The sequence below is a fragment of the Shewanella aestuarii genome, assembly GCF_014647215.1.
Classification (GTDB): domain Bacteria; phylum Pseudomonadota; class Gammaproteobacteria; order Enterobacterales; family Shewanellaceae; genus Shewanella; species Shewanella aestuarii.
The window spans coordinates 115,343-173,013 of the sequence record NZ_BMOT01000005.1; the positions used below are offsets into that span (position 1 = coordinate 115,343).

Sequence of the window (57,671 nt, forward strand, 5' to 3'; positions counted from 1 at the left end):
GTATCAAATAGAGGCTACCGGTAATCAAGAGTCGCAGTTAGCTATGTTAACGCGCCTTGAATTAAGTTACGACGCTCACCATCAATTACTTGAATATTGCGCTTCAAAAAATATTGAATTTTTATCAACTGCATTTGATTCAGAAAGCTTAGCATTTTTAGTTAACGATATTAAGGTTAAAAGGCTAAAGATCCCGTCAGGCGAACTGACAAATAGTCCATTTGTATTAGACCATGCCCGGAGTGGTCTAGATATTATTTTGTCTACAGGAATGGCAACCCTAGAAGAAGTAAAAAATGCGCTCAGTGTTATTGCCTTTGGTTATGTTTCGCCATTAGATATGCCACCTTCGCTGGCAAATTTTGAGCTTGCGTTTAGCTCAGATGAAGGTCAAAAAGCCTTATCGAGTAAAGTGACCATTTTACACTGCACCACAGAATATCCAGCACCATTTGAAGAAGTTAACTTAAATGTTATGGATACATTAAAACGCAGTTTCGGTTTGCCGGTAGGTTATTCAGATCATACCCAAGGGATTGCGATTCCGATTGCGGCAGTGGCTAAAGAGGCTGTTGTTATTGAGAAACACTTTACCTTAGATTGTTCATTGCCTGGGCCCGATCATCTAGCTTCAATTGAGCCTTTGCAGTTAAAAGTGATGGTGGAGTCAATTAGGCATGTTGAGCAAGCATTAGGTCATGGCATTAAAAAGCCGAGTCTTTCAGAAGTTAAAAACATTCCGATAGCGCGAAAAAGTATTGTGGCTCAAACCGATATTAAACAAGGCGAACCTTTTAATGTCAGAAATTTGACAATAAAAAGACCCGGAACGGGAATGTCACCTGATTTATTTTGGCAGCTTACATCAGGGCAAGTCGCATCAAAGAGTTATCTTGTTGGGGATCTTATTGATGAATAAGCCATTAATCATGATTGGTTCAGGAGGCCATGCAAGTGTATTAATGGATTCGCTGAAATTAAGTGGTGAACGGGTTATTGCTTATATCTCTCCGAACAAAAACACTCGTAATCAAATGTTTGAAAAGATTCAACATTTGAGTAATGATGAAGATATCAATCAATTTAATCCCGATGAGGTGTTATTGGTTAATGGTATTGGTAGTATGCCGAAACATCATAATCGGGAAAATGTGGCAACATTCTTTACTAAATTGGGTTTTAGCTTCACATCAGTTATATCACCATTGGCTATAGTGTCTCCATCTTCCAGATTGGCACGGGGTGTGCAGGTTATGCATGGTGCGATTATTCAAGCGGGTGCCTGTATTGGTGAGGGTAGTATCATAAATACCGGCGCAATAATTGAGCATGATTGCGTTGTAGGTTCCAATAACCATATTGCTCCAAGGGCGACACTTTGTGGCGGAGTGCAAACCCACAATAATGTTCATGTTGGTGTACATGCTTGTGTGATCCAGGGAGTGAATATTGGTGACAATGTCATTGTTGGCGCTGGCGCTACAGTTACAAAAAATATTGAAGATAAAACCATTGTTTATGGGCACAGAGCGTTAATCATAAAAAAGGAATGAAATGTTATGAAAAAGCATTGGAAAGATGTTGCTTTAGCACCTAAGCAGTCCATTCGTGATGCTTTAGAAATCATTAACCTTCATGCATTACAAGTGGCTTTGGTTGTCGATGAAAATGAACAATTAAAAGGTGTTGTTACCGATGGCGATATAAGACGTGCGTTATTAAACAACCTTACCTTAGATCAACCCGTGGATTTGGTGATGAACCATAATCCTATTACTGCTCAATTCGACACGCCGAAGCAAAAACTCATTCGTTTAATGGAACAGAAAAGCATTTTAGCCATACCATTGATTAAAGATGGCAGAGTGGCTGGTTTGCAAACGCTTAAACAGGCGTTGAACCAACCCTTTTATGATAATCCTGTGCTCATTATGGCCGGTGGCTTTGGTACTAGGTTGCGTCCTCTGACTGATAATTGTCCTAAACCTATGTTAAAAGTCGGTAATAAACCACTTTTGGAAATGACAATACTTAATTTTGCCAAAGCCGGTTTTGTGAATTTTTATATTTCTACTCACTTTATGCCTGATCAAATCAAAGATTATTTTGGTGATGGCAATCGCTTGAATGTCAACATTACCTATCTTCATGAAGATTCCCCTTTAGGCACAGGTGGCGCTTTGGGTTTATTGCCAAATGACATCCCTGATTTACCGCTTATTATGATGAATGGTGATGTGCTAACAAAAGTCGACGTTCAGCGTTTACTTGAGTTTCACAATGAGAACCAAGCCCACGCTACTATGTGCGTGAGGGAGTATGAGTACCAAATTCCCTATGGCGTGATTAATGGTAATGGTAATACCGTCGTGAGTATGGAAGAAAAACCGACACAACGATTTTTTGTCAATGCTGGTATTTATGTCGTTTCGCCAGAAATCATTAAGCAAGTAAGCGAAAACCAAGTGATTGATATGCCTACGCTACTAGATAACAAGATCCAAGTGGGTGGAAAAGTGCTTATGTTTCCATTGCATGAGTATTGGTTAGATATAGGGCGGTTAGATGATTTTAATCGAGCACAAGCTGATATTTGCGCTTTAGGTATGAGTGAATGAAAACCGTTGTTGTCATTGGTTTGGGTGCTATTGCGGCGCGCCATCGAAAAAACGTTAAACAATTATTTCCCGAGGCAAAAATTTTTGCGCTTTCTGCTAGTGGGCGAGCTCTGGCTCAACCGATAGACGATGTAGAAGCGATTTTATTGAATTTAGATGAGATTATTCCGTTACAGCCGGATTTTGTGATTATCGCCTCTCCATCTTCGTTACATGCAAAGCACGCTATCACTTTAATTAATGCCAATATTCCGGTACTGGTTGAAAAGCCGATTGCTGCCACAACGGATCAAGCTGATGTTTTATTGGCAGTTTCAATGCAAAATCACACGCCTGTTGCTATCGGATATTGTTTACGTTTTATGCCAGCGGCATTAACGCTTAAACGCATTGTAGAAAGCAACTTGATTGGTGATATTTATCATTGCACTTGTAACGTAGGGCAGTACTTACCTGATTGGCGCCCTAATAAAGATTACCAAACCACTGTGTCTGCGAATGCTGAATTAGGCGGTGGCGTATTATTAGAACTGAGTCATGAGCTGGACTACTTGCAATGGTTGCTTGGAGATTTGCAATTTGAACATGCGATATTAAGAGGTTCAAAGGATCTTCATTTGGATGTTGAAGAGATTGCAGATATTACCTTATCAACAGTTTCAGGCACGATATGCCAACTGCATATGGATTTTCTGCAACATGTACCGCAGCGTAAATGCCAGTTGATAGGGCATAAAGGTCGAGTTGAGTGGGATTTGGTACAAAACACTGTCACTGTTTTTAATCATTGCGGTATTGAAGTGATTTATTCTGATCCAACATGGGATAGAAATCTAATGTATGTCGATATGCTCAAGTCATTTATGACCCAAATTAACAATCAATCACATGATAACCTAAGCGTTTTGCAAGCAGCAAAAACCATTGCTTTAATCGATACCATAAAAGATCGCGCGTGTTATAGAGGGCGAATATGAAAACATTTGCGTTTATTTTTGCTCGTGGTGGGTCAAAAGGGTTACCAAGAAAAAATATTAAGTTATTACAGGGGAAGCCACTTATCAATTATTCAATTGAAAGCGCAATATTGTCTCCTTTAATTGATAGAGTTTTTGTTTCTACAGAAGATGAAGAGATTGCAAAGATAGCAACTCAAGCTGGCGCAGAAGTGATTATTCGACCTGCTGAGTTAGCCAGTGATACCAGTGCAGAATGGCTGTCTTGGCAGCATGCGTGCCTTTGGGTAAAAGAAAAATATGGTGACTTCGATTACTTTGTTAGTTTACCGGCGACAAGTCCGCTACGAAGTCATGAAGATATTAATGCGGCGATAGTTGCAATATCTGTAGAGTCTTCTAATTGTGCTAAGCATTTTGATGCCTGCATTTCAGTAACACCAGCCAATCGTAGTCCGTTTTTTAACATGGTTGTTGTGGATGATGCAGGGCAAGTTTCAGTAGTTAACTCGATACAAGGTCACGTTACTCGAAGACAAGATGTGCCTGTGGTTTTTGATATCACAACCGTTGTTTACAGCACTACACCAGAATATATTTTATCGAGTGAAAGCTTATTTAGTGGCAGGGTAACTAGTATTGAAGTGCCAAAGGAAAGGGCGATTGATATTGATGATATTTATGATTTTATGATGGCAGAAACCATTTTGATCGAAAGGGCAAAAAATGCATTCTAATAATCGATTTCTAGTTCTAGGTGCCGGCGGTTTGTTGGGTAAAACAGTGGTCGAAGCACTTTTAGCAAATAAGGCAGAAGTCATTGCGACAGATATTAATACTGACACCTTACTCGCTCATTTCGGTCTTGATAATGACCAACTTTCAATCGAGCATCTTGATGTAAATAACGAAGTTGAAGTTGTCTCATTTTTCCAAAATCTAGAGCCTATCGATGGTGTGGTTAACTGCAGCTATCCGCGTAATAAAGATTATGGCAAGAAGTTATTTGACGTTAGTTTAGCCAGTTTTAACGATAATATTTCTCTGCATTTAGGCGCGGCATTTTTAATCATGCAACAAAGTGCCGCGTTGTTCTTAAGGCAAAACGCCCCGTTATCCATAGTAAATGTGTCTTCAATTTATGGCGTAGTTGCACCTAAATTTGAGATTTATGACGATACAAACATGACTATGCCAGTCGAATATGCGGCAATAAAATCTGCAATTGTGCACTTGAATAAATACTTTGCCAGTTACATACACGATAGCCGTTTTAGAGTGAATAGTATTAGTCCTGGCGGCTTGTTTGACGCTCAACCTGATGCATTTTTAGATAAATATAAGCAATTAACCATGGGCGCAGGGATGTTAAACGCCACGGATATGACCGGATCTATTCTGTTTCTTCTTTCCGAACAATCAAAATACATTACTGGTCAGAATTTGATTATTGATGATGGATTTTCACTTTAATTATGCTGAATAAAGTAAAGTTTTGGTTAACCAGTTATCGTATCGGCCCAGATATACCACTGACGCATTTTTTGCTGCATTCAAGGCGACTGGGTTATTGGCTTTGTAAAAAAAAGTTCGCTAACTTCGATGAAGGCAGTGAAATGCGATATGGCAGTTATGCTATTTGCACTCAGCATATCACGATAGGTAAAAAGGTTATTATTCGCCCCTCCACTATGTTGTTCGCTTCAGGTCATGGTGCTCATACGCCTAATATTATTATTGAAGATTATGTTTTGATGGGATCTGGTGTCCATATTTATACTGCAAATCATGCTTATTCAGATCCATCTGTGGCGATATATTTTCAAGGCCATGAAAAAATAAAGCCTGTAAAAATATCCTATGGAGCTTGGCTGGGGGCTAATTGCATCATTTTACCTGGGGTGACGGTTGGGCGAAATAGTGTGGTTGGCGCAGGAAGCATTGTGACCAAAGATGTGCCTGACAATACTGTTGTAGCAGGACAGCCTGCTAAATTTATTAAGAAAATTGAATGACTTTAATTTTTTTAATAGCAGTGTTTTTTGTCAAAATTACATAATGGCAGACATACCAGTAAACTATTTTACAGGGAATAAAGATAATTATGCAGCTAGATACTGAAATCTTAAACATATTTGCGATCAGTGCATTTGATGAATATTACTTACCGAGTATTAACCGATCAATGTTTGAGAAGTTGGATTCTAAGAGTTTGTTTGACAAACACTTTAAACAAAATTTCCAACAAGAAGACACACTGCATTTTATCATCGGATTAGATTCAGGCTTACTTGCTAATTATGTTTTATCAATGCCATTAGCAAAAGGTTCACAATATGTTTTTGTTGAAATAGATGAAGCGTTAGCTTTGTTAAATATCGATATTCCTCCAGAGAAAAACCAAGTTTCCGTTTGCAGTGCAGCTGAATTTGAAGAGATTATAAATGATAATCGAACCAGTGTTTTTCTTTCAAAGCGCCAATATGCCATTCATCGCTCTTTAGCTGCATCAGGCGATTATTTACCTCAATATGCCATATTGGCTACCTATATTGAAAAGTTGATTAATGATGCTGTTTATCAAGAAAGTATCGGCTTCTCACAAAAAGTCTTTTTTAGAGAACAGTTAAGAAATATTTGTGAAAATCATACTCAAGCATCTGAGTTAATTGGTGCTTTTGAAAATATGACTGCAATTGTTGTTGCTGGTGGGCCATCATTGGATGAAACCATTGGTTGGATAAAAGAAAATCAATCTAAATTGATTGTGTTTGCGGCATCTAGAGTGGCAGGGAAACTTTATACCGCAGGGATTACACCGCATATAATTGTGTCAGTTGACCCTGAGGATTTTAGTTTTGAAGTTAACCGAGGCATGTTGGAGTTAGCGAATAAGAGCTTGTTTGTTAATTCCTACCATGTAAGTTCAAGGCTTCTCTCTCAATGGCAAGGACACTCTTTATATATGGGGTCAAGGTTACCTTGGTCACAAAAAGTCGATCGCAATAATATTCAAACAATGGGGCCAACTGTAACCAACTCATCGGTTCATTTAGCAATAAAACTGGGTTTTAAACAGATATTACTAACAGGATCTGATTTTTGTTTTTCACCTACTGGTTATACTCATGCGAAAGGCTCGCTTGAAACAAGTTTAGGTCCAAATTTGGGCTTTATTGGAGAATGGGTCAAAACCTATGCAGGTCAGTCTGCTGAGACTGTCGTACAGTTAAAGATGGCTTCTGAGTCACTGGCTGTCGATGTTGAAAATCACCCACATGTTTCAATTGTTAACCTTTCAAAAAATGCCACCGCAATAAATAATATCCCTTATCGCAACCATGATGAAATTGTCTTAACTGAGTGTAATTTAACCCCCGAAATGCTGTTAAATAAAGCCATTAAGCTTGGTTCTCAAGACAAGTTAACCGCTGATATTGAGGATGTATTAAGCCAAACCATAGCTGCTAATAAAGTCTTCAAAGAAATCGCTGATAAAACCTCTGAAGCGATACTATTACTTAAGTCTGTTTCTTCTGTCGATGCAGAGTTGCCAGAAATTACTCGGGTAACAAACTCAGTAGAGTCTATAGAATCTCATATCAATACTCAGTTTGCTGACTTTGCCAAGCTGATAAAGTTTTATGGTTATTTAGAATTTTCAAAATTTTTAACCACCAAGAAAACTGAAGATTGGGATCAAAAGCACTTATTCGATATGTCATCAAATTATTATTTTGCTTTTAACACCATCGCGGTTGATTTATATCAACAAACACTCAACACCATTACTAGGATTAATTCGAGACTAGAAGAGATCGCGGTTAATAGTTCTATTGATTTACTTGCGAAGCAATGGCGAGAGGATGCTCAACCTGGAAGGGTCTTTATTTGGTTAAAGTTTAATGCCCTATCTCATTTTGATGAGCGTGAACTATCAATTATTTCAGAGTTAAAAGCTGAGTATAAAGATCAATTTGAACGAAAACCTCAGGTATATATCGATGTTGTTAAAAATCAGTCAGCACCAAGAAAAATTCTTGAAAAAATAATCCATCTAGTGCAAATCAAGCATTTAGAGGGGCTGCAATATATGGTGCGTAATTTAAAGTCGCTTGCTGAGTCAGACAGCGATGCTGATTACTTGTATCATTTAGCATATTCGAATTTACTTCTACTACAGAATCAACATCGTGAAGCGTTGACGTTTCTGCAAGCTTATAAAGGCGCTTATGACGAATTGATGTTAAAGCTGGTTTTGAAGTTAGCATTGGTATTATTAGAACTTGATTTAGCCAGTCAAACCTTAGAAAAAGTCATTAGATACAGTGACCAATATATGCCGCAATATGCTCATGTGTTGAGATTGCAAGGTCAGTTTAACTTAGCGCTAAATGTCTACCTTGATTACTTAGATAAATATCCGGCAGATGTAGCAACTTGGTTGAAGTTAGGCATTTTTATGGTTGATGTTAATCAGCTTGATGCTGCAGAAACGGCATTTATGAGTGCGTTAAATGCTGATCCTGAAAACCAAGTTGCACAAGATTTTTTAAATAAAATCAAACAAGCACACAATCCAAAATAAAATTTTTGATTAATTACTGATGCCTTATATCGATGTATAAGGCTATTTAGCTGTATAATCTTTTGTTTACTGCCTATTCGCCGGAGCGCTATTTTTGTCTCATTCCTATATCCCTTTTGAATCCTATAAACGTAAATGGATTTTTAACCATAAAGATTTACCCGTTAGCGAAGATGACAAAGCATTGATCATGCCTTTGTCTGATAAAAGTGCCATGGAAGTTTGGAACAAATGGATTAGCAACAAAAGTAGTCGAGCTGAACAATTTGCTAAAGGTGATTGGCCGGCAAAGCAAGATGCTTGGCGCGCAACAGAGCATTGGCAATCAGCTTGGGATTCAAATGAAAACATGTTACCAGAAGCCATTATTGAACATATTCAATGGCCTGATGATGCTAAAGTGTATTTTTGCTATGAAAAATACCAAGTGATTGAAACCCGTTGGGATGTCTTTGTACGTAATTGGAAATGTTTTCTGTTTTTTGATGATGGCCCATTATTGATTTCACCTAATCATAAACAAGCTTTGATTTTCGAGCAAAATGGCCAGTACAAATTAGGCATTCGTGGTTAATGTAAATTATTTGATGGTTATAGATTTTCTTCCGTTTGTCATGCTTTATTAAAAGAATAATTAACATGAAAGTATTATCTGCTTCAACGTTAGCCGCGGCATTGCTTGCTTGTCCCTTCGTACATGCAAAAACAGTTTCGAGTGTTGATGTGCAAGAGTCACTAACAATCCAGTCACAAGTACTTGAATTAAATGGTGCAGGTATTCGAAGTAAGTTTTTCATTGATTTATATGTTGGTAGTTTATATTTACCGACAACTCAGCATAGTTTAGTCGAGGTTCTTGAACAATCGGTTGCGGTTATTCGTTTGAATATTACCTCGGGCATGATCTCTTCAGATAAAATGGTCGATGCCATTACCGACGGATTTGAGTCTGCAACAGATGGTGATGTTTCGACTATAGAAGCTGAAATCAGCCAGTTTATGGGGCTATTCAATGCTGAAATTAACCAAGGAGATCAGTTTACGTTTATCTTAACTAAGAATGAAGGTACTGCCAGTTTCAAGAACGGGCAGCCGCAGGGGGAGATAAAAGGAGAGCGCTTTCGCCAAGCTTTACTAAAAATTTGGTTAGGTGATAAACCCGCACAGGACAGTTTGAAAAAAAGTCTTTTAGGGCTTTAATGCTTAATCAGTTACTTGAGCGCATCTGCCCAGATCATTTCTGTTTCAATCGTTGCCTTAATAATGGCAATGTTACCATTAGGCAGTAAGTATTTATCGCTACACTCATAAGTTATTGTTATGAGATTTTTTACTAATAATAATGGTTTAGAATAAATACTTATGCTTTGAAATCATTGCCAAGTGTCGAGATAGTCGAGGTTTTACCTTTGTCATTATAGGTTAAGCTGGATGAGTTACGACTAGCCTGCAGTGCCTGAGAGAATCTATTCAAGGTTGCGAGATTTAATTCAATTAAGCTGGCATTTTGCTGATTGATATCTTTGCAATCGGCTAAAATTGCTTTTGCAGCGATGACCTTTTCAATTAGCTCTGCATCAGATGTGAGTAAAGAGTGTTCAGGATGATTTGCTAGAGATTCATCATTGGTTTTTAATGCAATCAGGCATTGTTGTTTTTCTTGGGCAAGTTTAAGCAGTTTATCTGCATCTTGATCTTGCAATGCTTTTTTTTCGGCACAAATAAGTGACCTCAGCGAGGTAAGAATCCCATGCTGATGTGAAAGTAATGTTGAAAGTGCTGTCATACTGATACTCAGATTATTTTGCTTTGGAAACACCTGTCTATGACACCAAAAGGTGCCGCATTCTTATACTGTAACGTTCAGAAGAATAGACTAAAGCAAAACTGTCTTTGTAGGCAGTTTTAGTAAAGCCTAGGCTATTCTTCTTGGAACTTAAGTCCGCTAAGTTCTGCTTCAAAGCTTGCAATGTTGGCAGCAAGTTTTTCAGGATCAACTTTATAGCGACCTTCAGAAATGGCTTGTTTGATTTCAGCCACTTTCTTTTGATCTATTTCAGGTAAGCTTGCCATTTTTGCCTGTGCACTTTGTAATTCTTGTGCTTGTGGCGTTATGCTTACAGAATCGGTTTTTACCTGTGCAGTTGTTGCCTGTGGTGCGGCTTTAGCTGCATTGTTTGTGGTTTTTGCATCACGCGCAGTAACTGGCGTAGGCGTAGCTGTTTTAAGCTTGTTAATGTCAATTGCCATGGTAGGCTCCAGCGTTAATTTCGGTTTTCCAAACAGGCTATCGGCACTGTGGGAAAAAACTTTAGCTTATTTTACATTCTAACTTCGACTTCGCCAACGCCAATAACTCTAGCTTCTAGTTCTCTGTTTGAATTAGCATTCTTAACTCTTATAGACTCGCCTACATTTCCATCTTGCATCGCTTCACCTAATGTTTTTATCTGAAGATTTTGGCTGTTAGCATAGATAGATACAGCATCACCTTTACAGACAAAACATAAGTGACTATTTAAAATTGGAGTCCCTTTATTAATTCGACGTTTAGTTTTACTGCCTAAAACGTCGTTAAGATCAGCATAGAACTGACCGCGTAAACTGTATTGATCAATGTATTCTATTTGCAGTTGTAATTCTGTGAGTAACGTATCAGGGGAGAGTATTTCACTGCTGACGACTACAGGAAACATTATCTCGACCCGAACGGATAAGTAAATCTGCCAAGGATAGTCATAGTCTGGACTATTACAGCTGATTTTTACGGTGTTGTTTCGGCCTATTTCACGCTCACTGGCTAATTCAACGGTAATAGGGGGAAAACAACGAGGTGGTGTCAGTCGTCCCTCTAAATTTTGTGGCGTAATGAGTAACTTAGCATTCGGGGACGACTTAATTTTTTTTCTTACAACCTCTTCAGCCAATTGGCTTATGGTCGATAAGGTAGGTACGCTAGCATCTTCATTCGCAAAAACTGCTAATGAATTGAACAATAAATAGAAAAAACACAATAAATATACTTTCATAGTCGAGATACTAGCTTGTTTTGCCAGATTGCACCTATACTTAATTTTGAGTTAGAGCGTGAATATAAAGCTAGGCTTTGTTCATCTGTGGTGAACAGCGACAATTGATTGACTACCTTAGCGGATTATTCGTGCTATATGGTCTACAGATAAGAGTTAGCAAATATTATGCCGATATAAAAATTGCAGCATAATAAAGTACATTGATGGCTTGGGTTACTTTTCGGTTTGAGCAATTTAAATCTTCATATCCGTTAAGATAATCACTTTAAATTTATGTTTTGAAGCAAAACAGGCTAGTATCTATTTATTTGGATATTTTAATAAAAAAAGGCAGTGTTATGTCGAGTATCATGGAATCCGTCAACAAACGAACTCAATTAGTTGGTCAAAACCGATTAGAGTTACTGTTGTTTAAACTTAATGGGCGTCAACGTTTTGGTATTAACGTTTTTAAAGTAAAAGAAGTACTTCAGTGTCCACCGTTAACGACTTTACCCAAATTGAATCCGTTTGTTAAAGGGGTGGCACATATTCGTGGTGCTACTATTTCTGTTATCGATTTAAGTGCTGCGACTGGCGGTAGGCCTTTAACGTCAACTGAAAATTGTTTCATTATTATTTCTGAATATAACCGAAGTGTTCAGGGGTTCTTAGTGAGTTCGGTTGAGCGGATTATCAATATGAACTGGGCGGCAATTATGCCGCCACCTCAGGGTGCTGGACGATACTCATACTTAACCGCAGTAACCGAAATTGAAGGTGAATTAGTCGAGATTTTAGACGTTGAAAAAATTCTTGATGAGATATCACCTGTTAAAACGGCTATTAGTGAAGAAGTGAATCAGCAATTAACCATTGATAGAGAACAACATTTTCACATTATGGTGATTGATGATTCAGCGGTTGCTCGTAAGCAGATTATTCGCTCTTTGGAATCACTAAAACTGCAGATTGATACTGCTAAAGACGGCCGTGAAGCTTTAGAAAAGCTAAAAAGTATTGCCAAGGAGATGGATGATGTCTCTGTTGAAATTCCTTTGATTATTTCAGATATTGAAATGCCAGAAATGGATGGCTATACCCTCACAGCTGAAATTAGAGATGATCCTAAGTTAAAAAATATTAAAGTGGTGCTGCATACATCGTTAAGTGGTGTGTTTAATCAGGCCATGGTACAAAAAGTTGGCGCAAATGACTTTATTGCAAAATTTAATCCGGATGAGTTAGCCGCTGCAGTTAACAAGCATTTAAGTTTATAATAATTGTGTATTGTTCGCAGTAGACAACATGGCAAGTTCATGAGTATTGGTAATGCGTAAAAGCCCAGTCTAATAGGGCAACAATCACTCATAATACTAGGATGTGAATGTGACAGATAAATCACTCGCAGAAGCAGAATATAATCAATTTAGGTTGTTTTTAGAACAACATAGCGGCATCGTGTTAGGTGAAAATAAACAATACCTTGTACGTAGTCGTCTTGCGCCACTAATGGGTAAACACAATTTACCTTCACTTTCTGAAGTGGTTAAACATTCGATGAAACCGACAGAGCGCCAGTTGCGAGCTGAGGTTATTGATGCCATGACCACAAATGAAACCCTATGGTTTCGTGACCGTTACCCTTTTGATTTACTTCATAACACGTTATTACCTGAATATTCTAAATTAGGTCGTTCATTGCGTATATGGTCTGCAGCTTGCTCTTCTGGTCAAGAGCCTTATTCATTAGCTATGACAGCCTTAGAATACCAGCAACGTAAGCCGGGAACACTTCCAGGTGGGGTCACTATTCAAGCGACGGATTTATCTCCATCTATGTTAGAACGCTGTAAAAATGCAGAATATGATGGATTAGCCTTAGCTAGGGGACTATCTGAGGAGCGTAAACGTCAGTTTTTTGATGCTTTGCCAAATGGCAACATGAAAATCAAAGATAATGTGAAGCGTTTGGTTAACTTCAGAGCACATAACTTACTTGAAAGTTATACCCTTCTTGGTAAGTACGACATTATATTTTGCCGTAATGTACTGATCTATTTTGCTCCAGAGGCAAAGGCGAAAATATTGCGGCAATTTGCTGCCGCATTAAATCCCAAAGGGATTCTTTTCCTTGGTGCGTCAGAATCTATTGCCGGATTAACAGATGAATTTGACATGGTTCGTTGTAATCCTGGTATTTATTATCAAAAGAAAACTTAGTTAATTTGTTGAAAAGCATGCGTTATTGTTAGCGCATGCTTTCCTCTCTACATTTCCCCTCTATTAGCAAATAATTGGCATAACCTTTGCTTCATATCTATCAGTTAGCTGATGGAGGCAATTTTATGGCGATTAATTTTGATAATGCACTTGGGGTACATCAATACTCTCTGGGTGTTAGGGCGCAACGCGCTGAAGTATTATCAAGCAACATAGCAAATGCGAATACCCCTGGGTATAAAGCTCGCGATGTCGATTTTGCCTCTGCGATGCAAGCAGCAAGTTCTCGTCAAAAAGGTTTGACGATGAGTACATCCAACGAAAAACATTTCGATTTAACAGCACTCAGCCAACAGCATGTAAAGTTTCGTGTTCCAAATCAGCCTGATACTGGCGATGGTAATACTGTAGATATGCAGCAAGAACAATCAGCCTTTATGCAAAACTCTCTTGAATACCAAATGTCATTGGGGTTTTTAGAAAGTAAGTTTTCTGGAATGCGTAAAGCATTGCGAGGTGATTAACTATGAGCTTATTTAATATTTTTGATGTAGCGGGTTCCGGTATGACGGCTCAGTCGGTGAGACTGAACACGACAGCAAGTAACATCGCCAACGCTGACTCTGTATCAAGTAGCATTGATAAAACATATCGAGCACGTCATCCCGTTTTTGAAGCTGAAATGGCAAAAGCGAATCACCAGCAATCTGGTGCCCACCGCGTTAATGTCAGTGGCATTGTTGAAAGTGATAAGCCTCTGATGAAAGAATTTGCGCCAGATCATCCTATGGCAGATGGTGATGGTTTTATTTATAAGCCAAACGTGAATGTCATGGAAGAGATGGCCGATATGATTTCAGCATCACGTTCGTATCAAATGAATGTTCAAGTGGCTGATGCAACTAAATCTATGTTGCAACAAACACTTAGAATGGGTAAGTAGCATGAATATTGTTGGAGGTAAGTTGTGAGCCTCGTTAATCCTTATAGCAGTCAGTCTTTGCCGCAACAGGCATCGACATCAACGAATACCGGTACGGTAAGCAAAAATACTGTGCAGTCGAATTCGACTACCACAAGTACAGGTAATCCTTTTTTAGACGGTATTCGCTTACCTGATGCGCCGGAAACGCCTGAAGCGAATGATCAAATGCTTAAGCAGGAAGATTTTTTTGCTTTGCTCAGTCAACAGCTTTCGATGCAAGATCCATTTAAGCCCGTTGATAATGATCAGATGATTGCACAAATGGCATCGTTTTCAACGGTTGATGGTATTGCCAATTTAAATAAAGAAATTCTGAATTTAAATGGGGTAATGAGTTCAAGCCAAGCACTGCAGGCATCTAGTTTAGTGGGACGTAAAGTATTAATCCCATCAGACACAGGAGCCATTAGTGCAGGTAATACTGAAATTAAAGGTGTGGTAAGTACACCTGCAGCGATTGATACCATAACAATCCGAATTGAAGATGAAGCTGGACAATTAATTAAAACCTATGAAATTGATGGCAGTGCTGGTGGCAATGTGGATGTTGCTTGGGATGGATTAGATAAAAATGGTCAACCTGTAGCTGAAGGCAGTTATGCCATAAAAGCGAGCGGTAAAGTTGATGGTCAATCACAAGATTTACCCGTATCAACTTATGCTCATGTGACGAGTGTTTCACTCGGTACCGCAGCAACAGGAGCCATTTTAAACTTACGTGGTATTGGCGGTATTAAGTTGACCGACGTACTCGCGGTATCTGAATCTTAATAAATTTAACTTGTGACAGAAATTTGTCATTAAAGAAAAGCTGATTATTCGAGGTGAAATATGTCTTTTAACATCGCATTAAGTGGTATCGCAGCCGCTCAAAAAGATTTGAATACCACGGCCAACAATATTGCCAACGTCAATACTATTGGTTTTAAAGAATCACGAGCTGAATTTGCGGATGTATACGCCAATTCAATTTTCTCAAACAGTAAAACGGCGGTGGGTGGTGGTACAACCACGACTCAAGTGGCGCAACAATTTCACCAAGGTAGCTTGCAATTCACGAGCAACTCACTGGATATGGCGATCAGTGGCGGCGGTTTTTTTGTTACTTCATCAGAAATCGGTACCCGTGATCAGTCTTTTTCTCGTGCTGGTGCATTTAAGGTTGATTCGGCAAATTATATGGTTGATTCGGCAGGTAATTTTTTACAAGGTTTCCCTGTTGATAAAGAGGGGAACTCAACCTCAGTTAGCTTAACGACCACTCAACCTATTAAAATCCCAGATACAGCTGGTAGCCCAGTAATGTCAGGTAAAGTTGGTTTACAAATGAACCTAAATGTAGGGGAGTCAGCCTTAGACCCTGCCGCTTTTGACCCGACAAATCCCGATACATTCAACAATTCAACCTCTGTGACAATCTATGACTCATTGGGTGAATCACATATTATGACGACTTACTTCATTAAACCTGAAGAAGGGTCATATACCGGAGAAAGCAACTGGGTTGCTTACTACGCTGTTGATGGTAAACCGGTAAATTTAGATGGCGCAGCTGGGCAATACAGTGTTGACACCACAGGTGATGGTATTATTGATGGTACACGAAACGCACAAACTGCTGGCGGATGGACTGGTGCAGTAATTAAATTCAATGATGCAGGTGCGTATACAGGTAGCTCACCTGCGGTAATCAACACTGAAGTCTTGGGGGTTGGTGGTGCTAACGTATTAGGTCCTGGTGCCGATGGTTCTCAAGCGGTTACCGTGAACTTTAATAATCCAACTCAATATGCATCACCTTTTGAAGTGACTGAGTTAACTCAAAATGGTACTACAGTCGGTCGTTTAACGAATGTGGGGATTGGCGCTGATGGTCTAGTAACCGCAAGTTACAGTAATGGCTCAACCGTGCCACTTTCAAGAGTTGCGCTAGTGCGATTTGCCAATGAACAAGGCTTAACTCAAGTGGGTAATACTTCTTGGAAAGCGAGCTTGGATTCTGGTCCAGCTTTAGCTGGTGAAGCTAATAGTGGTACTTTTGGTAGTATTCGTTCTTCAGCGCTTGAGCAGTCAAATGTTGATTTAACCACCGAGTTAGTGGATTTGATTTCTGCGCAACGTAACTTCCAGGCTAACTCTAGAACGCTTGAAGTGAACAACACCTTAAATCAAACCGTGTTACAGATTAGATAATTTAAGACTATTTAAACATCCAATATAGATAGAGGTGTTGCCATAAGCGGCAACACCTTGCCTATTTAAGTGGCCGAGGTTCAAAGATTAATCCGAAAGATGTTTTTTTGACACACTCAATTATCACTCCCGCAGTGCAACTCCTATCTTAAACATAAAATCAATACCTTACACATTATAAAATTGTTGGCATGTTGCTTGCTTTAACTAGTTAATATCTTTATTTGAAGCATTATTGACGGAGCGGCAGATGGACAAATTTTTGTATGTTGCAATGAGCGGCGCAAAACAAGGCATGAATGCTTTGGCTGTTCGTGCGAACAACCTAGCCAATGCCAACACTGATGGTTTTAAGTCAGACATGACGCAAGCTAGAGCAATGCAAGCGTTTGGTGAAGGCTTACCAACTCGAGTGTTTTCGATGATTGAAAGCCCCGGAACGAATTTTTCTTCAGGTCCAATTAAAAGTACCGGACGCGATTTAGACATTGCCATAAAAGGCGATGGTTGGATTGCGGTTCAGGCCGCCGATGGCTCAGAGGCTTATACCCGAGCTGGTGGTTTGAAATTTGATAATACGGGGCTGCTTATCAATAGCCGCAACACACCCATTATGGGTGATGCTGGGCCAATTGTGTTACCGCTGCCTATTGATAAAGTGCAAATTTCACCAGATGGGATTATTTCAGTAAGACCACAAGGTGCAACCGCGGAAGTGATTGAAGAAGTGGCTAGGATAAAGTTTGTTAATCCTGGTAATGATCAAATGATGCGCGGCGAAGATGGGCTATTCCGTTTGATGTCAGGCTTACCTGCCCCCAAAGATCCTATGGTTCAAGTAGAAAGCGGTGCCATCGAGGGCAGTAATGTTAATCCGGTGCATGAAATGGTGGCGATGATTGACATTCAACGCCAGTACGAAATGCAAGTCAAAATGATGAAAAATGCGGAAGAAGCCGATCGTTCTTCTTCGTCGTTATTAAGAATTGGTTAGGAGTCTTAATTATGCATCCAGCTCTGTGGATTAGTAAAACGGGTTTAGACGCCCAACAAACCGATATAGCGGTGATCTCTAATAACGTCGCCAATGCCAGCACTATCGGCTACAAAAAAAGCCGTGCGGTGTTTGAGGATTTGCTTTATCAAACTATCAACCAGGCAGGTGGGATCAGTGCCGACAATACTAAATTACCTAATGGCTTAAATTTAGGCGCGGGTACTAAAGTGGTTGCAACGCAAAAAATGTTTACCCAAGGCAACATGCTAACGACGGATAACTCGTTAGATTTAATGATTGAAGGCCCTGGATTTTTTGAAGTTCAAATGCCTGATGGCACAGCGGCTTATACTCGTAATGGCCAATTTAGCTTAGACGATACCGGACAGATTGTAACACCGGGCTCGGGTTATGTATTGCAGCCTCCCATCACTATTCCTGAAGACGCGATGAGCATTACCGTATCAGCAGAAGGTGAAGTGTCAGTTAAGTTAGCGGGGACGACTGAAAGTCAAACCATTGGCCAGCTCACGATGACAGATTTCATTAATCCATCAGGGCTAGACCCATTAGGTCAAAATCTTTATACCGAAACGGGTGCAAGTGGTACACCTATTCAAGGAACGGCATCGTTAGATGGTTTAGGGGCTATTCGTCAGGGAGCGTTAGAAACATCTAACGTGAATGTGACCGAAGAGTTGGTGAATTTAATTCAAAGTCAGCGGATTTACGAAATGAACTCAAAAGTGATTTCAGCGGTAGATCAAATGCTGTCCTATGTAAACCAAAACCTATAAGGGGGCGGTGATGAGTAAATACCTAGCGTTAGCAGCCATGTTGCTGTTGGTCGGTTGCAGTTCTACTCAAAAGAAGCCGATCCCTGATGATCCGTTTTATGCGCCAGTTTATCCAGAGGAACCACGGACTCAAACTGTAGCAACAGGTTCAATTTATATGGACTCGCAAGCGTCAAGTTTGTACTCAGATATCCGAGCTCATAAAGTTGGCGACATTATTACAGTGGTATTAAAGGAGTCTACTCAAGCCTCTAAAAGTGCGAATAATGAGCTTAAAAAAGGCAGTGATTTGAGTGTAGATCCACTTTATGCCGGAGGTGGCAATGTCACGATTAAAGGGGTGCCGTTAGATTTACGATACTCAGACAGTATGAACACCAAGCGTGAAGCGGATGCCGATCAATCTAACAGTTTAGATGGCAGTATTTCAGCAAACGTGATGCAAGTTTTAGGAAACGGCAATTTAGTTATTCGGGGCGAAAAATGGATATCGATTAACAATGGTGACGAATTTATTCGTGTTACTGGCATTGTACGTAGTCAAGATATCACCCCCGACAACACCATTGAGTCTACGCGCGTTGCAAATGCCCGAATTCAATATAGCGGTACAGGCACTTTTGCCGACACTCAAAAAGTGGGCTGGTTAAGCTCGTTCTTTATGGGTGAGTGGTGGCCTTTCTAAGGGGTATGACATGAACATTAAACCTATTTTAACCATGTTATTTACAGCATGTATGGTGATTGCTGCACCTGTTGATGCACAGCGAATCAAAGATATTGCCAATGTACAGGGTGTGCGTAATAACCAGTTAGTGGGTTACGGTATTGTCGTGGGTTTACCGGGTACCGGCGAAAAAACACGATACACAGAACAAACGTTTAAAACCATGCTGAAAAATTTCGGCATTAATCTACCAGATTCAGTCAGACCCAAAGTTAAAAACGTAGCTGTGGTTGCTGTGCATGCTGATATGCCTGCATTTATTAAACCGGGTCAAACACTTGACGTTACCGTATCGAGTATCGGTGAAGCTAAAAGTTTACGCGGGGGCACTTTACTGCAAACTTTTTTGAAAGGGGTTGATGGTAATGTTTATGCTATCGCTCAGGGTAGCTTGGTTGTCAGTGGTTTTAGTGCTGAAGGATTAGATGGCTCTCAGGTGATTCAAAATACCCCCACAGTGGGACGTATTCCCAGTGGTGCGATTGTCGAACGTAGTGTGTTGTCACCATTTGCCAGCGGTGATCACCTAACCTTTAACTTACGTCGTGCCGATTTTTCGACAGCCAAAAGAATGGCTGATGCCATTAATGATTTACTTGGTCCTGGTATGGCCCGTGCTTTAGATGCGAGTTCTATTCAGGTCAGTGCCCCAAGAGATGCTTCGCAGCGAGTGTCTTTTTTAGCGACCCTTGAAAATGTTGAAGTTGAGCCCGCTGATGAATCAGCTAAGGTCATCGTGAATTCTCGTACAGGTACGATTGTTGTCGGTAAAAATGTTCAATTATTACCAGCCGCGGTAACGCATGGTGGTTTGACCGTTACCATAGCCGAAGCCACTCAAGTCTCTCAGCCTAATGCATTAGCTGGGGGGCAAACCGTTGTGACTACTAATAGCACGATAGATGTAGAACAAAGCGATCGCCGCATGTTTATGTTTAATCCTGGTACCACCCTTGATGAGTTAGTGCGTGCGGTAAATCTAGTAGGCGCGGCCCCTTCAGACGTATTAGCCATTCTCGAAGCGTTAAAGATGGCAGGCGCTTTGCATGGTGAACTCATCATCATCTAAAAATTGTCACTTTTTATGCGGTAGACAATTTAATAAGCCGACATCTGTAACGGGATTACTATGGAAAAGCTGTCAAATTCTTCGCACTTTCTGGATCTAGGAGGACTGGATTCACTTCGTGTTCAGGCCCAGAAAGACGAGAAGGGCGCGCTTAAAGAAGTTGCCAAACAGTTTGAAGGTATCTTTATTCAAATGCTGATGAAAAGCATGCGCGATGCTAATGAAGCCTTTAAATCCGACAGTCCATTTAACAGCGACGCAACTGCGTTTTATGAGCAAATGCGTGATCAGCAAATGTCGATGGATTTATCTAACAAAGGCATGCTGGGCTTGGCTGAATTAATGGTGCATCAGCTATCGCCTAACGATAGCCCTATGACACCCGCTTCAGTATTGCGGGGTAACAGCGACAATCGCGTTAATCCATCGATGTTTGTCAATAACCCAAGTGGATCAGAAGCTGTACCAACATTGCTTGCAGCGAATTCAGATGTTAATCCATCAGCCATTCCAGTATCTGACCATGCGGCATTTTCAGTGACTTCGGCATCTTCTAAACAGATGATGGATTTAATCTTAGCTGGCAAAGCGCCAGCAAGTCAGATTGACAAGGTTAACGGCAAGGACTTGCCGACGGCAGTGGTTTCTCGCGATGTGGTAAAACCTACGCAGCGCAAAAGTGAGCCGTTCAGTCAATTTAATGACCCGCAGCATTTTATTTCAGTTCTTTATCCTCACGCAGAAAAAGCCGCGAAGCAACTGGGCACCACACCTGAAGTGTTAATTGCACAATCTGCACTAGAAACAGGCTGGGGACAAAAAGTGATCCGCAAGCAAGACGGCACTATGAGTAACAATTTATTCAATATTAAAGCGGATAAACGTTGGGATGGCGACAAAACCACAGTTAATACGCTTGAATTTGAAAAAGGAATCGCGGTTCAACAACGCGCCGATTTCAGAATGTATGAAAATTTAGAGCAAAGCTTTACTGATTTTGTGTCGTTTATTTCACAAAACGATCGGTATCAAGATGCGCGCAAAGTGGCTGCTGAACCACGTCAATTTATAAACGCGTTACAAAAAGCGGGTTACGCCACAGACCCTCAATATGCCAAGAAGGTGATCAGGGTTATGCAATCAGTTACTGAAGGACTTAAGTCAGTCATCCCTGGGGAGGCTAAATAATGGCTATTGATTTATTAAACATTGCTCGCCAAGGCGTACTTGCATCTCAGTCTCAACTTGGGGTCACCAGTAATAATATTGCCAACGCCAATACCTTAGGTTATCACCGTCAAGTGGCGACTCAAGCCACTACGGAATCACAAAGATTAGGCAATAGTTTCTACGGAACTGGCACTTATGTTTCAGACGTCAAAAGGGTGTACAACGAGTTTGCGGCACGTGAGTTACGTATCGGACAAACCAGCTTAAGTGCGGCTGAAACTTCATATACAAAAATGAGTGAGTTAGATCAACTTTATTCACAAATTGGTAAAATGGTACCTGCAGGTTTAAATGATTTTTTTGCGAGCATGAATAGCATCGCTGATTTACCTACCGACATGGCCATTAGAAGTAGCGCGCTCGGTTCGGCTCAAAACTTAGCAAAAACGCTAAATCAAATGCAGTCTCATTTAGATAATCAAACCAAACAGACCAATAGCCAAATTGAGTCAATGACTACCCGCATCAATGAAATTAGCAAAGAGCTGGGTAACATCAATTTAGAGCTAATGAAGACGAATGGTCAGGATAGTCAGTTACTCGATAAACAAGATGCGTTGATTCAAGAGCTCAGTCAATATTCACAAGTTAATGTTATTCCGTTAGATACCGGTGCTAAATCCATCATGTTAGGTGGATCGGTGATGTTGGTGTCGGGTGAAGTGTCGATGTCAGTCGGTGTTACCACTGGCGACCCATATCCAAATGAACCGCGCATTACGGCAACCACAGGTAATCAATCACTTGTTATTGACCCTTCTAAATTAGGCGGCCAATTAGGGGCATTATTTGATTTTCGCAGCGATACTTTGGTGCCTGCAAGCCAAGAGTTAGGTCAACTTGCACTGGGTATTGCCGATGCATTTAATGAAATGCAATCCAAAGGTTTTGATTTAAACGGCAACATTGGCCAAAACATCTTTCGCGATATTAATGACCCATTAATGTCATCCGGTCGAGTGGGTGAATATTCAACCAATACTGGCAATGCAAAGTTAAGTGTGAATATTGACGATGTGGGGGAGTTGAGCGGTGGTGGATATGAATTGTCATTCACAGCGCCTGGTACATATGAGTTGAAAGATACCCAAACGGGAAAAATCACTCCACTAACACTTAATCCACCAGGCGAGTTGGTTGGCGGCGATGGCTTTACGATCAACATAGGTAGTGGTGCTATGGCAGATGGAGATAAATTTGAAATCCGTCCCACCTCGGGAGCGGCATCAGGATTAACGACTGTGATGACCGACCCCAAAGGAATAGCGGCTGCGGCACCTAAAATTACCGCTGACTCAGCCAACTCTGGTGAGATGGATGTCAAAGTGAATAGTATTAATCGCAACGCGGCGGGATTTCCGACAACGGGCGGCGAGCTGACAGTAAGAATTGACAGTGCCACTAATACCTTTGAAGTTTTTGATGCTGCAGGCACCTCTGTCGCTGGACCAAGCGCATTTACGCCACCGCAAATAAATACAACCTTTGGATTCAGCTTTGAAATTGATGATACGTCAACCGCTGGGGTGACTGACAGCTTTACTTTTGACCTCTCTTTTGCCGAAGGGGACAACACCAATGCCGTTGCCATGGCAGAGCTTGCTGATACTAAATTAATGAACGGTGGCACAACCACATTAACGGGGGTATTTGAAAATACCAAACTGGATGTGGGTAATAAAACCAAAGCGGCAGAAGTACGTGTAGGTTCAGCCGATGCCATTTATCAACAAGCTTATAACCGAGTGCAAAGTGAATCTGGTGTAAACCTTGACGAAGAAGCGGCTAACTTAATGCGTTTTCAACAATCTTATCAAGCATCTGCGCGAATAATGACTACTGCGCAACAATTATTTGACACTTTAATTAGTTCTGTTCGATAGGAGAATTAAATTATGCGTATTTCTACCGGGCAAATGTTTCATCAAAATACGACCAGTATTTTACAAAAGCAAACATCAACCAATAAAATTTTGGAACAGTTATCTACGGGTAAAAAAATAAATACTGCAGGTGATGATCCTGTGGCTGCAATTGTTATTGATAATTTGAAGCAAAAAAATGCATTGGTTGGACAGTATGTTAAAAATATTGACTACGCCACTAATCATCTTTCTATGGCTGAAAGCAAACTTGGCAGCGCAGAAACACTGGTTACAACTATGCGTGAGCAGCTATTACGCGGCGCAAACGGCAGTTTGAGTTCGGTTGAGCGGCAAATGGTTGCCGATGAAATGAAGGCCAGCTTAGAAGAGTTAATGTCGATTGCTAATACCAAAGATGAATCTGGTAATTACCTATTTGCAGGATTTAAAACGAATGAACGCCCTTTTGCTTTTGATAGTGCAGGAGAAGTGGTTTACAGCGGTGATTCAGGTGTAAGGCACAGTATTGTATCGCAAAACATTAATGTTGCTACTAATGTTGCTGGCGACACTGCTTTCATGTCTGCACCAAATCCACTGGGCGACTACGGTGTCAACTATTTGTCATCACAGCAAGGCGACTTCAAGCTTACTGGCGCAAACATTGTAAACCCAGGTACCCATGTGGAAGATACATACACTTTCAACTTTGTTGCCAATGGTACGGGTGTCGATTTGCAAGTGATTGATTCATTTGGCGCAAATGTAACAACTGTGCCCAATTTTGACTCCAATAATCCAGTTACTTTCAATGGTATAGAAGTGACTTTATCTGGTGCTCCTATGGCGGGAGATAGTTTTACCCTTGAGCCACAATCCGAAGTCAGCATTTTAGATACGCTACAGCAAGCTATATCGCTGCTTGAAACACCTGATGCGACAAATACCCCTCAAGGAAAGTCAAAGTTGGCACAGCTCTTGAATGATATTGATAGTGGTCAAAATCAAGTCAGTTCTGCGAGAGGGATTGCAGGAAACAACTTAAAGGCGCTTGAGAATATCACCAGCAATCATGACGAAGAGCTCATTATTAATAATAGTGCGTTAGCTAAGTTAGAAGATTTAGACATGGCAGCTGCGATCACTGAATTTGAAAAGCAACAATTAGCACTTAATGCAGTATCGAGTGTTTTTGGAAGAGTAGGTACGCTTTCATTGTTTGATTACTTATAAGTAGTTGTCATTAAGAAAGCTCCATTAAAGAAATCGTTAAATTGTAAAATTTAGCCAAGCTCCACAGTCTTGGCAGCACAACTAGGAATGAGGAAATATTTATGGCTATTACAGTAAATACAAACGTAACTTCGATGAAGGCGCAAAAAAACCTAAACATGTCAACCGGCGCGTTAAATACCTCCATGGAACGTTTATCCAGTGGTTTACGTATTAACAGTGCTAAAGATGACGCTGCTGGTTTAGCTATTTCTAACCGCTTGAACTCTCAAGTTCGTGGTTTAGAAGTAGGTATGCGTAATGCGAACGATGCAATTTCAATCGCTCAGATCGCTGAAGGTGCAATGCAAGAACAAACCAACATGTTGCAACGTATGCGCGACTTGACCATCCAATCTGAAAATGGTGCAAACAGCGCTGACGATTTAATTGCGTTAAAAGCTGAGATGGATCAGCTAGCAACAGAGATCACTGCGATTGGTAACAGTACGGCTTTTGGTAACACCAAATTAATGACAGGTGGCTTCTCTGGCGGCAAATTATTCCAAGTTGGCCATCAAGAGGGCGAGGATGTCACAGTTAAAGTGAACACCAACAATGCAAGTTCACTTTCAGTTGGGGCGTTAACTGTATTGACATCAGCGGGTCGTAATTCTGCTTTAGGTAAAATTGACAGTGCAATTAATAAAATTGACACCCAACGCGCAGCATTAGGTGCGGTGCAAAACCGTTTAGCACATAACATTGCTAACAGTGCTAATACCCAAGCTAACGTTGCAGATGCAAAAAGCCGTATCGTAGATGTGGATTTTGCAAAAGAAACCTCAACCATGACTAAGAACCAGGTTCTGCAGCAAACAGGTTCTGCAATGCTTGCTCAAGCGAACCAATTACCTCAAGTTGCATTATCTCTATTAGGATAATTTGATAAAGAGATATTAATCAGCCTCAACATAGAGGCTGATTTTGTTTCTGAAAGTCTCTAAATAGCTTCTGTACAGCTGATTCTTTAAAAATTTATTATTCTGTTAAATATTGTTTTCCCAGAAATTTTTTTATTCAATCGACTTTGAACAAAAAAAAGTCAAAAAAAGACTAAAGAATAAAACTGACTTGCCGTTACATATATTGTAACGAGCAAGACCTGTCTGACTTGAGCAAAGCAAACAGGCATATCTCAAGTCAGAATAAATATGAGGAAGCAATCATGGCTATCACAGTAAACACTAATGTTACATCATTAAAAGCACAGAAAAATTTGAATTCATCTTCTGGTGCACTTGCGACTTCTATGGAACGTTTGTCAAGTGGTTTGCGTATTAACAGCGCAAAAGACGATGCGGCAGGTCTGGCTATTTCTAACCGATTAAACTCTCAGGTTCGTGGTTTAGAGGTTGGTATGCGAAATGCGAACGATGCAATCTCTATTGCACAGATTGCTGAAGGCGCAATGCAAGAACAAACTAACATGTTGCAACGTATGCGTGACTTAGCAATTCAAGCTGAAAACGGTGCAAACAGTGCAGACGATTTAGGTGCATTAGAAGCAGAGATGGATCAGTTAGCATTAGAAATAACTGCGATTGGTACAACTACAGCATTTGGTAACACCAAGTTGATGACTGGTACTTTCTCTGCAGGTTCTAAATTCCAAGTAGGCCATCAAGAAGGTGAAGATGTCACCATTAAAGTGAAGAAAACTGATGCTGGTACGCTATCTGTTGGCTCACTTTCAGTCGCGACATCTACTGGTCGTAACGCTGCTCTTGGTAAAATTGACGCTGCGATTAAGAATATCGATACTCAACGTGCTGACTTAGGTGCGATACAAAACCGTTTAGCACACAACATCAGCAACAGTGCGAATACTCAAGCAAACGTTGCCGATGCTAAATCTCGTATTGTAGATGTCGATTTCGCCAAAGAAACGTCAGCTATGACGAAGAACCAAGTACTTCAACAAACGGGTTCTGCGATGTTGGCTCAGGCTAACCAGTTACCACAAGTCGCGTTATCTTTACTATAATATAAGATAAGTCTGTAAGTATTAATAGGGAGATTCGCTGGCGGATCTCCCTTTGTTGTCTCATAGATATATCTGTTTTAACAATGGACTGTGCTGCAAGAACAGTATGAGTTGAGGTGAAACATGGAGATTCAAACAAATAATAGTGCAAGTTTTATTGCCAGAGCCGAAACAACAAAATCTAATTTAAACAGTGTTCCTTTAAATACTAAGAACTCTGAGACTAAGCAAGTTGAATTAGATAGAGTTTCAACAGTTCAAGCTGTAAAACAGCAAGAAGAGACGGCGACAGATAATCGAAAATCAAACGAGTCTTTAGACGTTGTTGCGAAAGAATTGACCGATATGGTAGCAATGATGCAAAAAGGGCTAAAATTCTCTGTTGATGAAGAATCCGGAAAACAAGTTATCAAGGTGCAGGATATTGACTCTGGTGATATTATTCGTCAGATACCCAGTGAAGAAGCGCTGCAACTTGCCGAGAAGTTAAGCGAAGTGTCTGGGATTTTAATGAAAATAGAAGTGTAACTTTTTACGCTTATTAACTATGTTAACTTGTTGAATCGAGTTTTGGAGGTTGTATGGCATTAACAGCGACAGGAATAGGCTCAGGCTTAGATATTTCTACTATTGTTAAGGTACTTGTTGATGCTGAAAAACTCCCCAAAGAAGCAATATTCAACAGAACCGAAGATAAAATTAACGCGAAACTTTCCGCCATCGGAACATTAAAAAGTGCGTTATCCAACTTCCAAGATGCTGCAAAAAAGTTGCAGTCAGGCGAGTTACTTAGCCAGCGGAAAGTGTCAACGGGTGATAGCCCATTTTTTACCGCAAAAGCATCAAGTATTGCTCAGTCAGGCTCATACTCTATTATGGTTGAACAACTTGCTCAAGCGCATAAAGTGGGAGGGGCTCGTGTTGTTGATCCTAAAGCGGCTGTCGGAGAGGGAAGTTTAGATTTTTCGATAAATGGTGAAAGCTTTTCTGTCGCAGTAGATCCTGCTGATGATTTGTATGCTATAGCGTCAAAAGTAAACAGTGCATCAGATAACTCTGGTGTTGTTGCTACTGTGGTAAAAAGCGATGCAGGTAGTCAAATTGTATTTAGCTCTGCAAAAACAGGATTAGATAATCAAATATCTGTTGTCGCAACAGACACCAGTGGTACTGGTTTGAATGATATGTTCAATGGTACCAATTTGAATACCTTAGTCGATGCTAAAAACTCAATCATTCACGTCGATGGCCAAAAACTGACCTCTCAAAGTAATTCTGTTAGCGATGCAATTGCCGGCATAACGTTAGACCTTACCAAAGCAGATTTAAACTCAACTTCTACTCTTACTGTCGAACAAGACAATGAAGCTGTAAAGGAAAACCTAAAAAGCTTCGTTGAAACCTATAATTCATTACTGACATCTATAGAAAAATTATCTTCGTATGATGCAGATAAGAAAACTGCTGCAGCGTTACAAGGAGACTCAATGATACGTTCCCTTGAGTCGCAGTTAAGAAATATGGTCAGTGAAAGGGTCTCTGTTGATGGCAGTGACGTCGCGCTTTACGATATCGGTTTATCGACGGACCGCTATGGTAAACTGAATATAGATGAAGCTAAACTTGATGACAGTATTGCCAATAATATGTCGTCTATTGAAGGTTTGTTTTCAACACCCAGTACAGGGTTAGCGAATAGGTTTGATCAACTGGCCAATAACTATGTGAAAACTGGCGGCGTTATTGATAACCGAAAAAACTCGTACACTGAAGAGACCAAAAGGCTGACACTACAGCGTGAATCATTTAGCCTTAAAATGGCGCAATTAGAATCAAGGTTACTAAAACAGTTTAATGCCATGGATCTTGTCGTCGCTCAATTAAATCAACAAAGTGCCGGTCTCGTTGACCGCCTTAACTCCTTACCTGGGGCTGTTGCTAAAAACTAATCGTTAGATTAGTTCTTGAAGATTATTGAGTTTAGAATTCATTTTTACGCTGAATAGAGGATGTTATTTTGTTCGATGAACTGAAGTTGATTAACGATAGAATAACTGAGTTATTGTCAAATTTAGAGCAATTACCAGCTGAAAATGAGAAAACGGATGAGTTGGTTCATTTATTGCAGGTAGCTGTTAGAGAGCGTCAAGTTTACGTTGAACGTTTGACTAACTTGCCATTTGATATCAATTTACGGGATAAACTTAGTGAACAAGTTGAATTATCTAATCGATTTAGTTTGGTCTCAGCTAAAGTTATGAATAATCGTAAAGAGTTGTTAAGTCTTAGACGCTCAACGAAGAAAAAAATTAATATGTATGAGTATGTAGATTCAAACAGGTAGGTAATTATGAGAGGATCTTTAAAGTCTTACAGAAAAGTTTCACTTGAGAGTGAAATTGCAGTGGCTTCTCCGCATAAAATTATTCAAATGATGTTTGCTGGCACGCTTGAGCGCTTGGCCCAATGTCGTTATGCCATCGAGCATAGTGATCTTGAGAAAAAAGGCATTCTAATTGGAAAGTCGATTGGTTTAATTAATGGTTTAAATAACAGCTTAAATATGGATGAGGGTGGAGAGATTTCCGTCAATTTAAGTCGCTTATATGATTTTATGTTAGTAAGGCTATCCGAAGCTAATATAAATAATGATGTTCAAGCGGTTGATGATGTAACCGCTATTTTGAAAACAATTAAAGAGGGCTGGGATGCCATTCCGCAAGACAAGCATCATATAACTTCTGAAGCAAGCTAGTTGCTTTAGATTTTTCGATGTTAAAGCGCTAATTAGTCAACACTAATTAGCGCTTTTTCTTTTATACAGATGGCTAATTTCAAAATACTGTTTGTATCTCAATTGTGTTTACTAGCAAAACGGACATACTGAATCATGAACGTAGCGAACATTAGAAAAATCTGAGATTATGTTGTTGGTGAGAAATTTTAGATAAAAATGTGATAGTTGCATGCAATAGAAGCGATTATACACTAAAATTAGCGCGAGTATTAATTTGGCTATTGTTCTACTTGCTTCTTGAAGTTGGTTAATACAATATTACTCTTTGCAAATATCTTTATACTGATAAGTTGTAATCGTAAAAATTGATAAGTGATTTATTTTGCTAGTTATATAACGAGTTATCACAAATGTGATGATCGATTTCTTAGGCTTTTCCTGAGAAAATGAATAATTGCAGCGGAATATGTACCTATAAACAAGCTTTTGGCCCCTAAATGATGCAAATTGAACAACGAATTTTAATTGTCGGTACCGTTTCTGAGCGTGTAACACGCCTGTGCTGCATTTTTGAATTCTTAGGTGAGCAATGCGACATTGTTTCGGTTGACGCCTTAATACCATTAATTGAAGAGTCTAGATACCGTGCAATTGTGCTTGTATCTGATGGTATAACGACAGAAAGCATAAAAAACATTTCAACAATCGCGCCATGGCAACCTTTGTTGTTGTTAGGCACTGCGCAAGTCGATACATCTAATATTTTGGGTGTTATTGAAGAGCCTCTCAACTATCCCCAACTGACTGAGCTATTACATTTTTGTCAGGTATTTGGGCAAGCTAAAAAAGAGCAAGTTCCTACCAGCGGCAATCAAACTAAGCTGTTTAGAAGTCTTGTAGGTCGAAGCCAAGGGATTGCTAATGTTCGCCATTTAATAAGCCAAGTGGCGAGTTCTGATGCCACTGTGTTGGTATTAGGACAATCTGGAACAGGTAAAGAGGTGGTTGCGCGCAATATTCATTATATTTCTGAGCGCAGAGATGGCCCATTTATCCCCGTTAACTGTGGAGCTATCCCGCCAGAATTACTTGAAAGTGAATTGTTTGGTCACGAGAAAGGATCTTTTACCGGTGCGATATCTTCCCGTAAAGGTCGGTTTGAACTTGCGGAAGGTGGTACGTTATTTCTTGATGAAATCGGTGATATGCCTTTGCAAATGCAAGTTAAATTACTCCGAGTCTTGCAAGAGCGAGTTTTCGAGCGAGTAGGTGGCAGTAAAACAATTCAAACTGATGTGCGTGTTGTTGCCGCAACCCACCGTGATTTAGAAACCATGATCGCTGAAAATGAGTTTCGTGAGGACTTGTACTATCGTTTGAATGTTTTTCCTATCGAAATGCCTGCATTATGTGAGCGACGTGATGATGTACCATTACTGCTGCAAGAGTTAGTCAGCCGTGTTTTTAACGAAGGACGAGGTAAGGTTAGATTCACGCAGCGTGCAATAGAGTCGCTTAAAGAACATGCGTGGTCTGGTAATGTGCGTGAATTATCTAATTTAGTTGAGCGTCTTACTATTTTGTATCCGGGCGGTTTAGTTGATGTTAATGATTTACCGCAAAAATATCGTCATATTGATGTCCCTGAATATTGTGTAGAAATTAGTGAAGAACAGTTAGAAAGGGATGCTCTCGCTTCAATTTTTAATGATGATGAACCTATTGATATTCCAGAAAGCCGTTTTCCATCAGAGCTTCCGCCAGAGGGAGTAAATCTTAAAGATTTATTGGCTGAGCTAGAAATTGATATGATTAGACAAGCCTTAGAACTGCAGGATAATGTCGTTGCCCGAGCAGCTGAAATGTTAGGCATTCGTCGAACTACCTTAGTTGAAAAAATGCGTAAATATGGCATGAGTAAAGAATAAACTTTTTAATACTGGCTATAATACTTTGAAAGCATACCGATTCGGTATGCTTTCTTTTTTTGGCACACTTAATGCAGTAACCCGTTAAATGTAATTCTTTTGACGGAGTCGTTATGCTAAGCGCACACGCTGTAACTCAGCATCAACAAACAGATTTTCAGCTAAATACCTTTTCGCTGGAATCTTCTGCTGTGTCTTCATTGCGAGTCAATAGCTCTCCTGAATTTCCACATGACAGTAAATTGACTTATCGTCAGTTTGCGAAAGTGCAAGAGGCCGCGAATATGTCAAATCAAATGGCGCATATTCTTCAAGCTCTCCCTTCTGGAGTCGTGATTATTAATGGCGATGGTGTCATCACGTTAGCTAATCCAATGGCTGCAGAACTGCTAGGCCGACCTTTACAAGGATTGCGTTGGTTTGAAATTATTAACCGAGCATTTTCTCCACAAGATGATGATGGACATGAAGTGTCATTAAAAAATGGCCGAAGAGTTAAGTTAGCCATTTCACCCTTAACGCCTGAACCTGGCCAGCTAATCGTGTTAACAGATTTAACCGAAACCCGCTTACTGCAGAAAAATTTATCCCATCTTCAGCGTTTGTCTGCATTGGGGAAAATGGTCGCAACTTTAGCACATCAAATTAGAACGCCATTATCGGCGGCACTACTTTATGCTTCTAATTTGGGTAACCCTAAACTGGCAGATACCTCAAAGACGCGCTTTCAAACGAAACTCGTTGACCGCCTTAATGAGCTTGAACGTCAAGTCAACGATATGCTGTTAATGGCCAAAGGACGTCAAGACGCGAAAGCGGATAACGTTGCTATAGCGCAAATCATTGACACTGTGATGGCAAACTGTGAGGTTATCGCCCAACGAAAATCCTGTGATATTTACCAAGAGTGCTTAACTGATGCACGTTTATTGGCTAATGGTGATGCGCTAAGTTCTGCGGTAAATAATTTAGTGATGAACAGCATTGAAGCTGGTGCGACAAAAATTAAAATTTGTGCATTTGAAGATAAAGAACATGTGATTTTAGATGTTATCGATAATGGCAAAGGCCTTGAACCACATATTCAACAACAGGTATTAGAGCCATTTTTTACCACAAAAGCTCAGGGTACAGGCTTAGGCTTAGCTGTTGTGCAGTCTGTTGTGCGAAATCATGGTGGAAAAATTCAATTATCCTGTAAACCACAAATGGGTTGCCAGGTGAGGTTAAGCTTTCCTATGTTGAAAGCGGCAGATATCCAGGGTAACACGCAGGAGGTTAATCATGTCTGAAGCAAAGTTACTGTTAGTTGAAGATGATGCAGATTTGCGTGAAGCATTACTCGATACCTTATTGTTAGCCCATTATGAGTGTGTTGATGTAGGCAGCGCTGAAGAAGCGATAGTGGCGTTAAAAAAGCATGATTTTGATTTGGTGATCAGCGATGTTCAAATGGACGGGATCGGTGGCATTGGATTATTAAATTACTTACAACAGGCTCAGCCTAAATTACCGTTATTGTTAATGACCGCTTATGCCACCATCGACAGTGCTGTCAGCGCAATAAAGCTAGGCGCGGTTGATTATTTAGCGAAACCTTTTGCGCCTGAAGTATTGTTAAATCAAGTTTCGCGATATTTACCTCAAAAGCACAATACCGATCAACCTGTTGTTGCTGATGAGAAAAGTTTAGCTTTATTAGCATTGGCTCAACGAGTGGCTAACTCTGATGCTTCAGTCATGATCATGGGGCCAAGTGGTTCAGGAAAAGAAGTATTAGCGCGTTATATTCATCAACACAGTAGTCGTAAAGATGAACCCTTTATTGCGATTAATTGTGCGGCAATTCCTGAAAACATGTTGGAAGCTACCTTATTTGGTTATGAAAAAGGTGCCTTTACCGGGGCCTATCAAGCATGTCCTGGCAAATTTGAACAAGCCCAAGGTGGTACGTTATTACTTGATGAAATTTCAGAAATGGAATTAGGCTTGCAGGCTAAATTACTACGAGTGCTGCAAGAGCGAGAGGTTGAGCGATTAGGTGGCCGTAAAACGATTAAGCTTGATGTGAGAGTGTTAGCGACGTCAAACAGAGACTTAAAAGCCATTGCTAGCGCGGGTGAGTTTAGAGAAGATTTATATTATCGCATTAATGTGTTCCCACTTACCTGGCCTGCACTTAATCAACGTCCTGCTGATATTTTACCCTTAGCAAGACACTTATTAGTGAAACATGCCAAAGCATTTAATATCAAACCTGTGCCTGCGTTAGGTGAGGTGGCCACACGAAGATTACTGGCGCATCGCTGGCCAGGCAATGTGCGTGAACTTGATAATGTCATTCAACGAGCACTCATTTTAAATGCTGGTGGAGATATCAGTGAACAAGATATTATTATTGATTCCGCCGATGTTGGTATGCATTTAGATGTTCAACATCAAGATAAGCCAATAGAAGCTGAAGGTTTGGGTGGTGAATTACAAGCACAAGAGCATGTGATTATTCTTGAAACGCTTAATCAATGTAATGGTAGTCGGAAACTTGTCGCAGAAAAACTTGGGATCAGTGCCAGAACCCTTCGATATAAAATGGCTAAAATGCGTGATGCGGGGATCCAATTACCAGCATAAGCCTCAAACTGCTTAATTAATCCGCTTTTTTATTGTTTTATCAATAAAGCTACGCGTAAAACGTAGCTTTTTTGCTTTCATCTCCATATTGGCACTCAACTTGCTTTATCCCTGTTAAGAGATCTAGTTATCGTCAAATAATCGACGAATGGGAGTACAGCATGCAGATTAACGCCAATCCATTACTTCAAGAAATGCAGTCGCTTCGTGGCGCAATTACGCCTTCTAATGGTTCGAGTATGGACTCGATCATTCGTCCTAACTTAACCCAGCAAATTAATAACACCAGCGGTGCGGATTTTGGCCAACTACTGTCTGAAGCTGTAGGCCATGTTAGCGGCTTGCAGCAAACATCTTCAAATTTAGCGACACGCTTGGATATGGGCGACTCAACAGTGACCTTGTCTGATACGGTCATTGCCCGCGAAAAATCGGGTGTGGCATTTGAGGCGACAGTGCAAGTGAGAAATAAACTTGTTGAAGCCTATAAAGAAATTATGAGTATGCCGGTTTAATAGACTGCAAATACCGGTTAGCTGATGAAAAAGAATAAAAGTAGGGGCATATTGTGAGCACAGACATAATGGTAGGTTCAGATGCAGCACTTGATGCTGGCATTCAGCAAGAGAATAAATCTGGCTTGCTGAGCAATATGGGTGGTGCTGATATGATGCGTCAGGTGACGATGATATTGGCGCTTGCGGTATGTTTAGCATTAGCCGTCATCATTATGATGTGGGCGCAAGAACCTGAATATCGCCCCTTGGGTAAGATGGAAACTACCGAAATGATCCAGGTATTGGACGTTTTGGATAAAAATAAAATCAAATACGAAATCAGTGTCGATGTTGTTAAGGTGCCCGAAGATCAGTATCAAGATGTGAAATTATTACTCAGTCGAGCAGGTATCGAAAGCAGTAGCCAAAATGATGATTATTTGAGTAAAGACAGTGGTTTTGGTGTTAGCCAGCGTATGGAGCAAGCCCGCTTAAAACATAGCCAAGAATTAAATCTTGCTCGTGCAATTGAAGAACTAAAAAGTATTAGTCGCGCTAAAGTTATTCTGGCGTTACCTAAAGAAAATGTTTTCGCAAGAAATGCTTCAAAGCCAAGTGCAACGGTAGTAGTGAGCGTAAGACGTGGTGGCTTAGGTCAAGAAGAAGTTGACGCCATCGTAGATATTGTTGGCTCTGCGGTACAAGGTCTTGAACCTGCTCGAGTGACTGTGACAGATTCAAATGGACGTTTATTAAATTCAGGTAGTCAAGATGGTGCATCTGCTCGAGCTCGTCGCGAGCTAGAAATTGTGCAACAGAAAGAAGCGGAATATCGTAAAAAAATTGACTCGATTTTGATGCCTATTCTTGGGCCTGAAAATTATACCTCGCAAGTTGATGTGAATATGGATTTTACCGCCGTAGAGCAGACATCAAAACGTTTCGATCCAGATTTACCTGCACTTAGAAGTGAAATGACCATTGAAAGTAATTCTTCTGGTGGCAGTACCGGTGGTATTCCAGGGGCTCTGACGAACCAACCTCCAATGGAGTCTGATATTCCTATGGAAGCTGGTGGTGCTTCTGAAACCACCAAATCTTCTGATACACATCGCGAAGCAACCCGTAATTTTGATCATGACACAACTATTAGCCATACACGTCAACAAGTTGGCCAAGTGCGTAGAGTTAGTGTTTCTGTTGCCCTAGACTATAAACCAGGCCCAGCAGGTGAAGACGGTGCAGTTACCCGAGTACCACGGACCGAACAAGAGTTGACCAATATTCGTAGATTATTAGAGGGCGCGGTTGGCTTTAGTAGTCAACGTGGTGATGCACTAGAGGTTGTAACAGTACCCTTTATGGATCAGTTAATGGAAGAGTTACCTGAGCCTGATATGTGGGAACAACCTTGGTTTTGGCGAGCCATTAAATTAGTGTTAGGTGCGTTGGTGGTATTAGTGCTGATTTTAACCGTTGTGCGCCCTATGCTTAAACGCCTTATTAACCCAGATGGTGTTAATATGCCTGAAGATGTACGTTTAGGGCATGAACTTGCAGAAATTGAAGATCAATATGCAGCAGATACTTTAGGGATGTTAAACAGTAAAGAAGCCGAATACAGCTATGCAGATGATGGTTCGATTCTTATCCCTAACTTACATAAAGATGATGATATGATTAAGGCTATCCGTGCTCTCGTTGCAAATGAGCCTGAATTATCCACTCAAGTAGTTAAAAACTGGTTACAAGACAATGGCTAATGAAAAAGTAGAGAAACTAGATAAAGCTGAAAAAGGCGCCTTTGATCCTGAGTCTTTATCTGGGATAGAAAAGACGGCTATTTTGTTGCTCAGTTTGAGCGAAGCTGATGCCGCGTCAATTTTAAAGCACCTCGAACCTAAGCAAGTGCAAAAGGTCGGCATGTCTATGGCGGCAATGCAAGATTTCGGTCAAGAAAAAGTGATTGGGGTGCATAAGCTCTTTTTAGACGACATTCAAAAGTTTTCTTCAATCGGTTTTAATAGTGAAGAGTTTGTGCGTAAAGCATTAACCGCTGCGCTGGGTGAAGATAAAGCGGGTAATTTGATCGAACAGATTATCATGGGCAGTGGTGCCAAAGGCTTAGATTCATTGAAGTGGATGGATGCACGTCAAGTAGCAACCATTATCCAAAACGAGCATCCGCAAATCCAAACCATCGTTTTATCCTATTTAGAGCCCGATCAAGCAGCAGAGATTTTTAGCCAATTTCCTGAAAATACTCGTCTTGACTTAATGATGCGGATTGCCAATCTTGAAGAGGTGCAACCAGCAGCGTTACAGGAGTTAAACGATATCATGGAGAAACAGTTTGCTGGTCAGGGCGGCGCGCAGGCAGCCAAAATGGGTGGCTTAAAAGCTGCGGCTAACATCATGAACTACCTTGATACAGGGGTTGAAAGTCAGATAATGGAAACAATGCGTGAGTCTGACGAAGAAATGGCGCAGCAAATTCAAGATCTGATGTTTGTATTCGAGAATCTCATTGATGTTGATGACAGAGGTATTCAAGCGCTTCTACGTGATGTTCAGCAAGACGTATTAATGAAAGCACTAAAAGGTGCTGATGAAGCCTTAAAAGAGAAAATTTTAGGCAACATGTCTAAACGTGCTGCAGAATTACTTCGTGATGATCTTGAAGCAATGGGCCCTATTCGTATCAGTGAAGTTGAAGTGGCACAAAAAGAAATCTTATCGATTGCTCGACGATTATCCGATAGCGGTGAAATTATGCTTGGCGGCGGTGGTGGAGAAGAATTCCTCTAATCGCAGTGATAGTATCATTACATAAGTCTTTTAAATTGGTTGAACTATGACAGACTCAAAAATATCCAAAAAAGTGTTAAATGTTGAGGATGAACATGAGTTCAGCCATTGGCAGCTGCCGGATGTGACTCTTGATAATGCCGATAAGCCTTCAAATTTATACGGTAAAAAAGCCGGCGCTTATCAATCATCAATACCTGTGGTTGAACAAGCTGTCAAAATGCCGACTATGGCGCAGATTGAAGAGATCAGAGCCGATGCTGAGCGAGAAGGTTATGAACAAGGAAAGCAAGATGGTTTTCAACAAGGATTAGAGCAAGGTCGATTAGACGGTTTAGCTCAGGGGCATGAAGAAGGCTTTGCTCAGGGAGAGCAGCAAGGTTATGAAACGGGTACGACAAAAGCGGCGCAATTAATTGCTCAATTTACGCAATTAATAAATCAATTTGAACAGCCTTTAGCTGTATTAGATGCCGAGGTCGAAGCCGAGTTACTCGCGATGACACTATCACTCGCTAAGGCTGTTGTGCAGCAAGAATTAAAAATGCATCCAGAACATATTGCCGCGACAATTCGCCAAGGCGTTGATGCATTGCCAATAAAAGAGCAACGAGTCAAGGTGAGGTTACATCCTGAAGATGTTAGTTTAGTGACAACCTTATATGGCCAACCTCAATTAATTCAAAATGATTGGGTGTTAGAAAGCGATCCAAGTTTATCCCAAGGTGATGTGTTTATTGAAAGCCTACGTTCCACGGTCAATTTAACCTTAGCGCAGCGCATTGAACAGATCTTCACTCATTTGGACGCACAGTCATTGCAGCTCAGTCACCAAGTCAATTTAGCAAAACAAGAAGATAGCGTTTACCGCTCAACGGCAGTGGACGACTTAGCAAATGCACTTACTAAAACAGCAAGTCAAGATGAGCAAGCGAATAAGGTGAATACGCCTGAAGACGTGGACATGGCTGATGACCAAAGCGATATGTCAACTATGAGCCCTGAAACAGCACATGCTGAGACCCAGAGCGAACAACTTAATCTAACCTCTGATAAGAGCCTTATGTTCAATAGCAATAATGCTGTGGATGCAGATGAGCAAGGTGAGGTCGATGATAAACCGTCAACATCAATTACTGAATAAGCTTAAAGTTCATCATCAAAGTGTTGTACCACTGAGGCCCATTGCCAGTGGTCAATTAGTGCGTGTTGTCGGCTTAACGTTAGAAGCAACCGGATGCAGAGCCCCCGTTGGCAGTTTGTGTTCGATAGAAACCATGGTTGGTGAATTGATTGCCGAAGTCGTTGGTTTTGATGATAAGTTACTTTATTTAATGCCCGTCGAAGAACTCCGTGGCGTATTACCAGGAGCACGTGTGCAGCCTCTAGGTGAGCAATCTGGTTTAAGTGTCGGATTAAGTTTATTAGGCCGAGTGTTAGATGGCAGCGGCCAACCCTTAGATGGTCTCGGTCCGCTAACAACCAATGAGCAAGCATCTCGCCATCCCCCTTATATCAACCCACTTTCTCGCCGCGCGATAACAGAGCCCTTAGATGTTGGCGTTCGTGCTATTAATGCCATGCTAACCGTCGGTAAAGGTCAGCGCATGGGATTATTTGCCGGTTCTGGTGTCGGTAAAAGTGTGCTGTTAGGCATGATGACCCGTGGTTCTAATGCCGATGTGATTGTTGTTGGTCTCGTGGGTGAGCGTGGCCGCGAAGTAAAAGAGTTTATTGAAGAGATTTTGGGTGAAGATGGTCGTGCGCGTTCCGTCGTTGTGGCGGCTCCCGCTGATACCTCGCCACTTATGCGTCTTAGAGCATGCGAAACGTCTACACGAATAGCCGAATATTTCCGTGACTTAGGCTATAACGTACTGTTATTGATGGATAGCTTAACCCGTTATGCCCAGGCACAGCGTGAAGTGGCCTTAGCTATCGGTGAGCCGCCAGCAACCAAAGGCTATCCGCCTTCGGTATTTGCTAAATTGCCTAGATTAGTAGAACGAGCGGGTAATGGCGGTCCTGGACAAGGTTCAATTACCGCATTTTACACCGTGTTAACGGAAGGTGATGATCAACAAGATCCGATAGCTGACGCATCGCGCGCAATTTTAGACGGTCACGTAGTATTATCGCGTCGTTTGGCTGATTCAGGCCATTACCCAGCTATCGACATCGAGCAATCAATTAGCCGAGTTGCGCCTATGGTGATTAGTGCTGAACATCTAGAAGCCATGCGCCGTGTAAAACAAATGTATTCTTTATATCAACAAAATCGTGATTTGATTTCAATAGGTGCCTATTCACAAGGCAGCGATCCTAGAATTGATAATGCTATTAGGTTGCAGCCCGCAATGAATGCATTTTTACGTCAAGGCTTTAAAGAAGCCATTAACTTTGAAAACAGCGCCTTGATGATGAGCCAAATAGCGGGTCAATGTCAGAATTAATCTTTTCATTGTTCAATGGTATTAGGGAAAGAGCATGGCAAGCGATCCATTAATCACAGTACTTAAATTAGCGACCGAAGCTGAAGAGCAAGCAGCAATGCAGCTGAAATCAGCACAGTTTGAAAAGCAAAAGAGGCAAGGTCAGTTAGATGCTTTAAATAATTATCGCCTTGATTACATGAAACAGATGAAAGGCCAACAAGGTCAAAGTTTAAGTGCCAATCAATATCACCAATTTCATCAATTTATTAAGCAAGTCGATAACGCCATTACTCAGCAGGTTGCTGCGGTAAAAGATGCTGAACAACAGGTGGGATATCGTCAATCCCATTGGTTGGAAAAACAACAGAAACGTAAAGCCATCGAGATGTTGTTAGCGCAAAAAGCGCAGAAAGCACAAATTGCCGAATCCAGACGTGAACAAAAAATGTCCGATGAATTTGCCATGCAGCAATACATTCGCCAACGCAGAGACAAATAACACCTTACCTTCTCAATATTTAATTGGCATCTATTTTGCTTAATACTACTTATATTACAATTAATCGTCATTGAAGTGACGTTTCTCATTTTAGTTTGCTGTGTTTTCCTACTAAAAATCTTATACGAAACGATGATTAATTTTTTCTTTAGGTTGAGTTTGCGGAGCATGTATTATGCAACAGATGAGCAATATTCTTTTAGCAGGCAATGGTTCAAATAAGTCCTCGCAGGTAAAAGATACTATGCAAGTGTCTGATAACCATTCATTCCTTTCTGTTTTTAACCAAGCTAACCAAACATCATCATTTCAACATTCCGAGTTAGCTGACACTAAGAAAACCTCAGAGCTATCGGGTGTCATGGGGGCTGAACTTGACCTTTCAGAACCCATCGATGAAAGCGATGTCGCCCTCATTTTTGCACAGCTAGATATGGCGCTGTCATTTGATAAAAGTAAACTTGGCGGAAAAATATTGCCGCACGACGATATCGTATCTAGTGAAAATATCCTAACGTCAGATTTAGACATCATCTCTGCCGAAGATATTCACATAATTGACGAAGATGCTGTTAGCACTACGCTGCCAATCTTTGATGAGTCATTGCTAGCAACTGAGTTGGATGCAAGCAGTAAAACAAGTCTAGATGAATCATTTGTTGAAACCATTTCAGTGCCCAAAGAAGCTGAGCCAAATAGCGTATATTTAACGTCTTTACCTCTTACTCAAATGGAACAATTAATCATATTTTCATCACTAACTGAGACAGAACTGGCTTCATTATCACATGATGATTTAGCCAAAATAGTCGATGACTTTAACCTGCAATCTTCTATGGTTGATGGATACGATCTTGACTTGGCTGATGCGGATTTAGCGGATGTTACGCTAAAGCCGATGAATGATGCAGATAAAACAATACCAGTTGCTCAGTTTGCAGCAGGGTTAACTGCGGCAAAAGATGTCAGTAAAGAGTCGGCTACCGATAAGTTACCCGCAGATATGTTCGCACAGCAAAGTAAACCATCTATCTCAGCCTCTTCAACGGCTGATAAAGTCAATATTTTAGGTACTGCAACCGAGTTGTCGAGCGCTGCAACCGTTGCTTCACCAGATAGCAGTAATAAAACTCAGCTCTCGGTTGAACTTATTAAACCTAACGCTGTTTTAGTGGGTGGGGGTACCGATACCACAGATAAAACAATAAATTTTGACGGTTTTTCTTCATTAGATAATGCTTTGGAAACAAAACCTTTGCAAAATCAGAGTAGTTTTACGCCGATTCATAAAAGTGACGTACCTCAGTTTCAATTAGCATTGAAACAACATGGCGAGTCTCAAGTGCAGATGCAGGAGATGATCCAGCGTTTTTCTCCTGTAATGAAGCAGCAATTAATTACTATGGTGAGTAATGGTATTCAGCAGGCGGAGATCCGCCTTGATCCACCAGAGTTAGGGCATTTAATGGTTAAAATTCAGGTGAATGGTGATCAAACTCAAGTGCAATTTCACGTAGCTCAAGCCCAAACCAGAGATTTAATTGAACAAGCGATCCCTAGATTAAGGGACATGTTAGCCCAAGAGGGGTTGCAACTTGCAGATAGTCATGTTTCTCAAGGGGGCGGTGGTCGTGACGGTCAATCACAAGAATCTTCACAAGGTGCTGGCCAACCGCATGATTTGGACGAAAATTCAGCATTAGAGCAATCAATGTTTCAAAATCATTCAGAGAGTTTGCAATCAGGTATAGATTATTACGCTTAAGTCGGTAACCTATAGAGATATTGTTATGTATTCGGTTAATACTAAATATAATTAGCTAATATTACCCACGGATATACCGTTTAAATATACTAGGAAGTGCAATGGCTGAAGAATTAGAACTTAATGAGACAAATACCGAGCCTAAAAAGGGTAATAAATTAATTCTTTTTGGTGGTATTGGCATTGTTGTCGCAATCCTTATTGGTGTTGGTGCATGGTTGTTTCTGGGTTCTGACGACCAACCAGTTGCCACAGACTCAGCTGATCCTGGTGCTGTGACCTCTGAACAAATCGATCCAAAATCTTCTGCTCTTGAAGCTAATTATGTCGGTATGCCAAGGCCATTTTTATTTAATTTGCCAGGCGTTGACCGCGCTCGTTTAGTTGAAATTAAAGTGCAGTTGATGGTACGTGGCTCCGATGATGAAACAACCGTCAAAAAACACATTCCATTAATTGAAGATGCTTTATTAACAACCTTTAGTGGCGCAGATGTGCAGAAGTTAAGCACGCAAGCAGGCAAAGATGAAATGCGTCAATTAGCTTTATTGAGCGTACAAAATACATTGCAATCAGTAACCGGTAAAACAGTGGTTGAAAAAGTGTTGTTTACTGGTTTTGTAATGCAATAATCCTGACTGGGTAGTTAAGGTGATGATGTGAGTGATTTATTAAGCCAAGACGAAATTGATGCGCTGCTTCATGGCGTCGATGATGTTGATGAAGATGACATAGACTCAGGTGGAGACGATGCTAGGTCGTATGACTTTTCATCTCAAGATCGAATTGTCCGTGGGCGCATGCCAACGTTGGAAATCGTCAATGAACGTTTTGCGCGTCATTTGCGGATCAGTATGTTTAATATGATGCGTCGTGCTGCAGAGGTGTCTATTAATGGTGTGCAAATGCTCAAGTTTGGCGAATATGTGCACACACTTTTTGTTCCAACAAGTTTAAATATGGTGCGTTTTAGTCCATTAAAAGGAACAGCCTTAATCACGATGGAAGCTCGGTTAGTCTTTATCTTGGTGGATAATTTCTTTGGTGGTGACGGACGTTTTCATGCAAAAATTGAAGGTCGAGAGTTCACTCCAACAGAGCGCCGTATTGTTCAGTTACTATTAAAAATTATTTTTGAAGATTATAAAGATGCTTGGGCTCCAGTAATGGATGTCGAATTCGAATATTTGGATTCAGAAGTTAACCCCGCTATGGCGAACATTGTTAGTCCTACTGAAGTCGTAGTCATTAACTCTTTTCATATTGAAGTCGATGGCGGTGGTGGCGATTTTCACATTACCTTGCCTTATTCCATGATTGAGCCTATTCGTGAGCTGCTAGATGCTGGGGTACAAAGCGATAAACAAGATACTGATATGCGCTGGTCTCAGGCTTTACGTGATGAAATAATGGATGTGCAAGTGGGTTTTGACGCTAATATTATTGAACATGAATTAAAACTTCGAGATGTGATGGATTTTAAAGCGGGGGATATTATTCCAATTGAATTACCTGAACATATTATGATGCGCATTGAAGATCTACCCACTTATCGTTGTAAGTTAGGCAAATCACGCGATAATTTGGCATTAAAAATTAGTGAAAAAATACCAAGACCAGAAACGGTTAAGTCAGAATTACAATTGGTAACACGCAAAGGTAAGTCGCGTGATATTTCAGATTTATAAGGTGAAGTGATGAGTACTGAAGATACTGGTGATGATTGGGCAGCAGCCATGGCTGAACAAGCTATTGAAGAGGCTCAGCAAGTTGAACTTGATGAATTGGTTGATGATTCAAAGCCTATTTCAAAAGAGGATGCGGCTAAATTAGATTCAATTCTCGATATTCCTGTAACTATTTCAATGGAAGTGGGTAGAAGCTTTATTAGCATTCGTAATTTACTGCAATTAAACCAAGGTTCAGTGGTTGAGCTAGACCGCGTTGCAGGTGAGCCATTAGATGTGATGGTCAACGGCACTTTAATTGCTCATGGCGAAGTCGTTGTTGTGAATGATAAGTTTGGTATTCGACTTACCGATGTGATTAGCCAAACAGAGCGTATCAAGAAACTCAAATAAGACCCGTTCCTTGCGGTATTGGTCTTGACTTAGCAATGATCACTTAAGGGTTTTACCTCATGTTAATGGTGAAACATTTAAGTGATTACTGGTTCAAGGATTAACTGTGTCGTACCTTACTGTTGTTTTATCTAACGCTGCTGTGGTTATTGACGATACAACAGCGTCGCAAATTCTCTCGTCTAATAGCAACAATACGAGTTATGTGTCTACTTTAGCAAACATGTTGGGTGGATTAATTGTCGTTATAGCGTTAATCTTTTTGCTTGCTTATATTGTCAAAAAACTAAATCTTGTACCGAGTCAAAATGCAATAATCAAAACTATCGCAATGACTCAAGTGGGACAGAAAGAAAAATTGATAGTAGTTGAAATTAATCAACAACAATACCTCTTGGGCGTGACGCCGCATCAAATAAACCTACTCGATAAATTAGCTAAACCGATTGAAGAATCAAACCATTCATTTGCGAAAAATTTACAGCAAGCTAAGGAAAATCATCATGAGTAAAGGGTTGCAAGGTTTATTCTGGGGCTTGATTGCCAGCGCCTTTATTTGGTCTTCAGGCGCAGTTGCTCAAGATGGAGTTTTACCTGCATTAACTGTCACAACAGGTGCCGATGGTGCTACCGAATACTCAGTGACTATGCAGATTTTGCTGTTAATGACAGCAATGAGCTTTATTCCTGCCATGGTGATTATGTTGACGTCTTTCACCCGTATCATCGTGGTGCTATCTATTCTTCGTCAAGCTTTAGGTTTACAGCAAACCCCATCTAATCAGGTGTTGATAGGCATAAGCATGTTCATGACTTTTTTTATCATGGCGCCGGTATTTGATAAAATTTATGCCGAAGCGGTTGAACCTTACATGAATGAATCTATGACGTTAAATCAGGCCTATGATGTCGGTAAAGAGCCAATTAAAGCCTTCATGCTATCTCAGGTTAGAACGACAGATTTAAAAACTTTTATTGAAATATCGGGCTATAAAGATATTAAATCTCCAGAGCAAGCGCCAATGAGCGTCATTATTCCCGCATTTATTACCAGTGAGTTAAAAACCGCATTTCAAATTGGTTTCATGTTGTTCGTGCCATTTTTGGTATTAGATTTGGTGGTTGCGAGTATTTTGATGGCAATGGGTATGATGATGTTATCACCCATGATTGTGTCATTACCCTTTAAGATAATGCTATTTGTATTGGTAGATGGTTGGAGTTTAGTGATGGGAACCTTAGCCAATAGCTTTGGGATATAGGAGGAAATATGTCTCCTGAATCCTTAATTGATATTTTTCGTGAAGCGCTATCAATCATTGTATTGATTGTGTCGGCGATCATTTTACCTGGCTTAGCTATTGGCCTCGTTGTTGCCGTGTTCCAAGCTGCAACCTCAATTAACGAACAAACCCTGAGCTTTTTACCACGTCTATTAGTTACCTTGTTCGCACTGATGTTTTTAGGGCACTGGTTGGTACAAACTATGGTCGATTTCTTTCTGGAAATGGTAAATCTTATTCCCGTAGTGATAGGTTAAGTTGATGGACATTTTGTTTGATGAAATCAGTCAGACAATTGCCATGTATCTTTGGCCACTTTTTCGTATTTCAGCAATGTTAATGACCATGACTGTTTTTGGTGCTAATACGACACCATCACGAGTTAGGTTAATGTTGTCCGTCGCTTTTACTTTTGCAATAGTGCCTGTACTTCCCCCTGTTGAAAACGTTGAGCTATTTGCATTGAGCTCGGTGTTTATTACCCTGCAGCAAATCTTGATTGGTACAGCCATGGGGTTTGTCAGTTTGATGATGATGCAAACATTTGTGCTAACCGGCCAAATTATTGGTATGCAAACCAGTTTAGGTTTCGCTTCCATGGTTGACCCAGGCTCTGGTGAGCAGACGCCCGTGGTGAGTAATACATTCTTGTTACTTGCAACCCTCATTTTTTTAGCTGTCGACGGGCATTTATTAATGTTTCGTATGATGGTTGCCAGCTTTGAAACGATCCCGGTTTCTAATCAAGGAATAAACATTGCTACTTACCGAAGTTTGGCGGAGTGGGGCGGTTACATGTTTGGCGCAGCCTTAACTATGTCCATATCAGCTATTGTTGCGTTATTGTTGATTAACTTATCCTTTGGCGTGATGACCCGAGCATCGCCTCAGTTAAATATTTTCTCTATTGGTTTTCCTGTCACCATGGTCAGTGGTTTGCTAATTCTATGGTTAACCCTAGGACCAATTATGGCGCATTTTGATGAGGTCTGGTTAGCCGCACAATTATTGATGTGTGATATTTTACAACTACAATGCCAAATTGATGGCAGTGTGACTTTCTAGGGGCGAAACATGGCAGAAAATGATAGTAGCCAAGAACGCACGGAGGAGCCCACCAGTAAGCGCCTTGAGCAGGCGCGTGAAAAAGGTCAGGTTGCTCGCTCAAAAGAGTTAGGTACGGCAGCAGTGCTATTGGCAGCTTCGGTAGGCTTTGCTATGACGGGGCCTGCAATCGCCAAGAGTTTATACGCCATGATGAAACAAATTTTTACCATGGAGCGTGCGCAAATTTTTGATACTAACTCTATGTTTCGTGTTTGGGGCGTGGTTGGTAGTGAGTTAGCATGGCCATTACTAAGCTTTATTGCCTTGTTAGCATTGGTGTCTTTTTTGGGCAACATTGTTCTTGGTGGCATGTCTTTTTCAGTAAAAGCCTTTATGCCAAAGGGCAGTAAAATGAATCCTTTGAATGGCTTTAAGCGAATGTTTGGGACTCAAGCTTTAGTTGAATTAACTAAAGGCATTGCCAAGTTTTCTGTTGTTGCTATTGCAGCCTATCTATTACTGGATATTTATTTTTACGACATTTTAACCCTCTCAAGCGATCACCTTCCTGGTAATGTCTACCATGCCTTAGATTTGCTGGTTTGGATGTTTATTTTACTGTGTTCTTCTATGTTGTTCATCGTTGTAATAGATGTGCCATTTCAAATTTGGAATCACAACAAGCAACTTAAAATGACCAAACAAGAAATTAAAGATGAATATAAGGACTCAGAAGGCCAGCCAGAGATTAAAGGCCGTGTAAGGCAGATGCAGCGAGAGATAGCCCAGCGAAGAATGATGGCTGAAGTGCCTAATGCAGATGTCATCGTGGTCAATCCTGAACATTATGCCGTGGCTGTTAAATATGATATCAGCCGTTCATCAGCGCCATTTTTAATCGCTAAAGGTGTGGATGATGTCGCCTTTAAAATTCGTGAAATCGCCCGTGAGCATAATGTTGCCATTGTTTCTGCTCCGCCCTTAGCGCGGGCGATATATCACACGACCAAAGTCGATCAGCAAGTGCCTGAGGGCTTATTTACCGCAGTCGCGCAAGTATTAGCTTATGTTTTTCAATTAAAACAATATCAAAAAGGTAAAGGTCGTCGACCCACACCCGTTCCATTAAAACAACCTATTCCAGATGATTTAAAGTACTAACCCAACTTGTATTGGCTAGGGTTGGCTTATTTCTTGCTTTTACTGTTTGAACGCGTCAAAAACTCATCGGTAAAAGGCCTTCATTAATGGATGCAAAAGCAGCTTTCGGGCAATTCAAACAAATTAGACTATCAACCTTCAAGGGTATAGGCACACCGTTATTGGTGTTGGCTGCTTTAGGAATGGTTGTTTTACCCATTCCCCCTTTCTTATTAGATATACTCTTTTCATTCAATATCGCCCTCGCGTTAGTGGTTCTCTTAGTGGCTATTTATACCGATAGACCCCTTGATTTTGCAGCATTTCCAACCGTGTTACTGGTTGCCACCTTATTAAGGTTAGCGTTAAACGTGGCCTCGACCCGTGTGGTATTACTGGAAGGTCACAATGGTGCAGATGCTGCGGGTAAAGTAATTGAAGCGTTCGGTTCTGTGGTGATAGGCGGTAATTATGCTGTCGGTTTGGTGGTGTTTTTAATCCTAATTATTATTAACTTTGCAGTTGTTACTAAAGGTGCGGGGCGAATATCAGAAGTTAGCGCACGTTTTACGTTAGATGCGATGCCCGGTAAGCAAATGGCAATCGATGCCGATTTAAATGCAGGTATTTTGAACCAAGAACAAGCCAGAATCCGCCGTGAAGAAGTGACTCGTGAAGCAGACTTCTACGGTGCGATGGACGGTGCGTCAAAGTTTGTAAAAGGTGACGCGGTAGCGGGGATCATGATTTTAGTCATCAATATACTTGGTGGTTTTATGATCGGTATGGTTCAGCATGGACTTGATTTTTCGAGTGCTGTGGAAATTTATACCTTACTGACTATCGGTGATGGCTTGGTTGCTCAAATACCCGGCTTATTACTATCAATTGCTGCAGCCTTAATGGTGACCCGTCAAAATGAATCTGGTGATATGGGCCAGATGATGATGAGCCAAATGTTTGACAATCCGAAGTCATTATCTATCGCTGCTGGTTTGTTGTTTGTGATGGGTATAGTACCTGGTATGCCACACGTTGCTTTTTTAAGTTTTGCAGCAATTACCGCTGGCGCCGCTTATTTTGTGCATAAACGCATAAAAGACAAAAAAGCTCAGGCGTTAGAGTTAGTCAAGAAAGGCCCGGTTGATGTTAAAGATAAAGAGCCAAAAGAGCTGAGTTGGGATGATGTGCGCCATGTTGATACGATAGGTTTAGAAGTTGGCTACAGACTGATCCCCTTGGTTGATAAGGGGCAGGGTGGCGAATTATTAAGCAGAATTAAAGGTGTACGTAAAAAGTTATCACAAGAACTCGGATTTTTAGTGCCCGCAGTACATATTCGTGACAATCTAGACCTGTCACCTAACTCTTATCGGATCCAGTTAATGGGTGTGGTAGTTGGTGAAGCCGAAGTGAGACATGACTGTGAACTTGCTATAAACCCTGGTCAGGTTTACGGTAAATTAGATGGTATTGAAACAACCGACCCCGCATTTGGCCTAGAAGCGGTATGGATAGCGCCAGAGCAGCGTGAACATGCCCAAACACTTGGTTACACTGTGGTTGACACCGCCACTGTCGTGGCCACACATATTAGCCAACTACTGAGTAACAATGCTGCCAAGTTATTAGGCTACGAAGAAGTTCAGCAATTGATGGACATGCTAGCGAAACAGTCACCTAAGTTAGTCGATGGTTTTATTCCTGATATTATGTCGCTAGGTAATGTCGTTAAGGTGATGCAAAATCTATTAAATGAAGGAGTATCGGTTAGAGATTTACGCACTATCGTGCAAACATTGTTAGAGTATGGCACTAAGAGCAATGATACCGAAGTCCTTACCGCAGCGGTTCGTATCGCGTTAAAGCGCATGATAGTACAAGAAATATCAGGCCCAGAGTTAGAAATTCCAGTCATAACTTTGGCGCCAGAGTTGGAACAGATGTTGCATAAGTCTATGCAGGCGACAGGAGGCGAAGGACCAAATATTGAACCAGGCCTTGCAGAACGTATGCAGCAGTCATTGTTAGATGCTTCACAGAAGCAAGAAATGGTCGGTCAACCAGCCATTTTATTGACATCAGGTATGCTACGTTCAACCCTGTCAAGATTTGTTAAATACACTATTCCAAATTTGCGGGTGATTTCGTACCAAGAAATCCCTGATGAGAAACAGATACGCATTGTTTCAGCCGTCGGCCAATAGTGATAACGTCAGATAAAAGAGGTGCGTAGTGAAAATTAAACGATTTTTTGCCAAAGATATGCGTGCAGCATTAGCGCAAGTAAAAGAAACCCTTGGCTCTGACGCTGTGATTATGTCTAACAAGAAAGTGGCTGGTGGCATTGAGATTGTTGCTGCTGTTGATTACGATGAACCCAAAGCGAATGTTGCCATGAAAGCACCCTCATCAGGCTATATGGATTTAAGTGAAGATAAAGTCTCATTGGCAACAAAGCCTGCAATCAAAGCACAAACTAAAGTAAGCCCTCCACCAGTGGCTGATTCTTTACAAGCGTTATTAGAAAAGCAGCAAAGTCGTTTGAGCCAGCAAGCTCCTTCGCAACAAGTTGATCCTGAATTACCAGAATGGGCTCGTCAATTGCAGGGGGCAACAGCAGAGTCGAAACCAGCTAAGCCCCAATACCAACAAGCCCCATTTGATAAACCAGCTAAAAATAATAAAGTGAATTCAGCTGAGGTTGATGCGCTTCGTGAAGAGATGGCTTCATTACGTAACTTGCTGACACATCAAGTATCTTCATTAATGAGCGATCAAAAAAAGCGTAAAGATCCTGTCGGTGCTATGCTTGAAAGTAAATTACTTGCAGCTGAATTTTCTGCACCCGTTGCGGCAAGACTTTCATCGCTCAGTCAGCACTATAATCCCGCTGAATTAGTGAGATCTTTACCACAAAGTTTAGCTAACTTATTAGATAACCAAGGCGATGATATTGTTAAACGTGGCGGTGTGGTCGCTTTTGTTGGCCCCACGGGTGTGGGAAAAACAACTTCGCTGGCTAAAATAGCTGCACGCTTTGCCGCACATCATGGTGCAGAACAAGTGGCGTTGATTACAACTGACCATTATCGCATTGGAGCCTATGAGCAATTGGCAACTTATGGCAAAATAATGGGATGCCCAGTAAAGCAAGCACATGATCTTGCAGAACTTGAACAAATTTTATATCAATTTAGAAATCGTAAATTAGTATTGATTGACACCGCCGGAATGGGACAACGTGACATGCGTCTTTATCAACAACTTGATAATTTGACAGCAAACAGTAGGATCCCAATTCGCAGTTATTTGGTGATGTCAGCCACAGGACAGCGTAGAGTGTTACAAGATGCAGTTAATCACTTTAAGCGGATCCCTTTAGCGGGTGCGATACTCACTAAGTTGGATGAATCGGTATCAATTGCAGGAGCATTGAGCGTTCTTATCCAAAATGAGTTACCATTAAGCTATGTGACTGATGGCCAACGTGTTCCTGAGGACATGAAAGTAGCAGATACCTTGGCTCTGGCTAAACAAGCTTTGGCCGCATTGAACGAAACAGAACAACAAACGTCTGAAGACACAACCGCATGGTCTAATGAAATGGCTTATGCATTCGAGTAAGAATATGACCCGTGATCAAGCAAGTGGTTTACGTATGATGAATCAACCAAATAACGAAAAAGTTAAAGTAATTGCCGTATCCGGTGGTAAAGGTGGGGTGGGCAAGACCAGTGTTTCAATTAACACGGCCGTTGCCTTAGCAGAAAAAGGGAAACGTGTTTTAGTACTAGATGCGGATCTTGGCTTAGCTAATGTCGATGTGATGTTAGGTATTCGTGCTGAGAAAAACCTATCCCATGTATTATCGGGTGATGCTGAATTAGACGATATTATTGTAAGAGGCCCTAAAGGGGTCGGTATTGTGCCAGCAACATCTGGTACTCAAGCAATGGTAGAGTTAACTCAAGCTCAGCATGCCGGATTAATTAGAGCATTCAGTGAGATGCGAACTCAATTCGATATATTAATTGTCGATACAGCGGCTGGTATCTCTGATATGGTATTAAGCTTCTCTAGAGCATCACAGGACGTATTGATTGTGGTGTGCGATGAGCCAACATCAATTACTGATGCCTACGCATTAATAAAAATATTAAGCCGAGAGCACGGTGTATTTCATTTTAAAATTGTGGCTAATATGGTGCGCAGTTTACGTGAAGGAATGGAATTGTTTGCTAAACTAAGTAAAGTCACAGATAGATTTTTAGATGTTGCGCTAGAACTGGTTGCTACAGTGCCATTTGATGAAAATTTACGTAAATCAGTTCGCAAACAAAAATTAGTTGTTGAGGCATATCCTAAATCACCAGCAGCAATTGCGTACCATGGTCTAGCCAATAAAATAATGAGTTGGCCTGTGCCGCAACAACCTGGTGGTCATTTAGAGTTTTTTGTTGAACGTTTAGTTCAGCGTAAAGAAAAACAAGAGGATAGAGTGAGTGAATAAAGCCACTGCGTATACTCAGTTCGATAATAAAACATCCGTTGTTGAACAGTATGCTCCACTGGTAAAAAGAATTGCACATCATATGTTGGCAAGATTACCTGCTTCTGTTCAGTTAGATGACTTGTTACAGTCTGGTATGATTGGTTTACTTGAAGCATCATCAAAATTCGATGGCAGTAAAGGTGCTAAGTTTGAAACCTTTGCTGGAATAAGAATTCGCGGTGCTATGATTGATGAAATTCGGCGCGGAGACTGGGTTCCACGTTCCGTTCATCGAAATAATCGCCGTGTTGCTCAAGTGATTGATGAGTTAGAGCAATCACTTGGACGGGATGCTCGTGACACAGAAATTGCAGAAAAACTTGATATGTCGCTAAATGAGTACCATCATATTTTAAACGATGTTTCTGTTGGGAAAATCATAGGCATAGAAGATTTGGGTGTTTCGCAAGATGTGCTTGTCACAGATGATGAAACACCAGATGAAAATTTTGAAGCATTAGCTGATACGCAATTTAGATCGGCACTGGTGGAAGCAATTAAAACCTTACCAGAAAGAGATGCATTAGTACTGTCGTTGTATTATGACGAAGCGTTAAACTTAAAAGAAATTGGTGCAATTCTTGAAGTAAGCGAATCTAGGGTTAGCCAGATATTAAGTCAGGCGATGCTTAGATTGAAAGGCAAGCTCAAGCATTGGACACAACAACAATAATTATTAATTTGAGCACTAGAGTATCAGCTCACCGGAGGAAACCTTGGACAAGAATATGAAGATTCTTATTGTTGACGACTTTTCAACAATGAGACGTATCATCAAGAACTTGTTGCGAGACTTGGGGTTCAATAATACCCAAGAAGCAGATGATGGCTCAACAGCCCTACCCATGTTACAAAAAGGCGATTTTGATTTTGTTGTAACAGACTGGAATATGCCCGGTATGCAAGGCATTGACTTGCTAAAGGCTATTCGAGCTGACGACTCGTTAAAGCATTTACCAGTATTAATGGTAACTGCCGAAGCAAAGCGAGAGCAGATTATTGCTGCCGCTCAAGCAGGTGTGAATGGTTATGTGGTAAAGCCTTTTACAGCGGCTACTCTTAAAGAGAAGTTAGATAAAATCTTCGAACGTCTCGCTTAAGCAAAGGATAAGTTATGCAGCCAACAATCTCGGGACTCATTAATCTCGAACAGGCACAGCGACTTGTTGAACTGCTTAAAGCGGGAGAGCAAGACCAAGCTGATGAAGTTGTTAGAGAGCTAGCTACACCATTACAGCGTGAATTATTTGAAGAAGTGGGTAAGTTAACCCGACAACTTCATAGTGCTCTTCAAGACTTCCAATTAGATAATCGTTTATCGGAATTAGCGAACACCGAAATTCCTGATGCGAAAGAGCGATTAAACTACGTTATTGATATGACAGAACAAGCTGCAAACAAAACCATGGATGCAGTTGAAGAATGTCTACCTTTGGCCGATACAATAATTAGCAACATACAGTCTGTTACTCCTATGTGGGATAAATTAATGCGTCGTGACATTGAATTGGGTGAATTCAAAACGCTGTGTCACGATGTTCAACAATTTATGTTACACAGTGAACATGATTCAAACCGTTTGCGGCAATTACTGAATGAAATACTGATGGCACAAGATTTCCAAGACTTAACGGGACAAATGATCCGTCGAGTCATCGACTTAGTTCGTGAAGTTGAAAATAATCTTGTTTCAATGTTAACGGTATTTGGTGATTACAAACCACAGTCGGTACCTGTTGAAAAAGAGAATAAAATAGAGGCAGAGGGCCCAATTATGCACGCCGAGCTGCGTGACGACGTGGTAGCTGGTCAAGATGAAGTTGATGATTTGCTATCAAGTCTGGGTTTCTAATTAGGAGTCAATTGAATGTCATTTGATGTTGATGAAGAGATACTCCAGGACTTTTTAATAGAAGCTGGCGAGATTTTAGAGCTTCTTCAAGAGCAGTTAGTCGCACTTGAGAATAATCCTGATGACAGTGATTTGTTAAACGCAATTTTCCGTGGTTTCCACACGGTAAAAGGCGGTGCAGGCTTTTTAAGTTTAACGCCGATGGTTGATGTCTGTCATGAAGCTGAAAATACCTTCGATTTGCTCCGAACGGGCAAGCGAAGTGTTAATTCTGAATTGATGGATATTATTTTACAAGCCGTTGATGCGATTAATACTATGTTTGCGCAAACACAACAGGGTGAGCAACAAGACCCAGTTGAGCCAGCATTGCTCGATAAGTTAAAACTGCTAAGTTCTGGCGCGCCTTTGCCATCAGAGCTTGGAGATGCAGTGACTGCACCTGTGGAGGAAGTCATTGAAGAACTTGTCGAAGATATCGCGCCTCAAGCTGAATATATCGAAGATGTTGTTAGTGATAGCAGTATCGATGAAATCAATGAATCAGAATTTGAAGCTTTATTAGATGCACTTCATGGTCAAGGTAAAAGTCCGACAACTTCCACTCAATCAACACCAAATCAAGCACCTCCAAAGTCGGAATCCGCACCTGTTGCTGGGGATGAAATAACCGATGATGAGTTTGAAGCATTACTAGACGAATTACATGGTTCTGGCAAGTTTAAGGGTGAAGCCGAAGCGGTTAAACCTGCTCCAGCGGCTGTTGTTGATTCGCCTGCGCAATTAGTCGATGCAGATGACATTACAGATGATGAATTTGAAAAACTACTTGATGAATTACACGGCAAGGGGACTGCGCCAACTAAATCTGTTGAAACAGCCGCTTCTCCAGCTGCAGCCATTAAGTCAGTCGCAGCAGAAAAAGTAGTGCCAGCCGCGCCAGCTAAAACGGCCGCCGTTGTTCAACCCAAAGCACCTGCTCCTGTTGTGAAACCTGCTGAGGTCATTGCCAAAGATAAAGCTCCTGCAAAAGCGGCATCTTCTGTACCTCAAGGCGAGACGACAGTTCGTGTAGATACTGCACGACTCGATCAAATCATGAACATGGTTGGTGAGCTCGTTTTGGTTCGAAATCGCCTTGTGAGTCTTGGAATTACCCGTGAAGATGAGGAAATGTCCAAGGCGCTGGCCAATTTAGATTTAGTGACTGCAGATTTACAGGGTGCAGTGATGAAAACCCGTATGCAGCCAATTAAGAAAGTATTTGGCCGTTTCCCAAGGGTTGTGCGTGATTTAGCTCGAACACTTAATAAAGAAATTGATTTAGTCATGATTGGTGAAGAAACCGATCTTGATAAGAATCTAGTGGAGGCTCTAGCCGATCCGTTAGTCCATTTGGTGCGCAACTCAGTTGATCATGGTATTGAGATGCCGATCACTCGTGAAGCAAATGGTAAATCTAGAACGGGTACCATTACACTATCAGCAAGCCAAGAAGGTGATCACATCCTGCTCAAAATTGAGGATGATGGTGCTGGTATGGATCCACAAAAACTGAAAGAAATTGCCATATCTCGTGGTGTGCTAGATGAAGATGCTGCTGCGCGAATGACAGACACTGAAGCATATAATCTAATTTTTGCTCCGGGTTTTTCAACAAAAGTAGAAATCTCTGATATTTCAGGCCGCGGTGTGGGAATGGATGTGGTGAAAACCCGAATTACCCAACTAAATGGTACTGTTCATATTGATTCAATGAAAGGTAAAGGCACAGTTTTAGAGATTAAAGTGCCACTGACATTAGCGATCATGCCAACATTGATGGTTGATGTATCTAAGCAAGTGTTTGCCTTACCTCTTTCTAGCGTGAATGAGATTTTCCATCTTGACCTGACCAAGACCAATATCGTCGATGGCCAATTGACTGTGATTGTCCGTAATAAAGCCGTACCATTATTTTATTTGGAGCATTGGTTACATCGCAATAAAACCAAATTTAAACATGGTGATAAAAAGCATGGGCATGTCGTTATTGTACAGCTAGGTACAACCCAGATTGGATTTGTGGTTGATGCGCTAATTGGCCAAGAAGAAGTTGTGATAAAACCCCTTGGAAGCATGCTACAAGGCACACCAGGTATGGCAGGGGCAACCATTACTTCTGATGGTGGTATAGCGCTGATTTTAGATGTGCCTGGTTTATTAAAACATTACGCCAAAAATAAAAAATAAAAGTTCCATTATTTAAGGAATGAAATGGCTATAAAAGTATTAGTTGTTGACGATTCAAGCTTTTTTCGACGTCGAGTCAGTGAGATTGTTAATCAAGATCCTGAACTCGAAGTCGTAGGTGTTGCGGTCAATGGCGAAGAAGCTGTGAAAATGGCTGCAGCATTAAATCCGCAAGTTATTACAATGGATATCGAAATGCCTGTAATGGATGGGATTAGTGCTGTGCGCGCCATCATGGCAAGCAATCCTATCCCTATTTTGATGTTTTCATCATTAACTCACGATGGAGCTAAATCTACATTAGATGCCCTTGAAGCAGGCGCTTTAGATTTTTTACCAAAAAGATTTGAAGATATTGCCACTAACAAAGATGAAGCAATAAGTTTATTACAGCAACGCATTAAAGCGTTAGGGCGCAGAAGAGTCTATCGTCCTATAACCAGAATGACTTCAAGTTCAGCTTCTTTAACCAGTTCATCAACTAGGACATCTACGTCAGCGTCTTCAACTCAAGGTGCTCAAACTCAGACCTCTAGCTTATCAAGGCCTTTTGGTGCAAGAGCGAGTTTGGTTGAAGGCATTGACCGCAATACCTCAGTTACTAATAGTGGTACTCAACAGTCGTCTGTACCTACCCGTGCCAGTGGTAAGGCTTACAAGCTATTACTGATAGGTACATCAACTGGCGGCCCGGTTGCATTACAGAAAGTGTTGACCCAATTTCCTGAAAATTATCCTCATCCCATTTTATTGATCCAGCATATGCCTGCGGCTTTTACACCTGCATTTGCCGCACGTTTAGACAGTTTGTGTAAAATCAGTGTCAAAGAAGCGGTTAATGGAGATGTGCTAAAGCCTGGATGTGCTTATTTGGCCCCTGGTGGAATGCAAATGCTAGTTGAAAAGACTGGCATGACAGGCCGTTTGAAAGTGATGGCGGGTAACAGCGACATGAATTACAAGCCGAGCGTTGATATCACCTTTGCTTCAGCATCAAAAGCTTATGGCGGTGATATTTTGGCTGTTGTATTAACTGGTATGGGGGCTGATGGTCGAGAAGGTGCAAGAATGCTCAAAACAGCCGGAGCGAATATCTGGGCTCAGGATGAAGCAAGTTGTGTTGTTTATGGCATGCCTCAAGCCGTTGCTGCAGCTGGAATATCAAGTCATTCCATCAGTTTAGATAACATGGCTGAGTCAATCTTAAAAGAAACCGCTCGTGGCTAACTCAGCAAGAACTAAAAATAATCAATTCAGTGTCGGTATTAATTTGATACTGTTTTTATTGTTATTGGCTGTCATTGTTTTTGCTAGTTTATATTTCGAACTGTTAAAAAAAAATGATTTATTAAAAGCAGATATTAAGAGGTTAGAGTCATCGCAGGTGCTATTAATGGTGCCTGATGAGCAAGCGGAAGATATCGCTAACTGGCTATCTCAACATCCCGATCAAACAGAAACGATTATTGAGTTTGCAAGGCAGAATAATAAGAGCATCGATAGCCAAAGTGATATCGATACTTCGCCCAAGAGTGTCTTACTTACTCCTCAACCCTTGAGTGACAAATCGGTAGAGAAAAACAGTATTCAAAGTACAGAAGGTGTACCTGAAAACTTATCTGAAGATGTGCTGGTTTCTGAAAATGAACAAGGCGTAAAAGTG

The 57,671-nt window shown here is 40.9% G+C and carries 59 protein-coding genes (2 of these 59 running past the window's edge); 56 read left to right on the top strand and 3 right to left on the bottom strand.

Translation table 11 applies throughout. The annotated features are described in order from the left end of the window. The 10 genes from neuB to IEY03_RS09280 form a co-directional block, all read left to right on the top strand. Nucleotides 1-919: the 3' portion of an N-acetylneuraminate synthase gene (gene neuB, locus IEY03_RS09235; RefSeq protein WP_188841080.1), read on the top strand. The gene continues 164 nt to the left of window position 1, outside the view; only the last 919 of its 1,083 coding nucleotides appear in the window; its start codon lies off the left edge, out of view; its stop codon occupies nucleotides 917-919. Continuing rightward, a complete protein-coding gene (locus tag IEY03_RS09240; RefSeq protein ID WP_188841081.1) occupies nucleotides 912-1,553 on the top strand; it encodes an acetyltransferase in 642 nt (213 codons plus the stop codon). The genes neuB and IEY03_RS09240 overlap by 8 nt, the downstream gene beginning before the upstream one ends. 6 nt (nucleotides 1,554-1,559) lie before the next feature. Beyond that, nucleotides 1,560-2,618, top strand: coding sequence for a nucleotidyltransferase family protein (locus IEY03_RS09245; protein ID WP_188841082.1), 1,059 nt, complete (start codon nucleotides 1,560-1,562; stop codon nucleotides 2,616-2,618). Beyond that, a complete protein-coding gene (locus IEY03_RS09250; protein WP_188841083.1) occupies nucleotides 2,615-3,595 on the top strand; it encodes a Gfo/Idh/MocA family protein in 981 nt (326 codons plus the stop codon). Before IEY03_RS09245 ends, IEY03_RS09250 begins: the two co-directional genes overlap by 4 nt. Further along, on the top strand, nucleotides 3,592-4,311 hold the full coding sequence (locus IEY03_RS09255; RefSeq protein WP_188841084.1) for an acylneuraminate cytidylyltransferase family protein: 720 nt from the start codon (nucleotides 3,592-3,594) through the stop codon (nucleotides 4,309-4,311). Before IEY03_RS09250 ends, IEY03_RS09255 begins: the two co-directional genes overlap by 4 nt. Next, nucleotides 4,301-5,047, top strand: coding sequence for an oxidoreductase (locus IEY03_RS09260; RefSeq protein ID WP_188841085.1), 747 nt, complete (start codon nucleotides 4,301-4,303; stop codon nucleotides 5,045-5,047). Before IEY03_RS09255 ends, IEY03_RS09260 begins: the two co-directional genes overlap by 11 nt. A 2-nt stretch (nucleotides 5,048-5,049) precedes the next feature. Further along, on the top strand, nucleotides 5,050-5,589 hold the full coding sequence (locus tag IEY03_RS17135; protein ID WP_188841086.1) for an acyltransferase: 540 nt from the start codon (nucleotides 5,050-5,052) through the stop codon (nucleotides 5,587-5,589). Nucleotides 5,590-5,678: 89 nt separating this feature from the next. Beyond that, complete coding sequence (locus tag IEY03_RS09270) at nucleotides 5,679-8,162, top strand: motility associated factor glycosyltransferase family protein (protein WP_188841087.1); 2,484 nt, start codon at nucleotides 5,679-5,681, stop codon at nucleotides 8,160-8,162. 94 nt (nucleotides 8,163-8,256) lie between these two features. Beyond that, complete coding sequence (locus IEY03_RS09275) at nucleotides 8,257-8,736, top strand: DUF2947 domain-containing protein (RefSeq protein WP_188841088.1); 480 nt, start codon at nucleotides 8,257-8,259, stop codon at nucleotides 8,734-8,736. A 65-nt stretch (nucleotides 8,737-8,801) separates the two neighbouring features. Beyond that, on the top strand, nucleotides 8,802-9,362 hold the full coding sequence (locus tag IEY03_RS09280) for a chalcone isomerase family protein (RefSeq protein WP_188841089.1): 561 nt from the start codon (nucleotides 8,802-8,804) through the stop codon (nucleotides 9,360-9,362). Nucleotides 9,363-9,522: 160 nt separating this feature from the next. Here the strand turns inward: IEY03_RS09280 and IEY03_RS09285 are convergent, their stop codons facing one another. The 3 genes from IEY03_RS09285 to flgA all read right to left on the bottom strand — a co-directional run bounded on the left by IEY03_RS09285 (nucleotide 9,523) and on the right by flgA (nucleotide 11,191). Beyond that, nucleotides 9,523-9,948 carry a flagella synthesis protein FlgN gene (locus IEY03_RS09285; protein ID WP_188841090.1) on the bottom strand — a complete coding sequence of 142 codons (426 nt, stop codon included), beginning with the start codon at nucleotides 9,946-9,948 and terminating at the stop codon, nucleotides 9,523-9,525. Nucleotides 9,949-10,082: 134 nt separating this feature from the next. Further along, nucleotides 10,083-10,412, bottom strand: coding sequence for a flagellar biosynthesis anti-sigma factor FlgM (gene flgM, locus IEY03_RS09290; RefSeq protein WP_188841091.1), 330 nt, complete (start codon nucleotides 10,410-10,412; stop codon nucleotides 10,083-10,085). 71 nt (nucleotides 10,413-10,483) lie between these two features. Further along, nucleotides 10,484-11,191, bottom strand: coding sequence for a flagellar basal body P-ring formation chaperone FlgA (gene flgA / locus IEY03_RS09295; protein ID WP_188841092.1), 708 nt, complete (start codon nucleotides 11,189-11,191; stop codon nucleotides 10,484-10,486). 341 nt (nucleotides 11,192-11,532) lie between these two features. On the opposite strand from flgA, the gene IEY03_RS09300 reads away from it, so the two are divergent. The 46 genes from IEY03_RS09300 to IEY03_RS09525 all read left to right on the top strand — a co-directional run. Continuing rightward, a complete protein-coding gene (locus IEY03_RS09300) occupies nucleotides 11,533-12,453 on the top strand; it encodes a chemotaxis protein CheV (protein WP_188841093.1) in 921 nt (306 codons plus the stop codon). Between the two features lie 103 nt (nucleotides 12,454-12,556). Beyond that, nucleotides 12,557-13,396, top strand: coding sequence for a CheR family methyltransferase (locus IEY03_RS09305; protein ID WP_188841094.1), 840 nt, complete (start codon nucleotides 12,557-12,559; stop codon nucleotides 13,394-13,396). A gap of 125 nt (nucleotides 13,397-13,521) precedes the next feature. Next, entirely contained in the window at nucleotides 13,522-13,920 is a 399-nt protein-coding gene (gene flgB / locus IEY03_RS09310; RefSeq protein WP_188841095.1) for a flagellar basal body rod protein FlgB, read from the top strand. 2 nt (nucleotides 13,921-13,922) lie between these two features. Further along, nucleotides 13,923-14,339 carry a flagellar basal body rod protein FlgC gene (gene flgC / locus IEY03_RS09315; protein ID WP_188841096.1) on the top strand — a complete coding sequence of 139 codons (417 nt, stop codon included), beginning with the start codon at nucleotides 13,923-13,925 and terminating at the stop codon, nucleotides 14,337-14,339. Nucleotides 14,340-14,363: 24 nt separating this feature from the next. Beyond that, nucleotides 14,364-15,152, top strand: a complete 789-nt coding sequence (gene flgD / locus IEY03_RS09320; RefSeq protein ID WP_188841097.1) for a flagellar hook assembly protein FlgD — start codon at nucleotides 14,364-14,366, stop codon at nucleotides 15,150-15,152. A 60-nt stretch (nucleotides 15,153-15,212) separates the two neighbouring features. Beyond that, the gene (flgE, locus tag IEY03_RS09325) at nucleotides 15,213-16,574 is read left to right on the top strand and encodes a flagellar hook protein FlgE (protein WP_188841098.1); all 1,362 of its coding nucleotides are present in this window, start codon (nucleotides 15,213-15,215) and stop codon (nucleotides 16,572-16,574) included. Between the two features lie 250 nt (nucleotides 16,575-16,824). After that, nucleotides 16,825-17,568, top strand: a complete 744-nt coding sequence (gene flgF, locus IEY03_RS09330; RefSeq protein WP_188841099.1) for a flagellar basal-body rod protein FlgF — start codon at nucleotides 16,825-16,827, stop codon at nucleotides 17,566-17,568. A gap of 11 nt (nucleotides 17,569-17,579) precedes the next feature. Beyond that, nucleotides 17,580-18,368, top strand: coding sequence for a flagellar basal-body rod protein FlgG (gene flgG / locus IEY03_RS09335; protein WP_188841100.1), 789 nt, complete (start codon nucleotides 17,580-17,582; stop codon nucleotides 18,366-18,368). A gap of 10 nt (nucleotides 18,369-18,378) precedes the next feature. Continuing rightward, nucleotides 18,379-19,053 carry a flagellar basal body L-ring protein FlgH gene (flgH, locus tag IEY03_RS09340; RefSeq protein WP_188841101.1) on the top strand — a complete coding sequence of 225 codons (675 nt, stop codon included), beginning with the start codon at nucleotides 18,379-18,381 and terminating at the stop codon, nucleotides 19,051-19,053. A gap of 10 nt (nucleotides 19,054-19,063) precedes the next feature. Then, entirely contained in the window at nucleotides 19,064-20,164 is a 1,101-nt protein-coding gene (locus IEY03_RS09345) for a flagellar basal body P-ring protein FlgI (protein WP_188841102.1), read from the top strand. A gap of 60 nt (nucleotides 20,165-20,224) precedes the next feature. Next, entirely contained in the window at nucleotides 20,225-21,352 is a 1,128-nt protein-coding gene (gene flgJ, locus IEY03_RS09350) for a flagellar assembly peptidoglycan hydrolase FlgJ (RefSeq protein ID WP_188841103.1), read from the top strand. Continuing rightward, a complete protein-coding gene (gene flgK, locus IEY03_RS09355) occupies nucleotides 21,352-23,277 on the top strand; it encodes a flagellar hook-associated protein FlgK (RefSeq protein ID WP_188841104.1) in 1,926 nt (641 codons plus the stop codon). Before flgJ ends, flgK begins: the two co-directional genes overlap by 1 nt. 12 nt (nucleotides 23,278-23,289) lie before the next feature. Beyond that, complete coding sequence (gene flgL, locus IEY03_RS09360) at nucleotides 23,290-24,492, top strand: flagellar hook-associated protein FlgL (RefSeq protein WP_188841105.1); 1,203 nt, start codon at nucleotides 23,290-23,292, stop codon at nucleotides 24,490-24,492. A 101-nt stretch (nucleotides 24,493-24,593) separates the two neighbouring features. Then, complete coding sequence (locus IEY03_RS09365; protein WP_188841106.1) at nucleotides 24,594-25,415, top strand: flagellin N-terminal helical domain-containing protein; 822 nt, start codon at nucleotides 24,594-24,596, stop codon at nucleotides 25,413-25,415. 284 nt (nucleotides 25,416-25,699) lie between these two features. Further along, a complete protein-coding gene (locus IEY03_RS09370) occupies nucleotides 25,700-26,518 on the top strand; it encodes a flagellin N-terminal helical domain-containing protein (RefSeq protein WP_188841107.1) in 819 nt (272 codons plus the stop codon). Nucleotides 26,519-26,641: 123 nt separating this feature from the next. Continuing rightward, nucleotides 26,642-27,046: a flagellar protein FlaG gene (locus IEY03_RS09375; RefSeq protein ID WP_188841108.1), complete on the top strand. Its 405-nt coding sequence runs from the start codon at nucleotides 26,642-26,644 to the stop codon at nucleotides 27,044-27,046. 53 nt (nucleotides 27,047-27,099) lie between these two features. Beyond that, nucleotides 27,100-28,467 carry a flagellar filament capping protein FliD gene (gene fliD, locus IEY03_RS09380; RefSeq protein ID WP_188841109.1) on the top strand — a complete coding sequence of 456 codons (1,368 nt, stop codon included), beginning with the start codon at nucleotides 27,100-27,102 and terminating at the stop codon, nucleotides 28,465-28,467. A gap of 68 nt (nucleotides 28,468-28,535) precedes the next feature. After that, a complete protein-coding gene (locus IEY03_RS09385; RefSeq protein WP_188841110.1) occupies nucleotides 28,536-28,862 on the top strand; it encodes a hypothetical protein in 327 nt (108 codons plus the stop codon). 6 nt (nucleotides 28,863-28,868) lie between these two features. Beyond that, nucleotides 28,869-29,273, top strand: coding sequence for a flagellar export chaperone FliS (fliS, locus tag IEY03_RS09390; RefSeq protein ID WP_188841111.1), 405 nt, complete (start codon nucleotides 28,869-28,871; stop codon nucleotides 29,271-29,273). Nucleotides 29,274-29,752: 479 nt separating this feature from the next. Then, nucleotides 29,753-31,183 (top strand): sigma-54 dependent transcriptional regulator, encoded by a 1,431-nt coding sequence (locus IEY03_RS09395; protein WP_188841112.1) that lies wholly within the window; start codon nucleotides 29,753-29,755, stop codon nucleotides 31,181-31,183. Nucleotides 31,184-31,296: 113 nt separating this feature from the next. Next, on the top strand, nucleotides 31,297-32,475 hold the full coding sequence (locus IEY03_RS09400) for a sensor histidine kinase (protein ID WP_188841113.1): 1,179 nt from the start codon (nucleotides 31,297-31,299) through the stop codon (nucleotides 32,473-32,475). Further along, nucleotides 32,468-33,814: a sigma-54-dependent transcriptional regulator gene (locus tag IEY03_RS09405; RefSeq protein ID WP_188841114.1), complete on the top strand. Its 1,347-nt coding sequence runs from the start codon at nucleotides 32,468-32,470 to the stop codon at nucleotides 33,812-33,814. The genes IEY03_RS09400 and IEY03_RS09405 overlap by 8 nt, the downstream gene beginning before the upstream one ends. A gap of 161 nt (nucleotides 33,815-33,975) precedes the next feature. Then, nucleotides 33,976-34,329: a flagellar hook-basal body complex protein FliE gene (fliE, locus tag IEY03_RS09410; protein ID WP_188841115.1), complete on the top strand. Its 354-nt coding sequence runs from the start codon at nucleotides 33,976-33,978 to the stop codon at nucleotides 34,327-34,329. A gap of 65 nt (nucleotides 34,330-34,394) precedes the next feature. Continuing rightward, nucleotides 34,395-36,074, top strand: coding sequence for a flagellar basal-body MS-ring/collar protein FliF (fliF, locus tag IEY03_RS09415; RefSeq protein ID WP_188841208.1), 1,680 nt, complete (start codon nucleotides 34,395-34,397; stop codon nucleotides 36,072-36,074). Next, a complete protein-coding gene (gene fliG / locus IEY03_RS09420) occupies nucleotides 36,067-37,119 on the top strand; it encodes a flagellar motor switch protein FliG (RefSeq protein WP_188841116.1) in 1,053 nt (350 codons plus the stop codon). The genes fliF and fliG overlap by 8 nt, the downstream gene beginning before the upstream one ends. A gap of 46 nt (nucleotides 37,120-37,165) precedes the next feature. After that, nucleotides 37,166-38,263: a flagellar assembly protein FliH gene (gene fliH / locus IEY03_RS09425; protein ID WP_188841117.1), complete on the top strand. Its 1,098-nt coding sequence runs from the start codon at nucleotides 37,166-37,168 to the stop codon at nucleotides 38,261-38,263. Further along, nucleotides 38,232-39,572 (top strand): flagellar protein export ATPase FliI, encoded by a 1,341-nt coding sequence (fliI, locus tag IEY03_RS09430; protein WP_188841118.1) that lies wholly within the window; start codon nucleotides 38,232-38,234, stop codon nucleotides 39,570-39,572. Before fliH ends, fliI begins: the two co-directional genes overlap by 32 nt. A 34-nt stretch (nucleotides 39,573-39,606) precedes the next feature. Next, nucleotides 39,607-40,053 carry a flagellar export protein FliJ gene (gene fliJ, locus IEY03_RS09435; protein ID WP_188841119.1) on the top strand — a complete coding sequence of 149 codons (447 nt, stop codon included), beginning with the start codon at nucleotides 39,607-39,609 and terminating at the stop codon, nucleotides 40,051-40,053. Between the two features lie 175 nt (nucleotides 40,054-40,228). Next, on the top strand, nucleotides 40,229-41,818 hold the full coding sequence (locus tag IEY03_RS09440) for a flagellar hook-length control protein FliK (protein ID WP_188841120.1): 1,590 nt from the start codon (nucleotides 40,229-40,231) through the stop codon (nucleotides 41,816-41,818). 101 nt (nucleotides 41,819-41,919) lie between these two features. Then, nucleotides 41,920-42,450: a flagellar basal body-associated protein FliL gene (gene fliL / locus IEY03_RS09445; RefSeq protein ID WP_188841121.1), complete on the top strand. Its 531-nt coding sequence runs from the start codon at nucleotides 41,920-41,922 to the stop codon at nucleotides 42,448-42,450. Nucleotides 42,451-42,477: 27 nt separating this feature from the next. Then, the gene (gene fliM, locus IEY03_RS09450) at nucleotides 42,478-43,506 is read left to right on the top strand and encodes a flagellar motor switch protein FliM (RefSeq protein ID WP_188841122.1); all 1,029 of its coding nucleotides are present in this window, start codon (nucleotides 42,478-42,480) and stop codon (nucleotides 43,504-43,506) included. Between the two features lie 9 nt (nucleotides 43,507-43,515). Then, the gene (fliN, locus tag IEY03_RS09455) at nucleotides 43,516-43,899 is read left to right on the top strand and encodes a flagellar motor switch protein FliN (protein WP_188841123.1); all 384 of its coding nucleotides are present in this window, start codon (nucleotides 43,516-43,518) and stop codon (nucleotides 43,897-43,899) included. 106 nt (nucleotides 43,900-44,005) lie between these two features. Next, a complete protein-coding gene (gene fliO, locus IEY03_RS09460) occupies nucleotides 44,006-44,410 on the top strand; it encodes a flagellar biosynthetic protein FliO (protein WP_229778261.1) in 405 nt (134 codons plus the stop codon). Next, on the top strand, nucleotides 44,403-45,161 hold the full coding sequence (gene fliP / locus IEY03_RS09465; protein WP_188841124.1) for a flagellar type III secretion system pore protein FliP: 759 nt from the start codon (nucleotides 44,403-44,405) through the stop codon (nucleotides 45,159-45,161). The genes fliO and fliP overlap by 8 nt, the downstream gene beginning before the upstream one ends. An 8-nt stretch (nucleotides 45,162-45,169) precedes the next feature. Then, nucleotides 45,170-45,439: a flagellar biosynthesis protein FliQ gene (fliQ, locus tag IEY03_RS09470; protein WP_188841125.1), complete on the top strand. Its 270-nt coding sequence runs from the start codon at nucleotides 45,170-45,172 to the stop codon at nucleotides 45,437-45,439. A gap of 4 nt (nucleotides 45,440-45,443) precedes the next feature. Then, nucleotides 45,444-46,247, top strand: coding sequence for a flagellar biosynthetic protein FliR (fliR, locus tag IEY03_RS09475; protein WP_188841126.1), 804 nt, complete (start codon nucleotides 45,444-45,446; stop codon nucleotides 46,245-46,247). Between the two features lie 9 nt (nucleotides 46,248-46,256). Further along, the gene (gene flhB, locus IEY03_RS09480) at nucleotides 46,257-47,390 is read left to right on the top strand and encodes a flagellar biosynthesis protein FlhB (RefSeq protein ID WP_188841127.1); all 1,134 of its coding nucleotides are present in this window, start codon (nucleotides 46,257-46,259) and stop codon (nucleotides 47,388-47,390) included. A gap of 86 nt (nucleotides 47,391-47,476) precedes the next feature. Further along, entirely contained in the window at nucleotides 47,477-49,576 is a 2,100-nt protein-coding gene (flhA, locus tag IEY03_RS09485; RefSeq protein WP_188841128.1) for a flagellar biosynthesis protein FlhA, read from the top strand. A 28-nt stretch (nucleotides 49,577-49,604) separates the two neighbouring features. Further along, the gene (gene flhF, locus IEY03_RS09490) at nucleotides 49,605-50,996 is read left to right on the top strand and encodes a flagellar biosynthesis GTPase FlhF (RefSeq protein WP_188841129.1); all 1,392 of its coding nucleotides are present in this window, start codon (nucleotides 49,605-49,607) and stop codon (nucleotides 50,994-50,996) included. Between the two features lie 4 nt (nucleotides 50,997-51,000). Continuing rightward, nucleotides 51,001-51,882, top strand: coding sequence for a MinD/ParA family protein (locus IEY03_RS09495; protein WP_229778273.1), 882 nt, complete (start codon nucleotides 51,001-51,003; stop codon nucleotides 51,880-51,882). Next, nucleotides 51,875-52,597, top strand: coding sequence for an RNA polymerase sigma factor FliA (locus IEY03_RS09500; protein WP_188841130.1), 723 nt, complete (start codon nucleotides 51,875-51,877; stop codon nucleotides 52,595-52,597). Before IEY03_RS09495 ends, IEY03_RS09500 begins: the two co-directional genes overlap by 8 nt. Nucleotides 52,598-52,640: 43 nt before the next feature. Next, nucleotides 52,641-53,024, top strand: coding sequence for a chemotaxis response regulator CheY (gene cheY, locus IEY03_RS09505; RefSeq protein ID WP_007649667.1), 384 nt, complete (start codon nucleotides 52,641-52,643; stop codon nucleotides 53,022-53,024). Nucleotides 53,025-53,038: 14 nt separating this feature from the next. After that, the gene (locus IEY03_RS09510) at nucleotides 53,039-53,776 is read left to right on the top strand and encodes a protein phosphatase CheZ (RefSeq protein ID WP_188841131.1); all 738 of its coding nucleotides are present in this window, start codon (nucleotides 53,039-53,041) and stop codon (nucleotides 53,774-53,776) included. A 15-nt stretch (nucleotides 53,777-53,791) separates the two neighbouring features. Next, nucleotides 53,792-56,008 (top strand): chemotaxis protein CheA, encoded by a 2,217-nt coding sequence (locus IEY03_RS09515; protein ID WP_188841132.1) that lies wholly within the window; start codon nucleotides 53,792-53,794, stop codon nucleotides 56,006-56,008. A 24-nt stretch (nucleotides 56,009-56,032) separates the two neighbouring features. After that, nucleotides 56,033-57,235: a protein-glutamate methylesterase/protein-glutamine glutaminase gene (locus IEY03_RS09520; RefSeq protein ID WP_188841133.1), complete on the top strand. Its 1,203-nt coding sequence runs from the start codon at nucleotides 56,033-56,035 to the stop codon at nucleotides 57,233-57,235. A gap of 73 nt (nucleotides 57,236-57,308) precedes the next feature. Continuing rightward, nucleotides 57,309-57,671, top strand: partial view of a membrane anchored protein in chemotaxis locus gene (locus IEY03_RS09525; RefSeq protein WP_373290857.1) — the 5' portion only. 69 nt of this gene lie beyond the right edge of the window; only the first 363 of its 432 coding nucleotides appear in the window; the start codon lies at nucleotides 57,309-57,311; the stop codon falls past the right edge of the window.

Coding starts and splice junctions, on each gene's coding strand:
- IEY03_RS09515 (WP_188841132.1), top strand. CDS start 53,792: ATGTCATTTGATGTTGATGAAGAGATACTCCAGGACTTTTTAATAGAA.
- IEY03_RS09280 (WP_188841089.1), top strand. CDS start 8,802: ATGAAAGTATTATCTGCTTCAACGTTAGCCGCGGCATTGCTTGCTTGT.
- IEY03_RS09250 (WP_188841083.1), top strand. CDS start 2,615: ATGAAAACCGTTGTTGTCATTGGTTTGGGTGCTATTGCGGCGCGCCAT.
- flhA (WP_188841128.1), top strand. CDS start 47,477: ATGGATGCAAAAGCAGCTTTCGGGCAATTCAAACAAATTAGACTATCA.
- fliG (WP_188841116.1), top strand. CDS start 36,067: ATGGCTAATGAAAAAGTAGAGAAACTAGATAAAGCTGAAAAAGGCGCC.
- flgG (WP_188841100.1), top strand. CDS start 17,580: ATGCATCCAGCTCTGTGGATTAGTAAAACGGGTTTAGACGCCCAACAA.
- IEY03_RS09345 (WP_188841102.1), top strand. CDS start 19,064: ATGAACATTAAACCTATTTTAACCATGTTATTTACAGCATGTATGGTG.
- fliR (WP_188841126.1), top strand. CDS start 45,444: ATGGACATTTTGTTTGATGAAATCAGTCAGACAATTGCCATGTATCTT.
- IEY03_RS09405 (WP_188841114.1), top strand. CDS start 32,468: ATGTCTGAAGCAAAGTTACTGTTAGTTGAAGATGATGCAGATTTGCGT.
- flgJ (WP_188841103.1), top strand. CDS start 20,225: ATGGAAAAGCTGTCAAATTCTTCGCACTTTCTGGATCTAGGAGGACTG.
- flgE (WP_188841098.1), top strand. CDS start 15,213: ATGTCTTTTAACATCGCATTAAGTGGTATCGCAGCCGCTCAAAAAGAT.
- IEY03_RS09495 (WP_229778273.1), top strand. CDS start 51,001: ATGACCCGTGATCAAGCAAGTGGTTTACGTATGATGAATCAACCAAAT.
- fliI (WP_188841118.1), top strand. CDS start 38,232: ATGATAAACCGTCAACATCAATTACTGAATAAGCTTAAAGTTCATCAT.
- flgC (WP_188841096.1), top strand. CDS start 13,923: ATGAGCTTATTTAATATTTTTGATGTAGCGGGTTCCGGTATGACGGCT.
- fliL (WP_188841121.1), top strand. CDS start 41,920: ATGGCTGAAGAATTAGAACTTAATGAGACAAATACCGAGCCTAAAAAG.
- IEY03_RS09510 (WP_188841131.1), top strand. CDS start 53,039: ATGCAGCCAACAATCTCGGGACTCATTAATCTCGAACAGGCACAGCGA.
- fliN (WP_188841123.1), top strand. CDS start 43,516: ATGAGTACTGAAGATACTGGTGATGATTGGGCAGCAGCCATGGCTGAA.
- IEY03_RS17135 (WP_188841086.1), top strand. CDS start 5,050: ATGCTGAATAAAGTAAAGTTTTGGTTAACCAGTTATCGTATCGGCCCA.
- flgA (WP_188841092.1), bottom strand. CDS start 11,191: ATGAAAGTATATTTATTGTGTTTTTTCTATTTATTGTTCAATTCATTA.
- IEY03_RS09245 (WP_188841082.1), top strand. CDS start 1,560: ATGAAAAAGCATTGGAAAGATGTTGCTTTAGCACCTAAGCAGTCCATT.
- flgH (WP_188841101.1), top strand. CDS start 18,379: ATGAGTAAATACCTAGCGTTAGCAGCCATGTTGCTGTTGGTCGGTTGC.
- fliE (WP_188841115.1), top strand. CDS start 33,976: ATGCAGATTAACGCCAATCCATTACTTCAAGAAATGCAGTCGCTTCGT.
- fliP (WP_188841124.1), top strand. CDS start 44,403: ATGAGTAAAGGGTTGCAAGGTTTATTCTGGGGCTTGATTGCCAGCGCC.
- IEY03_RS09370 (WP_188841107.1), top strand. CDS start 25,700: ATGGCTATCACAGTAAACACTAATGTTACATCATTAAAAGCACAGAAA.
- flgB (WP_188841095.1), top strand. CDS start 13,522: ATGGCGATTAATTTTGATAATGCACTTGGGGTACATCAATACTCTCTG.
- IEY03_RS09365 (WP_188841106.1), top strand. CDS start 24,594: ATGGCTATTACAGTAAATACAAACGTAACTTCGATGAAGGCGCAAAAA.
- IEY03_RS09285 (WP_188841090.1), bottom strand. CDS start 9,948: ATGACAGCACTTTCAACATTACTTTCACATCAGCATGGGATTCTTACC.
- fliQ (WP_188841125.1), top strand. CDS start 45,170: ATGTCTCCTGAATCCTTAATTGATATTTTTCGTGAAGCGCTATCAATC.
- IEY03_RS09440 (WP_188841120.1), top strand. CDS start 40,229: ATGCAACAGATGAGCAATATTCTTTTAGCAGGCAATGGTTCAAATAAG.
- flhB (WP_188841127.1), top strand. CDS start 46,257: ATGGCAGAAAATGATAGTAGCCAAGAACGCACGGAGGAGCCCACCAGT.
- IEY03_RS09400 (WP_188841113.1), top strand. CDS start 31,297: ATGCTAAGCGCACACGCTGTAACTCAGCATCAACAAACAGATTTTCAG.
- fliD (WP_188841109.1), top strand. CDS start 27,100: ATGGCATTAACAGCGACAGGAATAGGCTCAGGCTTAGATATTTCTACT.
- flgL (WP_188841105.1), top strand. CDS start 23,290: ATGCGTATTTCTACCGGGCAAATGTTTCATCAAAATACGACCAGTATT.
- IEY03_RS09240 (WP_188841081.1), top strand. CDS start 912: ATGAATAAGCCATTAATCATGATTGGTTCAGGAGGCCATGCAAGTGTA.
- IEY03_RS09260 (WP_188841085.1), top strand. CDS start 4,301: ATGCATTCTAATAATCGATTTCTAGTTCTAGGTGCCGGCGGTTTGTTG.
- IEY03_RS09520 (WP_188841133.1), top strand. CDS start 56,033: ATGGCTATAAAAGTATTAGTTGTTGACGATTCAAGCTTTTTTCGACGT.
- IEY03_RS09375 (WP_188841108.1), top strand. CDS start 26,642: ATGGAGATTCAAACAAATAATAGTGCAAGTTTTATTGCCAGAGCCGAA.
- fliJ (WP_188841119.1), top strand. CDS start 39,607: ATGGCAAGCGATCCATTAATCACAGTACTTAAATTAGCGACCGAAGCT.
- IEY03_RS09270 (WP_188841087.1), top strand. CDS start 5,679: ATGCAGCTAGATACTGAAATCTTAAACATATTTGCGATCAGTGCATTT.
- IEY03_RS09300 (WP_188841093.1), top strand. CDS start 11,533: ATGTCGAGTATCATGGAATCCGTCAACAAACGAACTCAATTAGTTGGT.
- flgF (WP_188841099.1), top strand. CDS start 16,825: ATGGACAAATTTTTGTATGTTGCAATGAGCGGCGCAAAACAAGGCATG.
- fliS (WP_188841111.1), top strand. CDS start 28,869: ATGAGAGGATCTTTAAAGTCTTACAGAAAAGTTTCACTTGAGAGTGAA.
- IEY03_RS09255 (WP_188841084.1), top strand. CDS start 3,592: ATGAAAACATTTGCGTTTATTTTTGCTCGTGGTGGGTCAAAAGGGTTA.
- fliH (WP_188841117.1), top strand. CDS start 37,166: ATGACAGACTCAAAAATATCCAAAAAAGTGTTAAATGTTGAGGATGAA.
- IEY03_RS09395 (WP_188841112.1), top strand. CDS start 29,753: ATGATGCAAATTGAACAACGAATTTTAATTGTCGGTACCGTTTCTGAG.
- flgM (WP_188841091.1), bottom strand. CDS start 10,412: ATGGCAATTGACATTAACAAGCTTAAAACAGCTACGCCTACGCCAGTT.
- flgK (WP_188841104.1), top strand. CDS start 21,352: ATGGCTATTGATTTATTAAACATTGCTCGCCAAGGCGTACTTGCATCT.